The sequence below is a fragment of the Streptomyces sp. NPDC020996 genome, assembly GCF_040641355.1.
Taxonomy (GTDB): Bacteria; Actinomycetota; Actinomycetes; order Streptomycetales; family Streptomycetaceae; genus Streptomyces.
Genome location: NZ_JBFADM010000051.1, coordinates 1 through 57,671, shown reverse-complemented (window position 1 = coordinate 57,671; position 57,671 = coordinate 1). Strand labels below are relative to the sequence as shown.

The following is a 57,671-nucleotide window of genomic DNA, read 5'->3' as shown; positions in this document are numbered from 1 at the left end:
GATGGAGATGGGCGACGACGCGGCGAACGCCCTCGGCGTGCGTGTGGAGCGCGTCCGGGCGCTGCTGCTGGTGGCCGCCGTCCTGCTCACCGCCACCGCCACCGCCGCGGCCGGCCCCGTCGCCTTCGTCGCGCTGACCGCGCCGCAGCTCGCCCGGCGGCTGACGCGGTCGCCGGGCCCGAACCTGCTGCCGTCCCTGGGCATGGGCGCCACCCTGCTGGTCACCGCCGACTGGGCCGCGCAGCGGGTCTTCGGCGCCGACCGGCTGCCGGTGGGCGTGGTCACCGGCGTCCTGGGCGGGGCCTACCTGCTGTGGCTGCTCGTCAGCGAGCGCAGGGCGGGCCGGATATGACCGGCCCGGCGTACGACACCCTCCGAAGGAGCACCGTGAACCGCCTGTCCGCGCAGGACGTCACCCTCGCCTACGACCAGCGCGTCATCGCCGAGCAGCTCTCGGTGGAGATCCCCGACCACTCCTTCACCGTCATCGTCGGCCCGAACGCGTGCGGCAAGTCCACGCTGCTGCGCGCCCTGTCGCGGATGCTGAGGCCCAGCCGGGGCCGGGTGCTGCTGGACGGGCAGGTCATCCAGTCGATGCCGGCGAAGGAGGTCGCGCGGACGCTCGGCCTGCTGCCGCAGTCGTCGATCGCGCCCGACGGGATCACCGTCGGCGACCTGGTCGGCCGTGGCCGTTACCCGCACCAGGGCATCCTGCGCCAGTGGTCGGCCGAGGACGAGCGGGTCGTCCGCGAGTCCATGGCGCGGACCGGGGTCGCCGAACTCGCCGACCGGTACGTCGACGAGCTGTCCGGAGGGCAGCGGCAGCGCGTGTGGATCGCCATGGCGCTCGCCCAGCAGACCCCGCTGCTGCTGCTCGACGAGCCGACGACCTACCTGGACATCCAGCACCAGATCGACGTCCTCGACCTGTGCGCCGAACTCCACGAGGAACAGGGCCGCACCCTGGTCGCCGTGCTGCACGACCTCAACCACGCCGCCCGGTACGCCACCCATCTCGTCGCCCTGCGCGACGGGCGGGTCGTCGCCGAGGGCGCGCCCCGCGACGTCGTCACCGCCGGGCTGGTCGAGGAGGTCTTCGGGCTGCGCTGCCAGGTCATCGACGACCCGGAGACGGGGACGCCGCTGGTGGTGCCGGCGGCGCGGAGGGCACGCGCGCGTGCGGTGGTGGACGGGACCCCGGCCGGGACGGGGGCCAGGAGCGGACCAGAAGCTGAGAACGGGCCTCAGAGCCGCTGAAGCCGGTGAGGGGATACCGGCGGGCTGAGCACGGGCCCGGAGCCGCGGACGTGTCCCGAGCTGCGGTCGTGTCCCTGGCCGCGGACGTGTGTCCCGAGCCGGGGCCGTGCCCGGAGCCGTGGGCGACGAGCCTCGGCTACAGCAGCTTCCTGAGGCGGAACAGGTCGCGCAGGCCGGCGTCCAGCTTCACCCGGCCCGCGCCCCAGGCCCTGGCGAAGTGCAGCTCGCCGTCGACCATCGCGACCAGGTCGTCGCCGGTCATGCTCAGCCGTATCTCGGCCCGCTCGCGCGGCGGCCCCGCCAGGGTGTCACGCACCTCGATCCGGCCGCCGGTGAGCCGGCCGGCGAAGGTGACGTCCAGGTCGGTTATGTGGCAGCTGACCGACCGTTCCATGGCCGTGGCCGAGCGGACGTCACCCTCGGCGTGCTGCATGTTGTCGGAGAGCTTCTCGAGTGCGGCACGGCACTCCTCGATCGTGGCCATCGGCATCGACCGTACCGCAGGGCTTCGCGGTAGCGTCTGGGCATGAGCGACACAGCCGCGGAGAGGGAGATTCCGGCGCGGGAGGCCGAGGGCCGGGCCGAGACCCCGGGCGGGCCCGGGGACGACCCCGCCGCCCCGGCCCCCCTGAACGTGCCCCGCACCCCGACCGGCGACGCCGAGGTCGACGCCCGGCTGGAACGGCTGGCCGACGCCGACCACCTGGCGACGGACGGACATGTGGAGGTGTACGAGGATGTGCACCGCGGGCTGCGCGACGCGCTCACCGCGCTCGACGCCCGCCCAGGACCGCCGGCCCCCACCGGTCACCCGGCTCCCACCCCTCGCCCGGCCACCGCCCCGTAATGAGACCCTACGGGTCCCACCTTCTTCACACTTTTCGATCGTCGTACGGGAACAGGAGCTGAACCCACCGTGGCAGGAGTCGCACGCCGCCGCCTCGACGCGGAGCTGGTCCGTCGCAAGCTCGCGCGCTCGCGTGAGCATGCCAGCCAGCTGATCACGGCCGGGCGCGTCACCGTCGGCAGGACCGTCGCGACCAAGCCCGCCACCCAGGTGGAGACCGCGGCCGCCATCGTGGTCGCCGCCGACGACGCCGACCCCGACTACGTCTCCCGCGGCGGCCACAAGCTCGCCGGCGCGCTGCAGGTGTTCGTGCCGCAGGGGCTGGCCGTCGAGGGCCGGCGGGCGCTGGACGCCGGCGCGTCCACCGGAGGTTTCACCGACGTGCTGCTGCGGGCGGGAGCCGCGCACGTCGTCGCCGTCGACGTCGGATACGGACAACTCGCCTGGACTCTGCAGAGCGATGAACGCGTCACCGTCAAGGACCGTACGAACGTACGCGAATTGACGCTCGAAGCGATCGATGGGGAGCCTGTGGATCTTGTCGTGGGGGATCTGTCCTTCATCCCGCTCGGCCTGGTGCTGCCCGCCCTGGTGCGGTGCGCGAGGCCGGACGCCGACCTGGTGATGATGGTGAAGCCGCAGTTCGAGGTGGGCAAGGAACGGCTCGGCAGCGGGGGAGTCGTGCGCAGCCCGCAGCTGCGGGCGGAGGCCGTGCGGGGCGTGGCCGAGAAGGCGTGGGAGCTCGGGCTCGGAGTGCGGGGCGTCACCGCCAGTCCGCTGCCCGGGCCGTCGGGGAATGTCGAGTACTTTCTCTGGCTGCGGTCCGGTGCACCCGAGCTGGACCCGGCCGACGTTGACCGTGCAGTGGCGGAGGGGCCGCGTTGACACAGAACCGAGCTCGTACTGTTTTCCTGCTCGCCCACACCGGGCGGCCCGCCGCCATCCGCAGCGCCGAACTCGTGGTCAAGGGGCTGCTGCGCGAGGGCATCGGCGTGCGCGTCCTGGAGTACGAGGCGCGCGATCTGCCGCTGCCGGACCAGGTGGAGCTGGTCAAGGAGGCGACCCCGCAGTGCCTCGACGGGTGCGAGCTGCTCATCGTGCTCGGCGGTGACGGGACGCTGCTGCGCGGCGCCGAGTTCGCCCGCGCCTCCGGGGTGCCGATGCTCGGCGTCAACCTCGGGCGGGTCGGGTTCCTCGCCGAGGCCGAGCGGGACGACCTCGACAAGGTCGTCGACCGGGTGGTGACCCGCTCGTACGAGGTCGAGGAGCGGATGACCATCGACGTCGTCGTCCACCGCAACGGCGACATCGTGCACACCGACTGGGCGCTGAACGAGGCCGCCGTGCAGAAGGTGTCCGCCGAGAAGCTGCTCGAGGTCGTGCTGGAGATCGACGGGCGGCCGGTGACGGGGTTCGGCTGCGACGGCATCGTGCTGTCGACGCCGACCGGGTCGACCGCGTACGCGTTCTCCGCGGGCGGGCCCGTGGTGTGGCCCGAGGTGGAGGCGCTGCTGATGGTGCCGATCAGCGCGCACGCGCTGTTCGCCAAGCCGCTGGTGACCTCGCCGGACTCGGTGCTCGCGGTGGAGGTGCTGCCGCACATCCCGCCGGGCGTGCTGTGGTGCGACGGGCGGCGCACGGTGGAGCTGCCGCCGGGGGCGCGGGTGGAGGTGCGGCGAGGAGCCGTGCCGGTACGGCTGGCCCGGCTGCACCACGCGTCGTTCACCGACCGGCTGGTCGCGAAGTTCGCGCTGCCGGTCTCGGGGTGGCGGGGAGCACCTCACTAGGCGCTCCGCTGGACGCTGGGTGTGCCGCGTCGTGCCGCGTCGCGCGTTTCTGACGCGTTGTGCCGTCGGCCGGCTGCGGCGCCGTGGCGGCCGGTCGCGCAGTTCCCCGCGCCCCTTCGGGGCGCTGCCCGACCACCCCTCCGGTAGGGAACGCTCGTTCGATGAGTGAAACCTTCGGTGGTCACGGCCCGCGGGACGCCCGATGGGCGGGGCGGCGTCGCACACCGCGCGGGAAACCTCGTATGGTCGGGTGCGTGCTTGAGGAGATGCGGATACGGTCGCTCGGAGTCATCGACGACGCGGTCGTCGAGCTGTCGCCCGGCTTCACGGCCGTCACCGGTGAGACGGGCGCGGGCAAGACCATGGTGGTCACCAGTCTCGGTCTGCTGCTGGGCGGGCGTGCGGACCCGGCGCTGGTGCGGATCGGCGCCGGGAAGGCGGTCGTGGAGGGGCGGATCGCCGTCCCCGAGGGCGCCGCGGCCGTGGTGCGGGCCGAGGAGGCCGGGGCCGAGCTCGACGACGGCGCACTGCTGATCAGCCGTACCGTCTCCGCCGAGGGGCGCTCGCGCGCGCACCTCGGCGGGCGCAGCGTGCCGGTGGGCATGCTCGCGGAGCTGGCCGACGAGCTCGTGGCCGTGCACGGGCAGACGGACCAGCAGGGGCTGCTGAAACTGTCCCGGCAGCGGCAGGCGCTCGACCGGTACGCCGGGGACGCCGTCGCCGTGCCGCTGGCCAAGTACACCGAGGCCTACCGGCGGCTGCGGGCCGTCTCCGCGGAGCTCGACGAGATCACCACGCGCGCGCGTGAGCGGGCCCAGGAAGCGGACATGCTGCGCTACGGGCTCGACGAGATCGCCGGGGTCGAGCCGCGCGCCGGTGAGGACGTGGAGCTGGCGGAGGAGGCGGAGCGGCTCGGGCACGCGGAGGCGCTGTCGTCCGCCGCGACGGCCGCGCACTCCGCCCTGGCCGGCAACCCGGAGGACCCCGAGGGCATCGACGCCACGACGCTCGTCGCGGGCGCGCAGCGGGCGCTGGACGCCGTCCGCTCGCACGATCCGGCGCTGGCCGCGCTCGCCGGACGGATCGGGGAGATCGGCATCCTGCTGGGCGACGTGGCCGGGGAGCTGGCGGGCTACGCCGACGACCTGGACGCCGATCCGCTGCGGCTGGCGGCCGTCGAGGAGCGGCGGGCCGCCCTCACCGGGCTGACCCGGAAGTACGGGGAGGACGTGGCCGCCGTCCTGGAGTGGGCCGAGCGCGGCGCCGCCCGGCTGACCGAGTTGGAGGGCGACGACGAGCGGATCGGCGAGCTGACCGCCGAGCGGGACGCGCTGCGGGCCGAACTGGGCGGGCTGGCGCAGGCGTTGTCGGACGCCCGGGCGGAGGCGGCGGAGCGGTTCGCGGCCGCGGTGACCGCGGAGCTGGCCTCGCTCGCGATGCCCCACGCGCGCGTGTCGTTCGACATCCGGCAGACCGAGGACCCGGAGGGCGTGGAGGTCGGCGGGCGCACGGTCGCCTGCGGGCCGTCCGGCGTCGACGAGGTGGAGCTGCTGCTCGCCCCGCACCCGGGGGCGCCGCCGCGGCCCATCGCCAAGGGCGCGTCCGGCGGTGAGCTCTCCCGCGTGATGCTCGCCGTCGAGGTGGTCTTCGCGGGGACGGATCCGGTTCCGACGTACCTCTTCGACGAGGTCGACGCCGGCGTCGGCGGCAAGGCCGCCGTCGAGATCGGCAGGCGGCTGGCGCGGCTGGCCAAGACCGCGCAGGTGGTGGTCGTCACACACCTGCCGCAGGTGGCCGCGTTCGCCGACCGGCAGCTGCTGGTGGAGAAGACCCAGGACGGGTCGGTCACCCGCTCCGGGGTGAAGGTCCTCGAAGGGGAGGAGCGCATCCGGGAGTTGTCGCGGATGCTGGCCGGCCAGGAGGACTCGCAGACGGCGCGGGCGCACGCCGAGGAACTGCTGGCCACCGCCCGGGCGGACGGTCAGGGGCCGCCCGTAGGGTGACCGGATGACCGACCGCACTCACCGGGCTTTCTCCTGCTGTCTCGCCGCCGTCCTCACCCGCGCCGGTGTCGCCGGTCTGCGTGCCAAGCCGCCCGGCGGGCGCCGGTTCTGGGAGCGCACGAACTACGCCGGGCGGACCGTCGGGCTGTACGCCGGGCCCGCGTCCGCCCTGGCGGCGGCCGTCGCCGCCGGACGGGCGCGGCCCGCCGCCGGGTTCGCGGTGCTCGCCGCCGGTGCCTGCGGGGCCTGGGACGATGTCGCCGGCGACCACCGGCGCGGGCTGCGGGCGCATCTGTCGGCGCTGCGGGACGGTGAAGTCACCAGCGGCGCGGTCAAGTTGTTCGGGATCTCCGCGGCCGGACTGGTCGCGGGGGCGCTGCTGAAGGAGCGGTTTCCGGACAAGGTGCTCGCGGGGATCGTGATCGCCGGGACCGCGCACTTCGTCAACCTCGTGGACGTACGGCCCGGCAGGGCGGCCGCGGCGGTGGTCGCCCTCGGGACGCCGGGGCTGCTGCGGGAGGGCCCCGGGGCGCAGTCGGCCGCCGCCGCGGTGGGCGCCGCCGCGGCCGTGCTGCCGGACGACCTCGGCGAGCGGCTCATGCTCGGCGACACCGGGGCGCACGCGCTGGGCGCGGCCCTGGGAACCGCCGCCGTCGCCCGCAACGGGCGCGCGGGACTGCTCGCGTACGCCGTGGCTCTCGTCGCCGCGGCGGCGTACGGTGACAAGGTGAGCGGGGCGGCACGCGCGCTCGGCGCGTGACACCTGTCCGGAGGCGTGCGCTCCGTCACTCGTACGGGTGACGTGCTTCTTGCGCCGCGCCGTCACCCGGCCCGCCGCGTTCCCGGAACACCCGTACGTGCTGGCATCCTTGAGGAGTACGTGGAGGAAACCGCGCGGTACACCCCTCCGTCCGATCCTTCTGTACGTTCTTCGTGACCGCCCGACGCCGAACCAGGAGCCCCGGCCACGTGACCCCCGTGAGCAGCCACTCACCGCACGGCCAGTCGCCGCTGCGCACCGTGCAGGTGCTGGGCGGCGGCAACGCCGACAGCAGCGCGCACGTGCGCTCGCTGGCCGCGGGGCTGGTGGCCCGGGGCCTGCGGGTCACGGTGTGCGCCCCCGTCGAGGCCGAACACGTCTACGACTTCACGGGCACCGGTGCCGCACACGTGCACGTGCCGCGCAGCAGCGACCCGGGCGCGGTCGCCGCGCTGCGGGCGGCGTGCCGGGACGCCGACCTGGTGCACGCGCACGGGCTGCACGCCTCCTTCCGGGCCTCGCTCGCGCTCAGCGGCCGGCGCACCCCGCTCGTCGTCACCTGGCACAGCCGGGCGTACGCCGACGGCGCGCGCGCCCATCTGCTGCGCCTGCTGGAGCGCCGGGTCGCGAAGGCGGCGACCGTCGTGCTCGGCACCTGCTCGGACCTCGTGGACCGGGCGCGCCGGACCGGGGCGCGCGACGCGCGGCTCGCCGCCGTGGCGCTGCCCGGCCCGCGGCCCCGCGTGGCCGCCGAAGCCGACGACCCGGACCGGCAGCGTGCCAAACTCCGGGCCGAACTCGGCGCCACCGAGCGGCCGTTGCTGTTGGCGGCCGGCTCCCTCGACCGGCACGGCGGCCATCAGACCCTGCTGGACGCCGCGCGCGTGTGGCGCGGCCTCGACCCCGTGCCGCTCGTCGTGCTCGCGGGCGAGGGCCCGCTGCGTCCCGCCCTGCAACGCCGTGTCGAGGACGAGCGACTGCCGGTCCGGCTCGTCGGGCGGCGCGACGACGTCGCCGAACTGCTCGCCGCGGCCGACCTCGCACTGCTGACGAGCCGGTGGGAGTCGCGCTCGGTGCTCGCCCAGGAGGCCCTGCACGCGCGCGTGCCGCTGGTCGCGACCGCGGTCGGCGGCGTACCCGACCTCGTCGGCGACGCCGCCGACCTCGTCCCGTACGGGGACGCGGCGGCCCTCGCCGACACCGTCGTACGCCTGCTCGGCGACCCCGAGCGCCGGGAACTGCTCGCGGAGCGGGGCGTCCGGCAGACGGCCACCTGGCCCACCGAGGACCAGACGGTGACCCAAGTGCTCAGCATCTACGACGAGTTGACTCAGGTCTGGCCGCTCGTCCAGCCGCCGGAGAGGCGTTAGGGGACGTGCCGGCGGGCCCGCAGCGCCAGGCTCAACGCCAGTACCGTCTGCGGGTCCTCGAGGTCGGTGCCGAGCAACTCGCCGATGCGGGCGAGGCGGTTGTAGAGCGTCTGCCGGTTGAGGTGGAGCTCACGGGCGGTCTCCGCCTTGCGGCCCGCGTGCGCCAGGTACGTCTCGAGCGTGGGCAGCAGCGGCGGGCGGGAACGGCTGTCGTGATCGCGCAGCGGACCGATCGCGCGGTCCACGAAGGCCGCCAGGTCCGGATGGTCGCGCAGCCGCCACAGCAGCAGGTCGATGTCCAGGCGACGGGCGTCGTACCAGGGCCGGTCCGACAGCCCCTGCGCCGCGGTCGCCGTCTCGGCCGCGTGCCTGAGCCCCGCCGAGGCCGCCGCCCAGCCGCCGGCCACCCCGACGACCACCACCGGGAGCTGCGCCCCCGGGCGCTGCATGCCGGCCCGTTCCACCCCGGCCCGCAGCGCCGCCGCCGCCCGGTCCGCCACCGCCGGCCGCTCCCGCTCCGAACGCAGGCCCAGCAGCACCAGCACGCGGCCCTCGACGGGCCGCACACCCAGCAGCACCGGCACCCCCACCGAGGACAGTTCCTCCAGGACCGCGCGCGCCAGCACCGCCCAGCCGCCTCCGGGAGACAGGGTGTCGCCGAGCCGCATGACGACCGGCAGCAGCGGGCCGTCGCCAGGTTTGAAACCCAGTACACGGGCCTGCGCGGGCGCGTCCTGGGCGGTGATGCGGCCCTCGGCGAGATCGGTCAGGAAGTCGCCGCGCCCGCGCGCCGCCAGCTCCTCCTCCTGCCGGGCCTGCATCAGCACCACCGCGAGGATGCCCGCGGCCCGCTCGGCCGCCATGCGGTGGACGGGGGCGAGCGGAGCCCGTACGGGCAGCAGGACCAGCCGCGCCCGCACCGACCCCGTGCCGGGGCCGCCGCCGGGCACGTCCACGAGCACGGAACCGGCGGGCGGCGCCTCCTTGTGCTGGCTGCGCAGCCCCTCCCACACCTGGAGCGGATCCGCCCCTTCCGGTCCGGCGCCGGCGGCGTACAGGAGCTGGCCGTCCGTCGTCTCCAGGAAGACCGGGTTGCCGCCGAAGTCGGCCAGGATGCCCAGCACCTGCGGCACGCCACCGCCGCCCAGCAGCGCCTCGGTGCACCGGCGGTGCACCTCCTCGGCCCGCTGCAGCAGCGCGTAGTGACCGTTGACGATCTCGGTGTGGATCTCCTCGGTGACCGTGACGAAGGGCACCTCGCGGTGCAGCTGGACGAGCGGGAGGCCGGCCGTCCGCGCCGTGTCGACGAGGGCGGCCGGCAGCCGCGTGAAGCGCGGACCGAGCTCGACGACCAGGGCGGCGATGCCGCGCTCGGCCAGGGTGCGCACGAACGCGCGCTGTTCCGCCGGGCGCGTGCCCAGGCCGTATCCCGTGGTCAGCAGCAGTTCGCCGCCCTTGAGCAGCGAGGCGATGTTGGGCACCTCGCCCGCGTGCACCCACCGCACCGTGCGCTGCAGCCGGTCGCCGCCCGCCACGACCTCGGGCAGCCCGCTGCGCAGTCCGGGCAGCTCCAGCGCCCGCTGCACGGTGATCCCGGCGCCCTGGGTGTCGAATCCGCTGTCCATGCCGCTGTCCGTGCCGCTGTCCATGAGCCGGACGCTACCCGCGCACGTGCGCCGAGGGCATCCCCGGGCCCGTTGACGTCAGCCGGGCACGGCGGCCCGGCCCGCTCGCGGGTCAGGCCCGGAGGTACGTGAGGACGGCCAGGACCCTGCGGTGGGTCCGGTCCGTCGGAGGCAGGTCCAGCTTGGCGAGGATGTTGCCGACGTGCTTGCCGACCGCGGCCTCGGAGACCACCAGCTCCTCGGCGATCGCGCCGTTGGACCTGCCCTCGGCGATCAGCGCCAGCACCTCCCGTTCGCGCGGGGTGAGCCGCTCCAGCGGATCGCGGCGGCGGCGCAGCAGCTGGCGCACCACCTCGGGATCGACCACCGTCCCGCCGTCCGCGACCTTGCGCAGTGCTTCCACGAACTCCTCGACCTGGCCGACCCGGTCCTTGAGCAGGTAGCCGACGCCCGATCCGTCGCCGGAGTCCAGCAGTTCGGCGGCGTACGTCCGTTGCACGTACTGACTGAGAACCAGGACCGGGAGAGCGGGGCGCTTCTCGCGCAGCCGCACTGCCGCGTGCAGGCCCTCGTCCTGGAAACCGGGCGGCATGCGTACGTCCGTCACCACGATGTCGGGGACGTGCTCCTCGACCGCGGCGATCAGTGCCCGCGCGTCCCCGACGGCCGACACCACCTGGTGGCCGCAGCGGCCGAGCAGGCCGACGAGCCCTTCCCGCAGCAGCACACTGTCCTCGGCCAGCACTACGCGCAGGGATCGGCCGCCCTGGTCAACTCGCAAGGAAACTCCACACGCAACAGAGTCGGTCCACCCGGCGGACTGGTCAGGGCAAGTCTGCCATCCAGGACCGACACCCGGTCCGCGAGACCGGTGAGGCCGCTGCCCGCCGAGGGGTCCGCGCCGCCGCGGCCGTCGTCGTGCACCTCCAGGACCAGGCGTCCGCCGCGATGACCGCCGCTCACCCGCGCGCGGCCGGCCCCGCTGTGCCTCGCGACGTTGGCGAGCGCCTCGCAGACCACGAAGTACGCCGCGGACTCGACCGCCTGGGGCGGCCGGCCCGGCAGTGCGAGGTCGACGTCGACGGGTACCACGCAGCGGTCGGCGGCGTCGGCGACCGCTGCCTGGAGGCCGTAGTCCGTGAGGACCTTGGGGTGGACGCCGCGGATGAGCTCGCGCAGTTCCGCGAGCGCCTTGCCCGCCTCCTCGTGCGCCTTGGCGAGCTGGTCGGCGAGCGGGCCGGGCGGGGCGTCGAGGCGGGCCAGCCCGAGGGCCATCGTCAGGGCCACCAGGCGCTGTTGGGCGCCGTCGTGCAGATCGCGCTCGATCCGGCGCCGCTCGGCCTCGAAGGCGTCCACCAACCGGACGCGGGAGCGGGCCAGTTCGACCACCCGGGCGCCGAGCTCGCCCTCGCGGGAGGCGATCAGCAGCCGGGTCAGCCCGGCACGGGCGCCCGCCGTGACGCCGAGCGCGTAAGCGCCCAGGCCCGTCAGGAGCAGACCCAGTACGGCGACGGCGAACGCGGCCGGCCAGGTGGTGACCGTCCACTGCTTGAGCACCTTCGCCTCGTGGCCGTCGCCGACCGTGGCCATCAGCAGCGGGGCGGCGGCCATGGACAGCGGGAAGAACAGGGCGACCGTGATCGCCAGGGCGTCGACCGGCCACAGCAGCGCGGCGAACAGCAGCGTGTACCCGAGCTCCCGCCAGGTCGCCTGTTCCCGCAGCCGGGTGGTCAGCCAGGCCCACAGCCCGGGCGCGGCCGGCACCCGGTGCCGGCCGGACACCGGATCGCGGGCGATCAGGCGCAGCCTGCGCCGCTCCACCCAGGCCACCGGGATCCCGCCGAGGGCGACCATGACGAGCAGGGGCAGCCCCACCAGGACCAGGGCCAGCGCGCCGCAGACCGCTGCCGCGGTCACCATCCCCACCAGGGCGACGGCCCCGGTCACCGCGCCGGTGAGCAGATACGCGGCGGAGCGCCAGGGCCAGGCCGACAGCAGGAAGCCCGGCCGGGACATGGCCTGCCACACGTTCCGAGGGTGCATGTGCATGACCGTAGGGGGTCGCGTCGGCCGGGGGCCATCGGGCCGGAGCCCGTGTCAGGGGTAGGCCTGGCCCTACCCCAGGTCTCGTTCCGGCCGTACTGCGTCAGGAGGGCGGTCCGCGGTTTCGTGAAGGCACCGACGAGCCGAGGAGCAGGTGCTGGTGGCGGAACACATGACCCACGACGCGATCCGATTGCGGTCCGTGACCCGGCGGTACGAGGCGGGCGGCACGTCCGTCACCGCCCTCGACCGGGTGTCGCTCACCTTCCGGAGGGGGACCTTCACCGCCGTGATGGGCCCGTCCGGGTCCGGCAAGTCGACCCTGCTGCAGTGCGCCGCGGGCCTGGACCGGCCCACGTCGGGCTCGGTCACCTTGGGGGACACCGAGCTGACCACGCTGAGCGAGACCAGGCTGACCCTGCTGCGCCGCGAGCGCATCGGCTTCGTGTTCCAGGCGTTCAACCTGCTGTCCTCGCTGACCGCCGAGCAGAACGTGGCCCTGCCGCTGCGGCTGGCCGGCCGCCGCCCGAAGAAGGCCCAGGTGCGCGGGGTGCTCGAACAGGTCGGACTCGGCGACCGGGCGCGGCACCGGCCGGCGGAGATGTCCGGCGGCCAGCAGCAGCGGGTGGCGCTGGCCCGCGCCCTGATCACCCGCCCCGAAGTGCTGTTCAGCGACGAGCCGACCGGCGCGCTCGACTCCCGCACCGGCCGCGAGGTGCTGACCCTGCTGCGCGGCATGGCCGACCGGGACGGCCGGACGATCATCATGGTCACCCACGACCCGGTCGCCGCCTCCTACGCCGACCGCGTCGTCTTCCTCGTCGACGGCCGTGTCGACGGCGAGCTGACCGGCTCCTCCGCCGAGGAGATCGCGGCGCGCATCACCAAGCTCGAGGCGGCGCCGTGCTGAGCACCACGCTGCGTACCCTGCGCACCCGCTGGGTCACCTTCGCCGGCAGTTTCGTCGCCCTCTGCCTGGGCGTGGCGCTGATCGCCGTGATGGGACTGGCCCTGGCGTCCTCGCTGGACGCCCCCGGCCGGGGGCCGGAGCGGTTCGCCGCCGCGCCGGTCGTCGTCAGGGGGCAGGACACCCTCGACGTGCCCACCTGGAAGGGCCGCCGCACCCAGAGGCTCGCGCAGCCGCGCGCCGTGCCCGCCGCCGCGATCGCGAGGCTGCGCGGCCTCGGGCCCGTCGTCGAGGACCGGTCGTTCGCCGTGCGGGCCGACGGCGGGCCCGCCGATCTGGTCGGCCACCCCTGGTCCACCGCGGCCTTCGCGCCGTACGAGCTCGACGCCGGACGCGCGCCCGAGGCCGCGGACGAGGTCGTCGTCAGCGGTGACTGGGCCCGTCCCGGCGCCCGGGTGCGGACCGACCGCGGCACCGTACGCGTCGTCGGCACCGTGGCCGGGCTCGGCTTCGAGAACGCCGTCTTCTACACCGACGCCCGCGCCGCCGGACTGTCGCCGCGCAGCCTCCAGCTCGTGGTCGACGCCGATGCGGCGGCCGTGCGCGAGGCGGTACGCGGCAGCGCGGGCGTCCGGGTCCTCACCGGGGACGCGCGCCGGTACGCCGACGCCGACCCCGACCGGGACAGCGAGGCCCTCACCGCGATGAACGCCATGTTCGGCACGGCCGGCGGTGTCACCGGGTTCGTGTCGGTGTTCGTGGTGGCCTCGACCTTCGCGTTCGCGGTGGCCCAGCGACGCCGCGAGTTCGGACTGCTGCGCACCGCCGGGGCGACCCCGGGGCAGATCCGCCGCATGGTCGTCTCCGAGGCGCTCGTGGTCGGCGCGCTCGCCTCGGCCGCCGGCTGTGTGCTCGGCTCCTACGGGGCTCCGAAGCTCGCCGGGTGGGCGGTCGACGAGAGCCTCGCGCCCCGCTGGTTCAGCATCGGCGACCACACCTGGCCCTACCCCATGGCGTTCTCGACGGGCCTGCTCGTGGCCGTGTGCGGGGTGCTGGCCGCGTCCTGGCGGGCGGGGCGCACCGGTCCCGCCGAGGCACTGCGCGAGGCGTCCGTGGACACCCGGGCGATGACCTGGGGCCGCGGGCTGTCCGCAGCGGCCCTGCTGATCACCGCCGCGGTGACGTCGGCCCTGGCCCTGGTGACGGACCCGGGCGACCTGCTGCACCGCAAGGCGTATGTGAGCCGGCCGATGCTGCTGATCACCGGGGTGGCGCTGCTCGCGCCGGTGCTGGTGCCGCGACTGACCCGGCTGATCGCCTGGCTGCCGTCCCGGCTGCCCGGCGCGAGCGGGATGCTGGTGCGGGAGAACGCCGCGGCCGGGGTGCGCCGTACCGCCGCCGTCGCGGCGCCCGTGCTGGTCACGGTCGCGCTGGCGGGCTCGCTGCTGGGCGCCACCGCCACCCTCGACGAGGCGAAGGCCACCGAGGCGCGCGAGCGGACGGCCGCCGACTTCGTGGTCACTCCGGCGGGCGACGCCGGCTTCGACGAGGCGACGCTGAAGCGGCTCCGGGCCGTGTCCGGCGCCGAGGTCTCCGCGAGCTCGTCGAGCGCCGTGTACGTCCTGGAGGACGGCGTGGCGCTCATCAGGTCCGACGCCAGGGCCGTCGAGCCGGGACCGCTCGCGGCGACGGCGCGCCTCCCGCTCGCCGCGGGGAAGGTGAGCGACCTGGACGACGACTCGATCATCGTCAACGAGGAGTGGGAGAGGCACACCGTGGGCGAGCGGGTGGACGTGTGGCTCGGCGACGGCACGCGGAAGTCCCTGAAGATCGCCGCGGTCATGACCATCGGCACCGGCGACAACGGCGTGTACGTCACCCCGCGCAACGCCCCCGCGGCGCCCGTCGACCGGGTCGACGTACGCCTCGCGGACGGCGCCGGCACGGCCACCGTGGCCGCCGGTCTGCGCCAGGCGGTGCGGGCGTCGGGCGGGCAGGTCCGCACCAGGGACGCCTGGCTGCGGGCGACGCGCTCCGAGACCGGCCGGACGACCCGGACGGGCCTCTTCCTGGTCCTCGGGATCGCCCTGCTGTACACCGGCGTATCACTGGCGAACACGATGGTGATGGCGACCTCCGACCGGGTCCGCGAGCTGGCTGTGCTGCGGCTGGCCGGCGCCACCGGGTGGCAGGTGCTGTGGCTGGTGGGCGCCGAGGCGCTGATGGTGGTCGTGACCGGCGGGCTGCTGGGAGCGCTGGTCGCCGGCCTCGGCCTGGCGGGCCTGTGGAGCGCGCTGGGCCTGCTGTCGGTGCGGACGTCGATCGAGGTCCCGTGGGCGGCGCTCGCCGCGGTCCTGGGCGCCTGCGCGGTGATCGCCGTGGGCTCGGCGGTCGTGCCGGCCGGCCTCCGCCTGCGCCGCGGGGCGGTGGAGCCGGCGGGCGCACGCGAGTGACCTCCGGCCGGATCCGGCGGCCGCCCGGCTCCGGCGGCGGCCGACGGATCACCCGGCCGCGTGCCGTGCGGGCCCGCCCGCCCCGGTCGTACGCGCGGACGACGACCGGGGCGGGCCGCGGTCAGCCGCCGTACGCGCCCGAGGCGGTCAGGCGCAGGGCCGTGTCGATCAGGGGCACGTGGCTGAAGGCCTGCGGGAAGTTGCCGACCTGGCGCTGGCGGCGCGGGTCCCACTCCTCGGCGAGCAGACCGAGGTCGTTGCGCAGCGACAGCAGCTTCTCGAACAGCTTGCGGGCCTCGTCCACGCGGCCGATCATCGCGAGGTCGTCCGCCATCCAGAACGAGCAGGCCAGGAACGCGCCCTCGTCGCCGGGCAGGCCGTCGACGCCCTCGCTCTCGCCCTCGGTGGGGTAGCGCAGGATGAACCCGTCCGGGGTGGACAGCTCGCGCTGGATCGCCTCGATGGTGCCGATCACGCGCTTGTCGTCCGGCGGCAGGAAGCCCATCTGCGGGATCAGCAGCAGCGAGGCGTCCAGTTCCTTCGAGCCGTAGGACTGCGTGAAGGTGTTGCGCTCCTTGTCGTAGCCCTTCTCGCACACGTCCCGGTGGATGTCGTCGCGCAGCTCGCGCCAGCGCTCCAGCGGGCCGTCCGCGTCGCCGGACTCGATGAGCTTGATCGTGCGGTCGACGGCGACCCAGGCCATCACCTTGGAGTGCACGAAGTGGCGGCGCGGACCGCGCACCTCCCAGATGCCCTCGTCCGGCTCCTGCCAGTGCTTCTCCAGGTAGCGGATGAGCTTCAGCTGGAGCAGGGACGCGTAGTCGTTGCGGGCCAGGCCCGTCATGTGGGCCAGGTGCAGCGCCTCGGTGACCTCGCCGTACACGTCCAGCTGGAGCTGGTGCGCGGCGCCGTTGCCGACGCGCACCGGCGCGGAGTTCTCGTAGCCGGGCAGCCAGTCCAGCTCCGCCTCGCCCAGCTCCCGCTCGCCCGCGATGCCGTACATGATCTGCAGGTTGTCCGGGTCGCCGGCGACGGCCCGCAGCAGCCACTCGCGCCAGGCACGGGCCTCCTCGCGGTAACCGGTGCGCAGCAGCGAGGTCAGGGTGATGGCCGCGTCGCGCAGCCAGGTGTAGCGGTAGTCCCAGTTGCGGACGCCGCCGATGTCCTCGGGGAGGGAGGTCGTCGGCGCGGCGACGATGCCGCCGGTGGGGGCGTACGTCAGCGCCTTCAGCGTGATCAGCGAGCGGATCACGGCCTCGCGGTAGGGGCCGTGGTACGTGCAGTGCTCGACCCACTCGCGCCAGAAGTCCTCGGTGGCCTGGAGCGACTGCTCCGGCTCCGGCAGCGCGGGCGGCTGCTTGTGCGAGGGCTCCCAGGAGATCGTGAACGCGATCCGGTCACCCGGTGCGACGGTGAAGTCCGAGTACGTGGTGAGCCCCTTGCCGTACGTCTCGCACTCCGTGTCGTACCAGACGGAGTCCGGGCCGGCCACGGCGACCGTGCGCCCGTCGTGCCGGTGCACCCAGGGCACGACACGGCCGTAGGAGAAGCGCATCCGCAGCGCCGAGCGCATCGGGACCCGCCCCGTGACACCCTCCACGATCCGGATCAGCTGGGGGGCGCCCTCACGCGGGGGCATGAAATCGGTCACCCGGACCGTGCCGCGCGGGGTGTCCCACTCGGACTCCAGGATCAGCGAGTCGCCCCGGTAGCCGCGCCGGGCCGCCGCGGGGGGCTCGGCGTCGGAGGCGTGCGCGGGGCCGAGCCGCCAGAAGCCGTGCTCCTCGGTGCCCAGCAGGCCGGCGAAGATGGAGTGCGAGTCGAAGCGGGGCAGGCACAGCCAGTCCACTGTCCCGTCCCTGCAGACCAGCGCCGCTGTCTGCATGTCTCCGATGAGTGCGTAGTCTTCGATGCGCCCGGCCACGTGCAACTCCAGTCGAACGGCCACGTCGCCCCGGGAAGGGGCTGTCGCTAGTGCGGTCAAGGGGTCGTTGTATTGCGTCGTACTGCTTCGTATTGCGTCGTTGAGCGGTGAAGCGAAGCCGTCGTCCGGCTGTGTGGCAAAACGACGATTCGTGCTCAATGAACTGACGAGCTCTCGTTGTTCCGGTGAGTACGGGCGGGGGTGTGCCGTCTTACCCGGCCGGGCTCGGCAGCGAGTGTCCGAGCAGGATACGACGCACGTAGATGATCTGCGTGCCGCTCTCGGCAACCCGGGTCGGCCGAACGGGTGAGCAACGGGTGAGAAACCCGTGAGGGCGCGCGGGTCCGTGTCGACGCGTGCGCGGAGAGTGGCCGGGAGCCGTGGTGTTCCGGCGCTGATACCCTGGTAGCCCGTGGACCGGTGGGAGAAACCCCCCGAACCGCAGCGACGGCACCCCCGGAGATTCCCGGTCGGCAGCCGCACAGCACCCAGACCGCGACCACGGGAGCCCCCTCTTGGCCATGCCCGCTGCTTTCCGAAACAGCACAGCCACGACGACCAAGCACATCTTCGTCACCGGGGGTGTCGCCTCCTCGCTCGGGAAGGGTCTGACGGCCTCCAGCCTCGGCATGCTGCTCAAGGCGCGGGGCCTGCGCGTCGTGATGCAGAAGCTCGACCCGTACCTGAACGTCGACCCGGGCACGATGAACCCCTTCCAGCACGGTGAGGTGTTCGTCACCAACGACGGCGCCGAGACCGACCTGGACATCGGCCACTACGAGCGCTTCCTCGACCGCGACCTGGACGGCTCCGCCAACGTCACCACGGGCCAGGTCTACTCGACGGTGATCGCCAAGGAACGGCGCGGCGAGTACCTCGGCGACACCGTGCAGGTCATCCCGCACATCACCAACGAGATCAAGCACCGCATCCGCCGCATGGCGACGGACGAGGTCGACGTCGTGATCACCGAGGTCGGCGGCACGGTCGGCGACATCGAGTCCCTGCCGTTCCTGGAGACGGTGCGCCAGGTCCGCCACGAGGTGGGCCGCGACAACGTCTTCGTCGTCCACATCTCGCTGCTGCCCTACATCGGCCCCTCGGGCGAGCTGAAGACCAAGCCCACCCAGCACAGCGTGGCCGCGCTGCGGAACATCGGTATCCAGCCGGACGCCATCGTGCTGCGCTGCGACCGCGAGGTGCCGACCGCGATCAAGCGCAAGATCTCGCTGATGTGCGACGTCGACGAGGCCGCCGTGGTGGCCTGTCCCGACGCACGCTCGATCTACGACATCCCGAAGACCGTGCACGGCGAGGGCCTGGACGCCTACGTCGTCCGCAAGCTGGACCTGCCGTTCCGCGACGTGGACTGGACGACCTGGGACGACCTGCTCGACCGCGTCCACAACCCCGACCACGAGATCACCCTCGCCCTGGTCGGCAAGTACATCGACCTGCCCGACGCCTACCTGTCGGTCACCGAGGCGCTGCGCGCCGGCGGCTTCGCCAACCGGGCCCGCGTGAAGATCAAGTGGGTCACGTCCGACGACTGCAAGACCCCGGCGGGCGCCAAGGCGCAGCTCGCGGACGTCGACGGCGTGTGCATCCCCGGCGGCTTCGGCGACCGCGGCGTGCTGGGCAAGGTCGGCGCCATCCGCTACGCCCGCGAGAACCGGATCCCGCTGCTGGGCCTGTGCCTGGGCCTGCAGTGCATCGTGATCGAGGCCGCGCGCAACCTGGCCGACATCTCGGACGCCAACTCCACCGAGTTCGACCCGGCCACCGCCCACCCGGTGATCTCCACCATGGCCGAGCAGCTGGACATCGTCGCCGGCGAGGGCGACATGGGCGGCACCATGCGCCTGGGCATGTACCCGGCCAAGCTGGCCGAGGGCTCCATCGTGCGCGAGGTCTACGACGGCAAGGAGTACGTCGAGGAGCGCCACCGCCACCGGTACGAGGTGAACAACGCCTACCGCGCGGAGCTGGAGAAGAAGGCCGGCCTGCTGTTCTCGGGCACCTCGCCGGACGGCAAGCTCGTCGAGTACGTCGAGTACCCGCGCGACGTCCACCCCTACCTGGTCGCCACGCAGGCGCACCCCGAGCTGCGCTCGCGCCCGACCCGTCCGCACCCGCTGTTCGCCGGCCTCGTGAAGGCGGCCGTCGAGCGCCGGCGGGAAGCGGGCGAGCGGGGGAATTCGAAGTAGCACACCGGTTGTACGGTGGCCGGGGTGCTCACCTTCACCAGGTGAGCACCCCGGTTTTCGCTGTGCGTGTGGAAGGGCAGGGCATGACGATCAAGGACACCCCCGAGGAGTGGGAGATCCGGGCGACGGACACCCCCTTCACGGGCAACAAGACCTCCGTCCGCACCGACGACGTGGTCATGCCCGACGGAACGGTCGTCCACCGCGACTACCAGGTCCACCCCGGCTCGGTCGCCGTCCTCGCCCTCGACGAGGAGGACCGCGTGCTGGTCATCCGCCAGTACCGCCACCCGGTGCGCCACAAGCTGTGGGAGATCCCGGCGGGTCTGCTGGACGTGCCCGGCGAGAACCCGCTGAGCGCCGCCCAGCGCGAGCTGTACGAGGAGGCGCACGCCAAGGCCGGGGACTGGCGGGTCCTGACCGACGTCTACACCACCCCCGGCGGCTGTGACGAGGCGGTGCGGATCTTCCTCGCCCGCGACCTGTCCGCGGCCGACGGCGAGCGCTTCGAGGTCGAGCACGAAGAGGCCGACATGGAGATCTCCCGGGTGCCCGTGGCGGAACTGGTCCGGGGCGTGCTCGCGGGCGAGCTGCACAACAACTGTCTCGTCGTGGGCGTGCTCTCGCTGGTCGCCGCGCGGGGCGGGGACGGGCTGGACGCGCTGCGCCCGGCCGAGGCGCCCTGGCCGGCACGCCCCTTCGAGGCCTGAACGCGGGCCCGGACGCGCGCCGAGCGCGGGCCTGGACGCGGGGGCAGGCCTGGGCGCAGGCCGACCGTGGGCGCAGGCCGAATGCGGGCCTGACCGCGGGGGCAGGCCTGGGCGCAGGCCGACCTCGGGCGTAGGCCGAACGCGGGCCTGGACGCGGGCGCAGGCCTGGGCGCAGGCCGACCTCGGGCGTAGGCCGAGCGCGGGCCTGGACGCGGGGGCAGGCCTGGGCGCAGGCCGACCGTGGGCGCAGGCCGAACGCCGGCCTGACCGCGGGGGCAGGCCTGGGCACAGGCCGACCGCTGGCCTGACCGCAGCCGGCCCCGGAACCAGCCACGCAACCAGCCCCGCCGCCGCCCTCGTCGGTACGACCATCGCCTGATCCGATCGGGGGATCCGCCCGCCGCGCTCGTCACGGAACGTTGCAGAGCGTGAACTAGGCTCTGCACATGCCCGGACCGGGTCCCGGCGGGCTTGCGCGTGCGGTGGGACGGGAGTGTGGCCCGTGACGGATCAGGCGGTGGACACGGCCGGCGTACGGCTGTCGGAGCGCGCTGCCGAGGAGAGCCAATTCCTGGGCCGCGTCCGTGAGTTGAAGGAGCTGCGGGCCGACATCGAACGCGCGGGCCTGGACACCCTGGCCGGCCGCAAGGCCCCCCGCGCGCGCGTGCTGCTCATCGCCGGCCGGCCCGGCTCGGGCCGCACGGCGCTCGCCGAGGAACTCGTACGGCAGGTCGCGGACCGTTACCACGACGGGGTGCTGCGCGCCCGCCTGAGCGAGCCCGACGGCACCCCCGTGCCCGTCGGGCGGACCGCCCGCGAACTGCTCGCCGCCCTGGACCGGTCCGCCCCGCCCGGAGCCACCGAGGACGACCTGACCGACGCCCTGCGCACCGCCCTCGCCGACCGCCGGGCCCTGCTCCTGCTGGACGACGCGGCCGACGCCGAACAGGTCGACGCCCTCCTCCCGGACAACCCCGACTGCCTGGTCGTCGCCGTGTCCGGCGGCCCGCTCACCGGCATCTCCGACGTGCGCCCCTGCACCCTGGGCGGCCTGGACACCAAGTCCGCCATGGAACTGCTGACCCGGTACACCGGCTCCGTGCGCATCACCGTCGACCCCCTGGCCGCCGAGGGCCTCGTCGAGGAGTGCCAGGCCCAGCCCGCCGCGCTGCTGCTGGCCGGCGGCTGGCTGGCCGCCCGCCCCGAAGCCGCCGTCGCCGACCTCGCCAGGCAGCTGCGCGCCGAGGGCGCGGAGGCGACCCCGCTGAGCCGGGCCTTCCGGCTCGCCCGCGCCGCGCTGCCCGCCCCGGCCGCCCGGATCCTGCCGCTGCTCTCCCTCGCCCCGGCCGGCCTGGTCGACCCGCACACCGCCTCCGCGCTGGCCGGCTGCTCGGTGGGCGCCGCGCGCGCCGCCCTGGACGACTTCGTCGCCCGCGGTCTGCTGCGCGCGGTGGACTCGCCGCTGCCCCGGTACGAGGTGCCCGGCTGCCTTCACCCCCTGCTCCAGGCGCTCGCCGAGAGCCGGCACCGCCCCGGGGAACTGCAGCTGGCCCGCGCCCGGATGCTGGAGCGGACCGTGCGGCTGCTGCAGTCGTGCCGGGCGATCACCGAGACCGACAGCCTGGATGCGCGCGAGAAACTCCACGGCATGCCCCGCTCGCTGCGCTTCCCCAGCCCGCGGGCGGCCGAGGAGTGGCTGCGCGCCGGCAGGCCCGCCCTGCTGGCCCAGGCCCGCCTCGCGGTGGCCGACGGCGAGCTGGACACCCTCGCCCGCCGTCTGATGTCCCAGCTGGTCAGGACCATGATCGCGCACTTCGGCACGCAGGCCGCCGCGGCCGACCTGTACGGCGTCCACCGGCTCGTCCTCGACGTGGCCGAGCGGCGCGGCCTGCCCCGCGAGAAGGCCGCGGCGCTGCTGAACCTGGGCGACCTGGACGCCCGGACCGGTCGTACCGCCGAGGCGCTGGCACGCTACCGGGCAGCCCTGGACGCCGGACGCGAGGCGAACGACCCGTACGCGAGCGGCCGCGCGATGGAATCCGTAGGCGGCGCCCACCAGGAACTCGGTGACCACGACCGGGCCGCCGACTGGTTCGGCCGGGCTCTCGCCCAGCGCCTGGCCCGCGGCGAGCACGCGGACGCCGCCCGGCTGTACGGCCGTATCGCCGAGGCGCACACCTACGCGGGCCGCTACGGCGAGGCGCTGCGCAACTGGCGCGCGGCGGTCGCCGGGTACCGCAGGACCGGCGATGTGGCCGCCCAGGCTCGGGCGTTGAGCGAACTGGCGCGGGTCCAGGAGTACGCCGGGCGGCCCGCGGAGTCGCTGCAGACCTGTCACGAGGCGGTGGAGCTGGCGTACCGCGCCGGGGACGTGCGCCTGCAGGCCGCGCTGCAGCTGCGGCTCGCCGACACGATGGAGCACCTGGGCGATCCCGTGGCGGCCGGGGTGCACCGGAGCGCGGCCGACCGGCTGCTGGCGGAGGAGCCGGAGGAGCCGGAGGGGGCGCCGGAAGGGACCGGCCAGCCGAAACACGGCGCTGACGCCTGCGAAATCCGTAGTACATCCGCTGAAGATTGATGCAATGAAAGGCTAGACAGCGGGAACACCTTCATTAAACTGGCTTTGCCGCACCTTCTCCTGCGGTGTCTCCCGGTGTGCCGCGGCATGCCTGGGTATGTCTTGTAATGCACCACATCCCCCCTGAGCCAAGGACCGTGATCCACGTGAAGGTCGGCATCCCCCGCGAGGTCAAGAACAACGAGTTCCGGGTGGCCATCACACCCGCCGGCGTGCACGAGCTCGTGCGCAACGGGCACCAGGTCGTCGTCGAGCGCAACGCCGGTGTCGGCTCCTCGATCACGGACGACGAGTACGTCGCCGCCGGCGCGCAGATCCTCGACACCGCCGACGAGGTGTGGGCGACCGCCGACCTGCTGCTGAAGGTCAAGGAGCCGGTCGCCGAGGAGTACCACCGGCTGCGCAAGGACCAGACCCTCTTCACCTACCTGCACCTGGCCGCGTCCAGGGAGTGCACCGACGCCCTCCTGGAGTCCGGCACCACGGCCATCGCCTACGAGACCGTCGAGCTGCCCAACCGCGCCCTGCCGCTGCTCGCCCCGATGTCCGAGGTCGCGGGCCGGCTGGCCCCGCAGGTCGGCGCCTACCACCTGATGCGCGCCGGCGGCGGCCGCGGCGTGCTGCCCGGCGGCGTCCCGGGCGTGCCGGCCGGCAAGGCCGTCGTCATAGGCGGCGGCGTCTCCGGCTGGAACGCCGCGCAGATCGCCATCGGCCTGGGCTTCCACGTGACCCTGCTCGACAAGGACATCAACAAGCTCCGCGAGGCCGACAAGATCTTCGGCACGAAGATCCAGACCGTCGTCTCCAACGCCTTCGAGCTGGAGAAGGCCATCCTCGAGGCCGACCTCGTCGTCGGCGCCGTGCTCATCCCGGGCGCCAAGGCCCCGAAGCTGGTCACCAACGAGCTGGTCTCCCGCATGAAGCCCGGAAGTGTCCTTGTCGACATCGCGATCGACCAGGGCGGCTGCTTCGAGGACTCCCGTCCGACCACGCACGCGGAGCCGACCTTCCCGGTCCACGGCTCGGTCTTCTACTGCGTCGCCAACATGCCCGGCGCGGTGCCCAACACCTCCACCTACGCGCTGACCAACGCGACGCTGCCGTACATCGTCGAACTCGCCAACCGTGGCTGGGTGGAGGCGCTGCGCCGCGACCCCGCGCTGGCCAAGGGTCTCAACACCCATGACGGCAAGGTGGTTTACCGCGAGGTCGCCGAGGCACACGGTCTGGAGCACGTGGAGCTGGAGTCGCTGCTCGGCTGATCCGGGGCCAAGTCACCTTTTCATAAAGGCGATACGTCAACAAGACGCGTCAACCACGCACTCGCGGCCGGACCTTGCCCGACAAGGTCCGGCCGGATGTGTGTATGGTCACTTCGCGGCTCTCGGCCAACTCGCCTCGAACGTGACTCTTCGGTCGATTCGCGCGCCGGCGGGACCTGCCGTGCGACGGCCGTACGCCCTTGACAGAGGGATGTTTCATTGCCGACACATCCTGCCGGGTCCGGTGGATTGTGTTGCTGCGGACGCCCGACACGCCATAGAGTCGCCAATCGTCGGCATGGTGCCACGCTGACCTTGTCTAGAAGTTTCCTGGTCACCAAGGAGGTAAGACGACTTGTGAATGAGTCGACATTTTCTCCCGGGGGTGGTCAACCAGGAATGCCTGTCCGGGGCCAGGGCGGCCCCGCGGGATTCGAGGCTGTCGGCTCCGTCGCTGTGCGCACCTTCGCAGCCCACCAGAGTCACCACGCAAGCGTGACTCAGCCAGCACACCAGAGCATGGATGGCCATCACGTGAACGCCATGGCCGGCGACGGAAGTGGCGCGCCCCACAACCACTTCGCCGACTACGACGAACTGCCCGACGGGCACTTCTACGACCCCGACGCCGAGTACGAGCCCGACCCGGAGTACGCGGCCACGCTCGCGCCCGACGCCGCCCGCCAGCGCCGCGAGCGCATCGGCCCGACCGGGCGCCCGCTGCCGTACTTCCCGATCCCGGGTCCGCTGACCAGCCACGGCCCCGCGACGATCATCGCGATGTGCAACCAGAAGGGCGGCGTCGGCAAGACCACGTCGACCATCAACCTGGGTGCCGCGCTCGCGGAGTACGGCCGGCGTGTGCTGCTCGTGGACTTCGACCCGCAGGGCGCGCTGTCGGTGGGTCTCGGCGTCAACCCGATGGAGCTCGACCTCACCGTCTACAACCTGCTCATGGAGCGGGGCATGGCGGCCGACGAGGTCCTCCTGAAGACGGCGGTTCCGAACATGGACCTGCTGCCCAGCAACATCGACCTGTCGGCGGCGGAGGTCCAGCTGGTCTCCGAGGTCGCGCGCGAGTCCACGCTCCAGCGCGCCCTGAAGCCGCTGATGGCCGACTACGACTACATCGTGATCGACTGCCAGCCCTCGCTCGGCCTGCTCACCGTGAACGCGCTGACCGCCGCGCACAAGGTGATCGTGCCGCTCGAGTGCGAGTTCTTCGCGCTGCGCGGCGTCGCCCTGCTGACAGAGACCATCGAGAAGGTCCAGGAGCGGCTCAACCCGGAGCTGGAGCTCGACGGGATCCTCGCCACGATGTACGACTCGCGCACGGTGCACAGCCGCGAGGTGCTCGCGCGTGTCGTCGAGGCGTTCGACGACCACGTCTACCACACGGTCATCGGCCGCACGGTCCGCTTCCCGGAGACCACGGTCGCCGGTGAGCCGATCACCACGTACGCCTCGAACTCCGTCGGTGCCGCCGCCTACCGCCAGCTCGCCAGGGAGGTGCTCGCCCGGTGTCACGCCGAGTGAGTCTGCCGGGGGCCGACGAACTCTTCCGTACGACAGGGGGAACGGCGCTCCAGCCGTCCAGCCCGCGGCGGGCCAACGGCGAGGCCCGCGTGCCCGCTCCCGCGGGGGAGAGCGACGGCATCGCGGCCGCGGAGGACGCGCCGCAGTCGGTGCCCGCGCAGGGCGGTGACGGCGACGGCGCGGAGCACGTGGCGGTGGAGCCGGAGCCGGCCGACGCGGGGCAGTCCCGCAGCCGGGGCACGGAGCGCCCCGAACGCCGTCAGCAGGGCCAGCAGGGCCAGCAGACGCAGGAAGGTTCTGCCCCGGGCGCCGCGGCGGCCGCGGGCGCCCAGCCGCGCAAGCGCGGGCGGGCGGCGGCGCGGCGGCCCAGCGGGCGGGAGAGGCACGACGAGAAGATCACCGTCTACGTCTCCGCCGAGGAACTGATGGACCTCGAGCACGCGCGTCTGGTGCTGCGGGGCGAGCACGGGCTGGCCGTCGACCGCGGGCGCATCGTGCGCGAGGCGGTCGCCGTGGTGCTGGCCGACCTGGAGTCCCGCGGGGACGCGAGCATCCTCGTACGCCGGCTGCGTGGACGGTAGCGGTAGCCTGCGGAGGCCATGACCTCCAGCGACGCTCCCGTCCCCGGCGCATCCGCCGGCCGTCGGCGCGCGCTGGGCAGAGGCCCCGGGGTGCCGCCGGCCGCTCCGCCGGCCGAGCGTACGACGCCCGTGGCGGACCCGGAGCCCACGGCGCCCGGGGCGCCCGTGGCCGAGCCACCGGCAGGCGCGGAGCCGACGCCCGCGGAGCCGGTGACTGCGGAGCCGGCGCCCGAGGCCGTCGTTCCGGAAGCCGTCGTTCCGGAGCCGGAAGCCGAGCCCGAGCACCAGCCTGAGAACGAGCCCGAGCACGAGCCGGAACCCGAGCACGAGCCGGAACCCGTGCGAGACGGGGTGACCGGTGACTCCGGGACGACCGGTGGATCCGAGGCGTCCGGCGACGGCGTCTTCAAGGTCCGGCTCGCCAACTTCGAGGGGCCCTTCGACCTCCTCCTCCAGCTCATCTCGAAGCACAAGCTGGACGTCACCGAGGTGGCGCTGTCGAAGGTGACCGACGAGTTCATGGCCCACATCCGGGCGCTGGGCCCGGACTGGGACCTGGACGAGACGACCGAGTTCCTGGTGGTCGCCGCCACGCTGCTCGACCTCAAGGCGGCCCGGCTGCTGCCCGCCGCCGAGGTGGAGGACGAGGCGGACCTGGCGCTGCTGGAGGCGCGGGACCTGCTGTTCGCGCGGCTGCTCCAGTACCGCGCCTACAAGCAGATCGCCGACATCTTCAGCCACCGCCTCGACCAGGAGGCCCGCCGCCACCCCCGTACCGTCGGCCTCGAACCGCACCACGCCGAGCTGCTGCCCGAGGTGGTCATCAGCATCGGCGCGGAAGGGTTCGCCCGGCTCGCGGTCAAGGCGATGCAGCCCAGGCCGAAGCCGCAGGTGTACGTCGACCACATCCACGCGCCGCTGGTGAGCGTGCAGGAGCAGGCCGGCATCGTCGTCGCCCGGCTCAGGGAGCTCGGCGAGGCCAGCTTCCGCACCCTGGTCGAGGACACCGACGACACGCTGACCGTCGTGGCCCGCTTCCTGGCGCTGCTGGAGCTGTACCGCGAGAAGGCGGTGGCCCTGGACCAGGAGGCGGCCCTGGGGGAGCTGACCGTGCGCTGGACCGGCGGCGAGGGGGACGCCCGGCCGATGGTGACCGACGAGTTCGACCGGCCGCCCGAGCGGCCCGAGGAGGACAAGGCGTGAGTGAGGAGACCACCGACGTTCCGGCCGGGCTGCGCACGGTCGCCGACCTCGGCCTCAAGCCCGCCCTGGAGGCGGTCCTGATGGTCGTGGACGAGCCCGCGACCGAGGAGCACCTGGCCCGGATCCTGGAACGGCCGCGCCGGCAGATCGCGGCCGCGCTGCGCGAACTGGCCGACGAGTACACCGCCCAGGGCCGCGGCTTCGAGCTGCGGCTGATCGCGGGCGGCTGGCGGTTCTACACCCGCCCCGAGTACGCGGCGGCCGTCGAGCGCTTCGTCCTCGACGGCCAGCAGGCCCGGCTGACCCAGGCCGCCCTGGAGACCCTCGCGGTGGTCGCCTACCGGCAGCCGGTGAGCCGCAGCCGCGTCTCGGCCGTACGAGGAGTCAACTGCGACGGTGTCATGCGCACCCTCCTGCAGCGCGGTCTGGTCGAGGAGGCGGGCACCGAACCCGAAACAGGTGCGATCCTGTACAGGACGACGAACTACTTCCTGGAGCGGATGGGCCTGCGCGGCCTGGACGAACTCCCGGAGCTCGCGCCCTTCCTCCCGGAGGCGGAGGCGATCGAGGCCGAGACCCAGGAGGGTGTGCCGTCGTTCGATCCGGACGCTCCGGACTCCGAGGACGCAGACGACAAGACGGAACTTTGATGCGAAGCAGCAGCGGCAGGAACAGCAGCGGAAACAACGGCGGGAGCCGTGGTGGCAACAGCGGCGGCCGCGGCGGGAGCAGCGGTGGCCGCGGTAACTACCGCGGCGCCGGGAACGCCCGCGACGACAAGCAGGGCGGCCGGCCGAAGAAGCCGCGCCCGGAGGAGCGGCGCTACGACGTGGGACCCGGCGCCACCCAGGACGGCCCGAAGTCGGGCCGTGGCGCCTCGGCGCGCGGCGGCGCCAAGGGCGGCCCCAGGCAGGGCCAGGGCACCGGGCGCGGCCGCACGGCTCCGGCGAGTTCCCGTGAGTACGACGCCCGCGCCGAGGAGCGCAACCGGGAGCGGTACGCGGGCCGGAAGGACATCAAGCTCCCCAAGACCTTCCCGGGCGCCGAGCAGGAGGGCGAGCGGCTGCAGAAGGTCCTCGCGCGCGCGGGCTACGGCTCCCGGCGCGCCTGCGAGGAGCTGATCGAGCAGGCCCGGGTCGAGGTCAACGGCGAGATCGTCACCGAGCAGGGCAAGCGGGTCGACCCGGAGAAGGACGAGGTGAAGGTCGACGGGCTGACGGTCGCGACGCAGTCGTACCAGTTCTTCTCGCTGAACAAGCCTGCGGGCGTGGTGTCCACGATGGAGGACCCCGAAGGCCGTCAGTGCCTCGGCGACTACGTCACCAACCGGGAGACCCGGCTGTTCCACGTGGGCCGTCTCGACACCGAGACCGAGGGTGTGATCCTGCTCACCAACCACGGCGAGCTGGCGCACCGGCTGACGCACCCCAAGTACGGCGTGAAGAAGACCTACCTCGCGCACATCGTCGGACCGATCCCGCGGGACCTCGGCAAGCGCCTGAAGGACGGCATCCAGTTGGAGGACGGGTACGCGCGCGCGGACCACTTCCGGGTCGTCGAGCAGACCGGCAAGAACTACCTGGTCGAGGTGACCCTGCACGAGGGCCGCAAGCACATCGTGCGCCGCATGCTCGCCGAGGCCGGCTTCCCGGTCGACAAGCTGGTGCGCACGGCCTTCGGCCCGATCACCCTGGGCGACCAGAAGTCGGGCTGGCTGCGCCGGCTGTCGAACACGGAGGTCGGCATGCTGATGAAGGAAGTCGACCTGTAGGGGCGTCTCGCACCGCGCAACGCCGCGCTCACCCCGCCGGGGAGCGCGGCGCCGCCGTGCCGAGGAGGTGCTGCATGGTTTTCGCGGCCCGGACCGCTGCCGTGCCGCAGCAGTTGTTGAACAGGACGTGGAGCCGGTCGACCCGGGCCGCCAGGGCGTGCAGGCGGGGCAGCCACTCGGAGAGTTCGGGCTCGGAGTAGTCGTGGCGGAAGCGGTCCTCCTTGCCGCCCGTGCCCCAGGCGGGGCTGCGTCCGTGGAAGCGGACGACGGACAGACGAGGGCAGGTGACCGGGGTGACCGGCGGGACGGAGCCGGGCAGGGACCGGGCCATGTCGACGGCCACGGCCGTCATGCCGTACCGCGTGAGCAGCGCGCGCGTCGCCCCGGCCCACTCCGGGCTCCACCACCCGGGGTGCCGGAACTCCACGGAGACGGGCCAGCCGGCGGTCCGCTCGGCGCACTCCCGCAGGAACGCCCCGGCCCGTCCGCCCGGCCGGAACCACGGTGGAAACTGGAAGAGCACGCTGCCGAGCCGCCCCGCCGCGCGGAGCGGCTCGATCCCCTCGGTGAACCGGGCCCACACCTCGTCCAGCACCTTCGGGTCGCGATGCTCGGCGGGCAGCCCGTCGGGCATCGCCGAGTCCCGCGTCGGGTGCCCGGTCAGCAGCGAGAAGGCCTTCATGTCGAAGACGAAGCCCTCCGGCGTCCGCTCGGCCCACAGGCGGCTGTTGCGCGCGCCGGGCAGCGCGTAGTACGCCGAGTCGACCTCCACGACCGGGAACCGCTCGGCGTAGTACCGCAGCCGTCCCTCGGCGTCCCGCCGCCCCGCCGGATACCAGCCGCTGCCGACCAGCGCCCGGTCCGTCCAGGAACACGTGCCCACCAGGATCTCGCCCATCCCGTGCGGTTACCCGGCGAGGGGTTGTGGAAGCGCCCGTCCATATTTATAGTCGAGATGACCATTAAGAGGGTGGGTGCGCATGGACTCCGGCGCGGACAAGTCCGGCAAAGGTGCGGCGGGCTACGACAAGTACGCCTATGAACCCTTCGCCGTCACCGTCGACCTCGCCGTCCTCACCCTGCGCTCCGGCGCCCTGCACGTGCTGCTCGTCGAGCGCGGACAGGAGCCGTACGCCGGTCACTGGGCGCTGCCCGGCGGCTTCGTCGAGCCGGACGAGTCCGCCGAGACGGCCGCCCGGCGCGAACTCGCCGAGGAGACCGGCCTTCAGGACGTCACCGGGCTGCACCTGGAGCAGCTGCGCACGTACAGCGAACCCGGCCGCGACCCCCGCATGCGGGTCGTGTCGGTCGCCTTCACCGCCCTGCTGCCCGACGCCCCCGAACCGCGGGCGGGCAGCGACGCGGCGCGGGCGAGCTGGCTGCCGTACGACTCGGCGGGCCCCCTCGCCTTCGACCACGACCGGATCCTGGCCGACGCCCACGAACGCGTCGGCGCCAAGCTCGAGTACACCTGCCTCGCCACCGCCTTCTGCCCGCCCGAATTCACGCTCGGCGAGCTCCAGCAGGTCTACGAGACGGTGTGGGGCACCGCCCTCGACCGCCCCAACTTCCGCCGCAAGGTGCTGGCCACGCCCGGCTTCGTCGAACCCGTCCCCGGCGCCGCCCGGTTGACCGGCGGCCGCGGCAAACCGGCCGCGCTGTACCGCGCCGGCCCGGCCACCGCCCTGTACCCGCCCCTGCTCCGACCGTCCCGGGAAGGAAACACCGAATGAGCGACTGGACCGTCCACAAGCGCGCCGCCTCCGGTTCGTTGACCGGCCTCGCCCTCGGGGACGCCCTCGGTTTCCCCACCGAGTTCAACGACGTGCCGTCGATCCTCGCCAAGTTCGGGCCGTGGCGGGAGCTGGCACTGCCGCGCCCGGCCGTCGTCTCCGACGACACCCAGATGACGCTGGCGCTCGGCCGCGGACTCAGGACCGCCACGGACCGCGGGGTGCTGGCACCGAAGCGGCTGGAGCGGCCGCTGCGCGAGGAGTTCGTGGACTGGTACCAGTCGCCGGAGAACAACCGGGCCCCGGGAAACACCTGCTTGCGCGCGTGCAGCCTGCTGAAGGAGGAGGGCCGGCCCTGGCAGGACGCCAGCCAGATCGACTCCAAGGGCTGCGGCGCCAACATGCGAGTGGCGCCGGTCGGGCTGGCGCCCGGCCTGAGCGACGACCAGCGGGCCGGCGCGGCCCAGTTGCAGGCCGCGCTCACGCACGGGCACCCCACGGCCCTGGCCGCCTCCGACCTCACCGCCCACGCCGTGCGCCTCCTCGCGCAGGGCGCCGAACCGACCGGCCTCGTCGGCCTGCTGCGGTCCTACGCCCATGACAACCGCACCCGCTACCACCACGAGTGGCTCGGCGACCTGTGGACCCGGGCCGGCGACCCCAGCCCCGAGCGCTTCATCGCGCGCGGCTGGGACGAGTGCCTGGAGATCCTCGTCCGTCTTCAGGACGCCGTGCGCACCGTCTCGCCCGAGACCGACCCGTGCCTGGCCACCGGCGCGGGCTGGATCGCCGAGGAGGCCCTGGCGACGGGCCTGCTGTGTTTCCTCCTCTTCGTCGACGAGCCGGTGACCGCCATCCGCCGGGCCGCCTGCACCTCCGGCGACTCCGACTCCATCGCCTGCCTCACCGGCGCTTTCGCGGGCGCGTACCGCGGGGCGGACGCCTGGCCCACGGAATGGGCGGACCGCATCGAGTACCGGAGCGACCTGACGACCCTCGGGGCACTCTGGGACGCTTGAGCGGTGATCGACGCCCTGGACACCGACCTCGCTCCGGTGATCGCCGAACAGCCCGACCCCGTGTTGTTCGCCACCGTCTCCGGCGCCCACCTCTACGGCTTCCCGTCCCGCGACTCCGACGTGGACCTGCGCGGTGTGCACCTGCTGCCCGTCACCGCGCTCCTGGGGCTGCGCGAGCCCCGGGAGACGCGGACCCGCATGTGGGAGCGGGACGGCGTCGAGATGGACCTCGTCACCCACGACCTGCGCAAGTTCGTCCGGCTGATGCTGCGGCGCAACGGCTACGTGCTGGAGCAGCTGCTGTCGCCGCTGGTCGTGCACACCACCGACGCGCACCGGGAACTCGCCGCGCTCGCCCCTGGTGTCCTCACCCGCCACCACGCCCACCACTACCGCGGGTTCGCGAACACCCAGTGGCGGCTGTTCGAGAAGACCGGCGATCTCAAGCCGCTGCTCTACACCTTCCGCGTGCTGCTGACCGGCGTCCACCTGATGCGCAGCGGCGAGGTGCAGGCCCATCTGCCCACCTTGCTGGGGGAGGTGAACCTGCCGGCGGAGGTGGCCGTCCCCGCCTACCTGCCCGGGCTGATCGCGGCGAAGGCGGAGCGGGAGCACGGGAGCGCCGACGTCGACCACGCGCGCGTGCGGGCCGACGTGGGGAAGCTGCACGCCCTGCTGGACGAGGCGCAGGACGACTCAGCGCTGCCCGACGCCCCACGGGCGTACGACGCCCTGCACGACTTCGTCGTACGGGTCCGGCTGGAGGGCTGAGGCGCGGCGGACGCGGACGAGGAAGTCCTCCACGCGGCGCCGGTCCGGCTCCTCGGGCAGCGGGCTGCGCACGGCCGCCTCGTCCGCCTCGGCCGCCAGGCGGTTCATCCAGGAGTCCACCGCCGGCCACGGGACCTCGCCGCGCTTGACCTCCAGCAGCGGCTCGCGCAGGTCGCCGACGTCGATGGTCAGGACGCCCGTGCGCAGCAGGTCGCGGGAGGCCGTCAGCAGGCGCAGCAGGTGCATGGCGTGCTTCCAGCGCGGGGTGCCGTGCGAGCGGACGTCGGCTTCCAGCTTCCTGCGCTGCCCGAGCGCGTAGCGGCTGAACGTCTCGTGCACCCGGCGGGAGAGGAACGCCCCGCGCAGCGCGAGGAGTTCACGGCCGGTGTCGTCGGCGTGCTCGACGAGCGGGGAGTGCAGGCACTCCAGGATGTTCGGGTTCGCGCGCAGCCCCAGTTCGCAGAAGCGCTCCAGCTCCCAGCTGAACTGTTCCTCGGCCGGCCCCTCGACGTGCGTCGGCGGCTTCTCGAACCGCCAGAACAGGGCGGTGGGGGCGGCGAACACGCCCCGGCGGTCGGTGTCGCTGGCGTCCGTGGCCAGGCCGAAGGCGCGCGAGCCCATTACGCAGGAGTAGACGGTGTGGTCGCGTACCAGGGTCTCGGGGCGCATGTCCCGGAGCGTACGCGGCACCGCCCGCCGGGCGGATCGAATTTCCCGCCGCCGCCATCCGCCGCTGTCCACCTCGGCTCGTCCCGATCGCCTCCATCCGCCGCTGTCCGCCGCTCGCCCCGCCGTCTCAGCGGGCGGGCGCCGCGTCCCCGGCCGGCGGGCGCTGACTACGCTGGTCGGCGAGAGCCGATACGCACGCCGAGCAAGGAGCAGCACCGTGGCGGTACGAGCGGTCCGGGGGGCCGTCCAACTGGAGCGGGACGACGCCGACCACATGAACGAGCAGGTCGCGGCCCTGCTCACCGCCGTCCTGGAGCGGAACGGGCTGACCGCCGACGACCTGATCAGCGTCTGGTTCACGGCCACCCCCGACCTGCACAGCGACTTCCCGGCGGCCGCCGCCCGCAAGGTCGGCGCCGGCTTCGCCGACGTACCCCTGATCTGCGCGCAGGAACTCGACGTCGAGGGAGCCATGCCCCGCGTCGTCCGGATACTCGCGCACATCGAGTCCGACCGGCCCCGCGCCGACATCGTCCACGTCTACCTCGGCGCCGCGGCCGCCCTGCGCAAGGACATCGCCCAGTGAGAACCGCACTCGTCATCGGCACCGGCCTCATCGGCACCTCGGCCGCGCTCGCGCTGTCCCAGCGGGGCGTCACCGTCCACCTCAGCGACCACGACCCGGAGCAGGCCGTCACCGCTGCCGCCCTCGGCGCCGGCACGGCCGAGGCACCCGAGGGGCCCGTCGACCTCGCGATCGTCGCGGCGCCGCCCGCGCACGTGGCGGCCGTGCTGGCCGACGCCATGCGCCGGGGCGTCGCCCGCGGCTACCTCGACGTGGCCAGCGTCAAGGGCGGTCCGCGCCGCGAGCTGGAGGCGCTGGGCCTGGACCTGTCGTCGTACATCGGCACCCACCCCATGTCGGGCCGCGAGAGGTCCGGCCCGCTGGCCGCCACCGCCGACCTCTTCGAGGGCCGCCCCTGGGTGCTGACCCCCACCCGGGACACCGACACCGAGGTGCTCAACCTCGCCCTGGAACTGGCCTCGCACTGCCGGTCCGTGCCCGTGGTGATGGACGCCGACGCGCACGACCGGGCCGTCGCGCTGGTCTCCCACATGCCCCACCTGGTGTCCAGCATGGTCGCCGCGCGCCTGGAGCACGCCGAGGAGGCCGCCGTACGGCTGTGCGGGCAGGGCATCAGGGACGTGACCCGGATCGCCGCCTCCGACCCCCGGATGTGGATCGACATCCTGTCCGCGAACCCGGGGCCGGTCGCCGACCTGCTCACCGACGTCGCCGCCGACCTGGAGACGACCGTGCGGGCCCTGCGCGCACTCCAGGCCTCCGACGAGGCCAAGCGGCGCGAGGGCAGCTCCGGCATCGAGGACGTCCTGCGGCGCGGCAACGCCGGTCAGGTCCGCGTCCCCGGCAAGCACGGGTCCGCCCCGCGGGCCTACGAGGTCGTGGCCGTCCTCATCGACGACCAGCCCGGCCAGCTGGCCCGCATCTTCGCCGACGCGGGCAGGGCCGGGGTCAACATCGAGGACGTGCGCATCGAGCACGCGACCGGGCAGCAGGCGGGCCTGGTGCAGCTGATGGTGGAACCGCAGGCGGCGCCGGTGCTGTCGGCGGCGCTCAGGGAGCGGGGCTGGGCCGTCCGGCAGTGACCTCGTCCCCGCAATCCGGCGGTGACCCGTCCCGGTCGTGTGGCGGTGCCCGTCCCGGTCGTGTGGCGGTGACCGTCCCGGCCGTGCGGCGGTGACCGTCCCGGCCGTCCGCCTGCAAGAGGGGGTCCGGGGAGCCAGTAACCTTGTGCGGGGCACCCTCGCCGCCCCGCACACTCCCACCACACCGCACCAGGAAGGTGTCCCCCTGTGGAAAACGGTGCCGCCCAGCCCGTGATCGTCGCCATCGACGGCCCCGCCGGCACGGGCAAGTCGAGCACGTCCAAGGCCGTGGCCGCGCAGCTCGGCCTGAGCTACCTGGACACCGGCGCCCAGTACCGGGCGATCACCTGGTGGATGGTGAGCAACGGGATCGACATCGACGACCCCTCCGCGATCGCCGCCGTGGCCGGCAAGCCGGAGATCGTCTCCGGCACCGACCCGGAGAACCCGACCATCACCGTCGACGGCATAGACGTGGCCGGTCCCATCCGTACCCAGGAGGTCAGCTCCAAGGTGAGCGCGGTCAGCGCCGTGCCGGAGGTGCGGGCCCGCATCACCGAGCTGCAGCGCTCCCTGGCGGCCTCCGCCGAGCGGGGCATCGTCGTCGAGGGCCGCGACATCGGCACGACCGTGCTGCCCGACGCCGACCTGAAGATCTTCCTCACCGCCTCCCCGGAGGCGCGCGCCGCCCGCCGCAGCGGCGAGCTCAAGGGCGCCGACGTCCACGCCACCCGCGAGGCCCTGATCAAGCGCGACGCGGCCGACTCCAGCCGCAAGACCTCGCCGCTCGCCAAGGCGGACGACGCCGTCGAGGTGGACACCACGGACCTCACCCTGGCCCAGGTCATAGAGTGCGTGGTCACCCTCGTCGAGGAGAAGCGGGCGGCGAAGTGACGGCGGCTTCCGAGCGGGGCGCCGAGGTCGGGCGGCGCATCGGCGTCGGCCTGATGTACGGGCTGTGGAAGCCGCGCGTGCTGGGCGCCTGGAAGGTTCCGGCGACGGGTCCGGCGATCCTCGCCGTCAACCACTCCCACAACATCGACGGCCCGATGGTCATGGGCGTGGCGCCCCGGCCGACGCACTTCCTGATCAAGAAGGAGGCGTTCGTCGGGCCGCTCGACCCCTTCCTGCTGGGCATCGGCCAGCTCAAGGTCGACCGGTCCGTCGCCGACCGCACGGCGATCACGCAGGCGCTCGACGTCCTGTCGGCCGGCGGCGTGCTCGGCATCTTCCCCGAGGGCACCCGGGGCGAGGGCGACTTCGCCTCGCTGCGGGCGGGGCTCGCCTACTTCGCCGTGCGCAGCGGCGCGCCGGTCGTCCCGGTCGCCGTGCTGGGAAGTTCCGACCGCCGCGGACGGTTGGTAAAGGGGCTGCCCCCGCTGCGCAGCCGCATCGACGTCGTCTTCGGCGACCCGTTCGAGGCGGGCGACGGGAGCGGGCGGCGCACCCGCAAGGCGCTGGACGAGGCGACCGAGCGCATCCAGAAGCAGCTCACCGCCCACCTGGAAAACGCCAGGCGCCTGACCGGGCGCCGGGCGACACTGAGTAACTGAGTAGTGGATCCGCCCGTCGGAAGACGGCCGTTCCACCGATCACCACGATGAACGAGGTACCGACTTCATGAACGACCAGATCACCTCCGGCGGCTCGGGCGAGGAGCACGAGCACGGAGCGCTTGGCGACGCCGAGTACGCCGCGTTCATGGAGCTCGCCGCGGAAGAGGGCTTCGACGTCGAGGACGTCGAGGGCGCCATCGACGCGGCCGGGCACGGCCCGCTGCCCGTGCTGGCCGTCGTCGGCCGCCCGAACGTCGGCAAGTCGACCCTGGTGAACCGGATCATCGGCCGTCGCGAGGCCGTCGTCGAGGACAAGCCGGGCGTCACCCGCGACCGCGTCACCTACGAGGCCGAGTGGGCCGGCCGCCGCTTCAAGGTCGTCGACACCGGCGGCTGGGAGCAGGACGTCCTCGGCATCGACGCCTCCGTGGCCGCGCAGGCCGAGTACGCGATCGAGGCGGCCGACGCCGTGGTGTTCGTGGTCGACGCCAAGGTCGGCGCGACCGACACGGACGAGGCCGTCGTACGGCTGCTGCGCAAGGCCGGCAAGCCCGTCGTGCTGTGCGCCAACAAGGTCGACGGCCCCAGCGGCGAGGCCGACGCGGCCTACCTGTGGTCCCTCGGGCTCGGCGAGCCGCACCCCGTCTCCGCGCTGCACGGCCGCGGCACCGGCGACATGCTGGACGCAGTCCTGGAGGCGCTGCCGGAGGCGCCGGAGCAGACCTTCGCCACCGCCGTCGGCGGCCCGCGCCGGGTCGCCCTGATCGGCCGCCCGAACGTCGGCAAGTCCTCGCTGCTGAACAAGGTGGCGAACGAGGAGCGCGTCGTCGTCAACGAGATCGCGGGCACCACCCGCGACCCGGTCGACGAGATCATCGAACTCGGCGGCAAGACCTGGAAGTTCGTCGACACCGCCGGCATCCGAAAGCGGGTCCACCTGCAGCAGGGCGCCGACTACTACGCCTCGCTGCGCACGGCCGCGGCCGTGGAGAAGGCCGAGGTGGCGGTCGTCCTGATCGACGCCGCCGAGTCGATCTCCGTGCAGGACCAGCGCATCGTCACCATGGCCGTCGAGGCGGGCCGCGCGCTCGTCCTCGCCTACAACAAGTGGGACACCCTCGACGAGGAGCGCCGCTACTACCTGGAGCGGGAGATCGAGACCGAGCTGGGCCAGGTGGCGTGGGCGCCGCGGGTCAACGTCTCGGCGCGGACCGGCCGGCACATGGAGAAGCTGGTCCCGGCGATCGAGACCGCGCTGGCCGGCTGGGAGACCCGGGTGCCGACCGGCCGCCTGAACGCCTTCCTCGGCGAGCTGGTCGCCGCCCACCCGCACCCCATCCGGGGCGGCAAGCAGCCGCGCATCCTCTTCGGCACCCAGGCCGGCACCAGGCCGCCGCGGTTCGTGCTGTTCGCCTCCGGCTTCATCGAGGCGGGCTACCGGCGCTTCATCGAGCGCCGGCTGCGCGAGGAGTTCGGCTTCGAGGGGACGCCGATCCATATCTCGGTGCGGGTGCGCGAGAAGCGCGGCGCGAAGAAGAAGTGATACCCGCACACGCGGAAGTGAGTCACCCGGACACACGGAAGTGAGTCACCCGGGCATGTGAGGAGGGGCGGTCCCGGTCGGGGCCGCCCCTCCTGCGTCAGGGCGCCTTGCTCGGCGCGGGCGGCAGGGCGGGCGGGACGTGGTGCAACCCGGTGCCCTGCGGGCCGACGTGCGCGACGCGCTGCCACTGCGACTGCTGGCGAGTGCTGTAGGCGCCCGCACCGTAGGCGCCGTACGAGCTGCTGAACGACCCTGGCCGGTGACCGTCGGCGGCCGGGCTGCGCGGGATGTTCCCGAAGGCGGTGAAGCCCAGATCCTCCTCGCCGCTGCGGTCGCCCGGCAGCGCGCGGAAGGACTTGACGTACTCGGCGTAGAGCGCGTCGTAGATCGGCGTGGCCGATGGGCCGCCATGGTGGTCCTGAGCCGGCCGCGCGGACGGGACCGGCTGGCGGGACGGGCGGCGGGGAACGTCGTAGGTGTGCACGTATGTCCAAACGACCCCGGGTCGAAGGGGATGCGGGGCCCGTCTCACGTCCCCGCGAGCGGCATGGCGGCCGCCACCAGCTTGCCGCCCGCCGCCGCCCGGTCGAGCGCGTCCCGCAGCAGGTCCTCCCGCGGCTGGCGGCCGATCGACCCCACCGGCGCGGCGAACACGAGTGCCTGCTGGTGCTTGTTGGCGGCGTTGCGCCAGCTCTCGGTCACCTGCAGCGGCTGATGGGCCTGCCACCAGGCCACCGGCTGCCCGCCGTGCAGGCCGGGCTGCAGGACGGCGTGCAGCTGGCCCATGGCGAGCAGCACCGACCAGCCGTGCAGCACCGGCGGCACCTCGGCCAGCTCCGTCAGCGGCATGAAACCCTGCTCGATGAGCAGCGGCAGGAAGTCGTCGCCGACACCGGTCGTGCCCGGCCGCACGACGGGCGCGGTCGGCTCGACGACCAGGGCCGGGTGCAACTCCCCGGCCACCAGGACGAGTCCGCTGGTCACCCCGAGCACGGCCTGCTCGGGGACGACCTTCGCGGGCTGCGGGCCCGCGGCGTCCCCGGAGATCGACCGCACGGCCCCCTGGAGCTGTTCCTCGGTGACCTGCACGACCTGCGAGGGCAGGCAGGTGGCGTGGGCGAAGGCGAGGACGGCGGTCTCCTCGCCGACGAACAGGACGGTGCTGGTGCGCTCCTGTCCGGTGTCGCCCGGTGTGCGGCAGGACGTGCAGTCGTAGCTGCCGGGGGCGTTCTCTCCGGCGAGCAGCCGGTCGGCCTCTTCGTCGCCGATCTCGGCACGTACCTCGTCGCTGACGTCGAGCATGCGCGGCACGGGTGGCTCCCTCGGGATGTGATGCGTGGCGGGGCCGGGTGGCTCCCGGCCCGTGAACCGGGCGGATCCCGGGCTCATGCAGAAGACAACGGGCGATCTGTGGCGGTAGTCACGCTCGGCGGCGATCGGAATCGAACCATCCACCGCGCAGGGTCACGATGGGTGCGGAATCGGGCACTCACTGTCAATTACCCGAAAGCGGGGAGGAGTTGCTTCCGTGAGGTGGCTCACAGAGCGGCCGGACGGATGGTCGACAAATCCCGAAATCGCGGAATGAAGTGGGTGGCCGAAATTCGCCGATACCCCAGGTAACGGTGAACTGGCCTGGAAAGACAGGCAGTTGGTTGATGCCGGCTCGGTGACCTCCCTACATTCCTCCGCCGTGTGCAACGAGCGGTGCAACGAGCACCGTTCGGATCCGTTTGCGGATCCAGGTCCTTCGGGAAGGAATCACATGTCCGAATGTGCCGATACCACCCGCGACAACGTCCGTAAGACGCGTACGACGGCGGTCCTCGCCGGGGCCGCTCTGCTCGCCGCCCCCCTCGGACTGCTGACCGCGACCGGCGACGCCGCGGCGGCGGACGGCGGGGTGTGGGACCGCATCGCCCGCTGCGAGAGCGGCGGCGACTGGCACATCAGCACCGGCAACGGCTACTACGGAGGACTCCAGTTCTCCGCCGGCACCTGGCGCGCGTACGGCGGCACGGCCTACGCGCCGACGGCCGACAAGGCCACCAGGGAACAGCAGATCGCCGTCGCCGCCCGGGTCCAGCGCGCCCAGGGCTGGGGCGCCTGGCCGACCTGTGCGGCACGGGCCGGGGCGTACGGCGACGCGCCCGCGGCCGCGTCCGGCTCCTCGTCGGCCACCGAGTCCGCCACGTCGCAGTCGTCGAAACCGTCCAAGCCGTCGAAGCCGGTGAAGGCGCCGGAACGTTCGGCGGGCCACCCCGGCCGCGGGGAGTCCCGCGGCGACTACACCGTCCGCGCGGGCGACACGCTGAGCACGATCGCCGCCCGGCACGGGACCACCTGGCAGCGGCTGTACGCCCGCAACAAGGCCGTCATCGGCGCCGATCCCGACGTCATCATGCCCGGGCAGCGGCTCGAAATCTGACCAGCCCGCCCCACCCTGCCCCGCCCTGCCCCGCCCCGGCCCCGGATCCCTGCCCGGATCCCGGGCCGGGGCTTCTGCGATGTGCCTGGGCGCCTGTTCCGAGCCCGCCGGTGGACTTGCGCCATGCCGCCTGCAAGCCGACCCTTGAAAGCACCGGGCGTGTCCTGCCCGGACCGGCACCCGGTGGTGAGAGCCGGGTGCCCCGGGGCGACATGAACAGCACCTGCTTCGACGTGCCGCAACTGCCGTACGAGGCGTAGATCATGCAACCAAAGCGCCGGGTCGCGGGTCCAACCGGGCAGAGCACGCCGAGGAGGGCCCAGACAGACCCGAGGGGAGATCCGCACCGCATGACGACGCCGGCTCGGCGGTCCGCACCGCTGCGCGCCGACTGCATCGCCGACTCCGCGGGCGGGTTGACCTTCGACGTCCCCGCGGCCGGCGAGGCGGGGACGGCCCACCTGGTGCTGCGCCGCCGCGACGGTCGGGAGGAGGTCTGCCTGCCGCTGACCCCGGCGGCGAGCGGCCGCCTGCGCGCCGCGCTGCCCAGCATCGTCGCGCTGCCCGAGGGCCGCTGGGACGCCTTCGCCTGCACGGACGACGGCGAGACACGGCGTCTCGTGCCCGGCGTCACCGACCTGCGCTCCCTCGCGGCCCGCACGCCCAGCGGCTCCCGCGGCCACGTCGCCGTGCGGGTTCCCTACGCGACCCGGCAGGGCAACCTCACCGTCCGCAGTTGGCTGCGCGCCCCGCACGCCGAGGCGGGCGACCTGCGCACCGGCGAGGGCACGCTGACGGTGCACGGACGCGTGTACGGCACCGCGCTCACCGCCGACGCCTGCGCCGAAGTGCGCGGCCGCCACGCCCCGGACCCCGTGCGGCGGCTGGACATCCGCGCCGAGGACGCCGAGTTCCGCTTCACCGTGCCCTACGCCCGCCTGGAGCCGGGCATCTGGGACCTGTGGCTGCGGCCCGCGGGGACGACGGGGCCGGGCGTGCGGATCGCGCGGCTGCTCGACGACGTCGCCGACCGGAAGCCCGGGCCCGCCGGCGCACGCGTGCGCGTGGACACCCCGCACGGCCCGGTCGAGGCCGGTCCCTACTACACACGCGACAACGACCTGTCCGTGTCCGTCACCCCCGTCACCCCCGCCGCGTCACCGCGGTGACCCATCGCGGACAAAACCTGTCCGCGATGGCTGGCAGACTCGGGTCATGTTGGAGACTTCGGCACGACTGCTGCGCCTGCTCTCGCTCCTGCAGGCCCACCGTGAATGGTCCGGCGCCGACCTCGCCGAACGTCTCGGCGTCACCCCGCGCACCGTGCGCCGGGACGTGGAGCGGCTGCGCGAGCTCGGCTACCCCGTCAACGCCAGCCCCGGCACCGGCGGCGGCTACCAGCTGGGCGCGGGGGCGGAGCTGCCGCCGCTGCTGCTGGACGACGACGAGGCGGTCGCCGTGGCCGTCGGGCTGCGCACGGCCGCCGGGCAGGGCATCGAGGGCATCGGCGAGACGTCCGTGCGGGCCCTGGCCAAGCTGGAGCAGGTGCTGCCGGGCCGGCTGCGCCGTCGGGTGGGCGCGCTGAACGCCTTCACCGTGCCGATGCTGCGCGGCCCGCAGTCCTCCGCCGTCGACCCGGCGGTCCTGACCGAGCTGGCCGCCCTGTGCCGGGACTGCGAACGCCTGCGCTTCGAGTACCGCGACCACGGCGGCGCCGCCACCCGCCGCACGGTCGAGCCGCACCGCCTGGTGTGCAGCGAGCGCCGCTGGTACCTGGTCGCCTGGGACCTCGACCGCGGCGACTGGCGCACCTTCCGCGTCGACCGCATCACCCCCAGGCCCCCGCACGGCCCCCGCTTCGCCCCGCGCACCCCGCCCGCCGACGACCTCGCCGCGTACGTCTCCCAGGGCGTCTCCACGCGCGTGTACGCCGAGCATGCCGTCATCCGGCTGCTGGCGCCCCTGGAAACGGCGGCCGAGCGCATCTCGCCGTCGGCCGGCCGGCTGGAGGCGGACGGGCCCGGACGCTGCATCCTGCGCGCCGGCGCCGCGAGCCTCGACCTGATGGTGCTGTACGTCATGATGACCGGCTTCGACTTCGAGGTGCTGGAGCCCGCCGAGCTCACCGACGCGATCAGGACCGCCCGTGACCGCCTGTCCCGGGCCCTGGGCGAGGCTCCGTGACGCGGGGATCCTGTGGCCGAACGGTGCTTTCCCTGTGTCCGGGCGGTTCGTGCCTCCCGGGCGGAATCGGCCGGGAATGGGGTCCGGGGGGACTTTCGGGGCGTTTTCCGAGCGGATATCGGAGGCGCCGTCGCACCGCACGGGAATTCCGTTCGCTTTACCCGCGGAAGATGTCCGGAACCGTCCGAACGAGTGATGGTGTTCGACCGAAACGCGTGTCGTGGTCCTGTGACAGAAGTGTGACCGGAGCAGGACGGGCGCCCCTCCGCGCCGGTCCGGCCTTCCCCGGCCGCGGGCCAGGGCCTAGCGTGGCGGCATGGACTCGATTCCCACTCCGCCGGCGGAGCCCCAGGACAGCCCGGAGGGCTACGTCGGACTCGACGCCGCCGGGGCCGAGCGGCTCGCGCGTGAGCGTGGCTGGAGCACGGTGCGCTCGCTGCCGCCGGGGGCGATCATCACGATGGAGTACCGCGTCGGCCGGCTGAACTTCGAGGTGACCGACGGCCGGGTGACGCGGGCCTGGAAGGGCTGACGGACGGCGATGGCCCCGGCTCCGGGCGCTGACGGACGGCGACGGCCCCGGCTCCGCGAGGGAACCGGGGCCGTCCCCGCGCGGGGGAGGCTGTGCGTACCGGCCCCGCCGCGCCGGTGGCGTCAGCCGCCCGCGACCGGCCGGGCCGCCGAGGTGGTCGTGGTACGCGGGACGCGGTCGGCGTGCGGCGGCCTGCGGCTGCCGGCCGGCGTGACCGGCGTGCGCTCCGAGCGGGTCGTGTGCGGCCCCGGGGCCAGGTAGACCGGCGCGCGTGCCGAACGGGTCATGGCGGCGATCGTCTCGCGGGCCGCGGCCTCGTCCTGCGCGGAGGAGGCCCGCGGCTCGGTGAGCGCGGGCACCGCGACCGGGGCGGGCGCGGCGCCGGTGACGCCGCCGCGGGCGCGCCAGCGGTCGCGCAGGTCGAAGAGGGCGACCTCGGCGCCGGCGATCAGCGGCTCGCACCAGGGCAGGGCGAGCAGGATGAGCAGACCGGCGGTCCAGCCGAGCAGCACGTCGCTCAGCCAGTGCGTACCGAGGTACACGGTGGCCATCCCGACGCCGAGCGCGGTCACCGCGGACACGGCGGACAGCCAGCGGCGGGCTCTCGGGGTGGACGCCAGATAGGCCAGGATGCCCCAGGTCACCACCGCGTTGGCGGTGTGGCCGCTGGGAAATATGTCGCCGCCCAGGCCCATCTCGTTCGAGCCGATGGTGGTGGCGTAGTGCGGGCCGAGGCGGCCCATGCCGAGCTTCGCGGCGCCCACCGTGACGTTCAGCAGCAGCAGCGAGGCGCCCAGGGTCAGCAGCGGGCGCAGCGTGTGCTGCCGCCAGGAGCGCCAGCCCAGCCAGGCCGCGACCATCACCGCGGTGGGCCCGCGCTGGCCCAGGACCACGTAGTAGTCGACGAACCAGTGGATGCCGGACCACTGCTGGTACGGCCGGAAGAACATGACCTGCCAGTCGAGGCGGACCAGCCACGAGGTGGTCACCACGAGCCACACGATCGCCAGGTAGAAGGCGAACGTGCCGACGAGCAGCGCCACCCGGTGCCGGCTCATCCTCGGCACGTCGAGGTTGGCCGGTCGTTGCGGCTCCCGGTCCAGCCTGGTGAACACCCGGTCCAGACGGGTGAGGATTCGTTCGGTACGCACCCAATCGACGTTACAGCGAGTGAGCGCAGTTCTCCGTCGAATCAGCGGCTTTGTGATGACGATGTGATGTGGGATTCCTCTCAGCCGGGCTTTATTTCCAGCGAATCCACATTGCCGGGGCCGCGTGCTCCTTCAATTCCTTTGATCATTCCATGGAACGGTTAAATGGAGCTTTTGAATTCGTTAACCGAATGCTGGTACGGATTTACCCGGGCGCTCATCACGCAGCGCGGTCGCTCACGGCGGACCCGAGCCGTTCAGCCAGAACGCCCCGTACACGGCGGACACCGCCGCGACGCCGCCCACCACCAGCGCCGACCTGGACGGGCGCAGCCGCGCCAGAACCACGGCGAGGGGCAGCAGCAGCGGGAAGGCGGGCATCAGCAGGCGCGGTTTGGAACCGAAGTAGCCCGACGCGCACAACGCGAGGGCGGTGACCGCGCCCGCGTACACCAGGAGCGGGAGCGGCTGGCGCTGCCGCACGCACGCCCCGTACAACAGGCCGACCAGGACGACCCCGGCGATCAGGCCGACGCCCGCGAGGGCCGACGGGAGGGACGTGAACCGGCCGGCGACGAAGCGGGCGAAGGCGTAGCCGCCGTCGAAGCCGTTGCGCCAGCCCGCCTGGACGTCGAGGTAGCCGAGGAGGCCCTGGCCGGTGCGCCGGCCGACCCACAGGACGTACCCGGCCGTGCCGAGGGGCGCGAGCAGCATGCCGAGGGCGCGCCGCCGGACGGTCGCGCCCCCTGGGGGCGGGTTGTCCCCGCGGTGGGGGGCGCGTGCGGGGCCGCGCGCGCCGTGCGGGCCGGGAACGCTCCCGTTTCGCACGAACGAGGCGATGCCCGCCGCCCACACGGCGGCCGCGACCGCGAGCCCCACCGGCCGGGTCAGCCCCGCCAGCAGGGCCAGCGAGCCGGCCGCCGGCCAGCGGCCGGCCAGCACCGCGCACAGCGACCAGGCGGCCAGCGCCGTGAACAGCGACTCGCTGTACGCCATCGACTGCACGATCCCGACGGGCAGGGCCGCCCACAGCAGCACCGCGCACACCCCGGCCCGCGGGCCGTACAGCCGGTCCGCGACGGCGAAGATCCCCCAGGCCGCAGCGAGCGAGGAGAGCAGGGCGACCGCGAACCCCGCGCCCGCGTACGACAGCGGCGTCACGGCGTGCAGCAGCCGCTCCAGCCAGGGCAGCAGCGGGAAGAACGCCAGGTTCGAGTGGACGTCCCCGTTCGGCAGCCGCACCTCGTAGCCGTAACCGAGCCCGGCGACCCTCGCGTACCACAGCGAGTCCCAGCGGGCGGTGAGCAGGGTGTACGCGCTCCTGCCGCGCGCCGCGCTCCACAGGGCCAGTACCACCAGGCCCAGGGCGCGCACGGCCGCGTACCCGAGCAGGGCCGGGGCCGCCCGGCGCAGGGCCGCGGCGCCGGGCGGGGCGGCGCGCGTCGCGAGATCGGTCACGGCCCCGATTATCGGCCGCACGCGGAACCGGACGGCCGGGCGGGGCGTGGTCGCGGGGGAGGAGAGTGGCGTACGCCACACAGGTTCGCGCGGAGTCTGAGAGGTCCGCCACTCGGTACTGTCCGGATCTCGCGTACTCTGACGTGTCACTCGCCTTCGTTTGCGCGGGCCGGGGAGCACTGCTCCTCTCGGCCAGAGTCACGGGGAGTCCCCACCCGTGAGCCCGCCGGACGCGAGGGAAAGTCTGGGAGGTACGTACATGTCCCTAACGACCACGGCCGCCGCTGAGCTGCGCCGTCGGGCGGCCGGGGCCGGTGCCAACCGCTGGGTCGTCCTCGTCGTGCTGTGCGTCAGCCTGCTGCTGGTGGCGGTCGACGCGACCGTGCTGCACGTGGCGGTGCCGGCCGTCACCGAGGACCTCAGGCCCGGCGCGATAGAACTGCTCTGGATCGTCGACGTCTACCCGCTCGTCTGCGCCTCGCTGCTGATCCTCTTCGGCACGCTCGGCGACCGGGTCGGCCGCAGACGGATCCTGCTCCTCGGTTACGCGCTGTTCGGCGTCGCCTCCGGGCTGGCCGCCCTCGCCCGCGATCCCCAGGTTCTGATCATGGCGCGGGCGCTGCTCGGCGTCGGCGGCGCGATGATCATGCCGGCCACGCTCTCGATCCTGCGCCAGGTCTTCCCCGACCGGCGTGAACGGGCGCTCGCGATCGGTGTCTGGAGCGCGGTCGCCGCGGTCGGCGCGGCCGTCGGCCCGCTGCTCGGCGGCTTCCTGCTGGAGCACTTCTGGTGGGGTTCGGTCTTCCTGGTCAACATCCCGCTGATGCTGGTCAGCCTGCCGGTGGGCCGGATCCTGCTGCCGGAGTCGCGGGGCGCGAGCGACGGGCCCTGGGACGTGGTCGGCGCGCTGACCGCGGCGGCCGGGCTGTTCGGCGTGGTGCTGGGCGTGAAGCGGCTCGGCGGCGGCGAAGCGCCGGGGAGCGTGTTCACGGTGGCGCCCCTGGTGGTGGGCGCGCTGCTGCTGGTGCTGTTCGTGCGCAGGCAGCGGCGCCGTACGCATCCGCTGGTCGACCTCGGCATGTTCGCGCGGCCGGCGTTCAGCACGTCCGTGGGGTGCATCGTGCTGGCGATGCTCGCCCTGGTGGGCCTGGAGCTGATCGCCGCGCAGTACCTGCAGCTGGTGCTCGGGCTGTCGCCCCTGGAGACGGGCCTGCGGCTGCTGCCGCTGACGTTCGCCGCGATGGCTGCCGGGCTGGCGGGGGCACGGATGCTGCGGCGCTTCGGGCCGCGCCGGATGGTGTGCTTCGGGTTCTGCCTGACCGCCGGGGCCGTGGTGCTGCTGACCGCGATGGGCGCGACGGACGACCCCGCGCTGCTGCTGTCCGGTTTCGTGCTGCTGGGCTTCGGCCTGGAGACGACGCTGTTCGGGGCGTACGAGTCGATGCTGAGCGAGGCCCCGACCGCGCAGGCCGGCGGGGCTGCGGCGATCGGGGAGACGTCGTACCAGCTGGGCGCCGGCATCGGGATCGCGCTGCTCGGCAGCGTGATGAACGCGGCGTACGCGCCGGGGCTGTCGGCCGTCCCCGGGGTGCCGGCGTCGGCGTCCGCCTCGGCGGGGCATTCGCTGGGCGAGGCCTACGAGGTCGCCGGGAAGCTCGGCGGGCCGGTCGGCGCGGCCCTGCACCGGGCGGCGCGGGACTCCTTCGTGCACGGGCTGCACGTGACGCTGCTGGTGAGCGCCGGGCTGTTGCTGCTGGGGGCGGTGATGGCGCTGCGGCTGCCGAGGGTGATGCAGTGCGCGGAGCCGCCGGCCGTCGAGGTGCCCGCACCCCGGGAGGCCACCCAGCCCCGTGTCTCGGTGTGATCCCGGTCGAACCGCGCCAGGGGATTCTGCTCGCCCGCCCACCCGGGGCGGCGCTCGGATGCCGTGCCGGCCGCCTGCGTCCCGAGCAGGTCGGCTTCGGCGGACTGGACGACGTCCGCGAGGCCATCGAGATCTGCCGTACGGCGCGGACGACACCAGCTCGTGCTGGGCAAGGCGCTCACCGGGCTCGACGCCTTCCGGTGAACCCCGCGTGGGGCGGGGCCGGTGAGCGGCCCTGCCTCAGCTCTGGTTGAAGAACCCGTCCGTCCGGTGGGAGGCCGGCTCGCCGCTCACGATCTCGGTGTCGGCCGGGCTCAGCAGGAACACGCGGTTGGACACGCGGTCGATCGAGCCGCGCAGGCCGAAGATGAGCCCGGCCGCGAAGTCGACGACGCGCTTGGCGTCGCCGGGCTCCATGGCCGTGAGGTTGATGATCACCGGAACGCCCTCGCGGAACATCTCGCCGATGGCGCGAGCGTCCCGGAAGCTGTCCGGCGTGATCGTGCCGATGCGGCGGCCGCGGTCCTCCGCGACGTCCGTGGCCACCCTGACCCGCGGGTCGGTGACCCAGGCATCCCCGGGCTCGGTCCCTTCGGAGTAGTCGTCGTCGTAGTAACGCTCGTCATCTTTGTCGTCGACGAGGCCAAGCCAGGCACTCGCCTTGCGTACCGATCCCATGGACGCCTCCTCTCACAGCGGTCTTTCGTGCTTTCCGCATCCCTATGGTCATCCATGATGCGGACGTCGCGCCAAGTGGATAGACGCCGCGCGGGGGGTTTGTGACGGTACTGGTGCACAGCGAATCCGTCGAGAGTCCGTATGTCCCAAGGGTTGTTGCCCAAACGGCTGCTGACTGTGAGTGAAATATGATTCTTGCTGGCGGACGGGTGACGGGCGGCGCGTACGGGTGAAGGAACGGTCGGTACGATGCGCCAGTTCAACGCCTTACAGGTGGTCGCGCACGCCACGGGGGGATCGTCTTGTTCGGAATTGTCAGACCTTGTCGGCATCGGCTGGGAGAGCGCCTGGGGGCCCAGTGGATGGCCCATCTGTGCGGGTTGTGTCTCGCTCTCCGTAAGGACCACGGACAGTTCGCGCGATTCGTGACGAACTATGACGGACTTCTCATATCGGTGCTGACGGAGGCTCAGGCCGAAAGGCAGGACGGGCGGCGGCGCACGGCGGGGCCGTGCCCCCTGCGCGGCATGCGCACCGCGTCCGTCGCGCGGGGCGAGGGGGCGCATCTCGCCGCCGCCGTCTCGCTGGTGCTCGCCTCGGCCAAGGTGCGCGACCATGTCGCCGACGGCGACGGGCTGCTGGCCCGCCGGCCCGTGGCCGTCGCCGCCCGCCGGGTCGCCGCGAGCTGGGGTGCGGCGGGCGCCCGCGGCGGTGTCGCCGTCGGGTTCGACACCGCCGTCCTGCTGGACGCGGTGGAGCGGCAGACCGGCATCGAGGCGCTCGCCGGGCCGGGGACGCCCGTGCTGACGGTCACCGAGCCCACCGAGACGGCGACCGCCGCCGCCTTCGCCCACACCGCGGTGCTGGCCGGCCGGCCGGGCAACGCCGAGCCGCTCGCCGAGGCCGGCCGTCTCTTCGGGCGGCTCGCGCACCTGTTGGACGCCGTGGAGGACCAGGAGGCCGACGCCGCCTCGGGCGCGTGGAACCCGCTCACCGCCACCGGGACACCGCTCACCGAGGCCCGGCGGCTGGCCGACGACGCGCTGCACGGGATACGGCTGGCGCTGCGCGAGGCCGAGTTCACGGACGGCGCGCTCGTGCACCGGCTGCTCGTGCACGAGTTGCGCACCTCCGTCGACCGGGCCTTCGGTACCGCTTCCTGCGCCCACGGGACCGCGAAGTCGGCGTCCGGTCCGTCCGCGCCGCCCGGCGGGCCGGGCACCCCGCTGCCGCCCCGCGCCCCGCGCGGGCTCATCGCGGGCTGCGCGGTGTGGCTGGGGCTCGCCTGTACCTGCCAGATGTGCTGCGGCGAGTTCGAGGACCCGTGGAGCCGCCAACGCCGCGACGGCCTGTGCAGCAACGCCGACTGCAGTGACTGCGGCGACTGCTGCAACTGCTGCGAGTGCTGCGGGAACTGCGGTGACGGGTGCGACTGCTGCGACTGCGGCTGCGACTGCTGAACCGGGTGTCCGCCGGCCCCGCCGGTGAGAGCCGGCGGGCGGCGGAGCCGGGAGGCGGCCGCGTCATTGGGGAGAGGACGCGTGTGGGTGTGCGCATCGCGTGCGATGTCCTGTGTGCGGGAGACGTGAAAGAGCGCGAGGGGAGGGGTGCGCGTGTGAAGGCGAAGACGAGGAGAAGAAGGTGAAGGAAGGTGAAGAAGGAGAACGCGGAAGGCGCCCGGTCGGATCAGGGCGCGCAGCGGGGTCGGCTCAACAGGAAGAGGACCACACGCGACCGAAGTCGATGTGGGAGCGCGTGACCAGCCACTGATGCGGATGCATGGGCCAAGTGGAACAGGCATCCGGTTCCGCGTCAACTGACGTGAGACGCACGGTCCATATTCCGGACATCCTTGACAGCGGAGGGAAACGCCCCCGTACAGTCGGTGGGCGGCTCTGCTGAGGGGCTCGGCCGCGCGGCGCCGTCAGGCGCGCCCGTGTGAAGGCATCACCGTGTTCGACCTATGTCACGGAGCCTTCGCATGTCTTCCGACACCCTCGCCCAAGCCCCCGCCGCACCGGACATACCGCAGCGGGCGGACGCCCCGCGGACCGATCCGCGGCGCCGGTCCGGCCGATCGGCCGAAGCCCCCGCCCGGTTCCACGGGGAGAATCGCCACGCCCGCGGACCGGAGCGCCTGCGATGAGGCCGCAGCTGGTCATCGTCGGCGCCGGACCCCGGGGCACCGGCGTCATCGAGCGTATCGCCGCCAACGCGCCCGGGCTGTACGCCGGCCGGGGCCTCGACATCCACCTCGTCGACCCGCATCCGCCGGGCGGCGGGCGCATCTGGCGCGCCGCGCAGTCGCCGCTGCTGTGGATGAACTCCCACGCCGAGGACGTCACCGTGTTCACCGACGAGACGGTGGCCATGGAGGGCCCGGTGCGGGAGGGCCCCACCCTGCACGAGTGGGCCGGCATCGACGGACGCACCTTCGCCGACCGGCAGTTGCAGGGCGCGTACCTGCGCTGGGCCCACGAGCGGGCCGTCGCCGCCCTGCCCCCGGAGATCACCGTCCACCACCACGCCCGGCGTGCGCTGCGCGTCGACGGGACACCCGAGGGCCGCCAGCAGGTGTGGCTGGAGGACCGTCCACGCCCGCTCCCGGCCGACCTCGTCATCCTCGCGCTGGGCCACCTAGACGCCGAACTGGACCCCGAGCAGGCGCGGTTGGCGTCGTACGCCCGTGAGCACGGGCTGGTCCACCTGCCGCCGGACTTCACCGCCGACAGCGACCTGTCCGCGCTCGAACCCGGCGAGAGCGTCCTCGTGCGCGGCTTCGGGCTCGCCTTCGTCGACCTGATGGTGCTGCTGACCGAGGGACGGGGCGGACGGTACGAGGGTGACACGTACGTGCCGTCGGGCCGGGAGCCGGTGCTGTACGTGGGATCGCGGCGCGGAGTGCCGTACCACTCGAAGATCGGTTACGACCTCGACGGCGAACGGCCACCGCTGCCGAGGTTCTTCGGGCCGGCCGAGACCGAGGCGCTGCTCGCCCGGCCGGACGGCTTCGACTTCCGGCGTGACGTCTGGCCGCTGGTGGAGAAGGAGCTGCGGTTCGCGCACTACCACCGGCTGTTCACCGCCCACCCCGAACGCACCGCCATGTCCTGGGCCGACTTCGAGGAGAAGTTCACGGCCGCGAGCGGCGCGGACCTGCAGGCCCTCGTGGTGTCCGCCGTGCCCGACCCGGCCGACCGGCTCGACCTGGCCGCGCTCGACCGTCCGCTGGACGGGGTGCGCCACGGCTCCCACGAGGAGTTCCAGGAAGGCATGCGCGCTTACGTGGAGCGCGACCTGGCACGGCGTCACGATCCGCGGCACAGCACCGACCTGGCCGTCTTCCTCGCCCTGCTCTCGGTCTACGGCCAGCTGGTCCGGCTCGGTGGCATCGGCTCCTGGTGGCACGGCTTCTTCAGCTACCTGGCCTCCGGGCCGCCCGGACCCCGGCTGCGGCAGATGCTGGCGCTGTCCCGGGCCGGAGTGCTGCGTTTCCTGGGCGCCGACATGAGCGTCACCGCCGAGGACGGCGTGTTCCGCGCGTCGAGCGCCACCGTGCCGGGCTTCGCCGTCGAGGCGCGCGCGCTGGTCGAGGCACGGCTGCCCGAACCCACCGTCGGCCGGGCCCGCGACAGCCTGCTGCGCGCCCTGCACGCCGACGGGGCGGCCGAGACGCCCGACGGGCTGCTCCGGGTGGACCCCGCGGACGGGCGGATCCTCGACCGGGACGGCCGGCCGCATCCGCGGCGGTTCGCGCTCGGCCCGTACACCGACGGCCGCACCCCGGGCGCCTTCACCCGGCCGCGCACCGGCGGCCCCGCGTTCCGGCAGAACGACGCGACCGCCCGGAGCGCGCTGCGGTTCCTGTCCACGCTCGACTCCGCCACGGCGCACGGCTCCGTCACGGAGCTCGGGAGTTCCACGGCGCTCGGCTCCGTCACAGCGCTCGGCTCCGTCACGGAGTTCGGCTCCGCCACCGGGCTCGACGCCTCCACGGCGCTCGACGGCTCCACGGCGCTCGACGCCTCCACGGCGCCGTGAGGCGGCTGCGGCGCCCGCGTACGTCCCACCGCACCGAACACCCCCGACCCCAAGGAGTCCCCGCGATGAGCGTCACGGTCGACAACAGGGCCGTCCGCAACAGCGACCGCATGGACGGCGCGCCGGTGGGCCGCCGGCGCGCCGGTGACCGGCTGCCCGAACGGCGGATCGTCGAGCAGGACCCGCCCGGCGACGGCGTCGACACCCTCGACGTCCTCGACGCTCCGCGCGACGAGCGCACGCGGGCCTTCCCCTCCTGGGGCCTGTGATGTCCAGGATGCTGCACCTGGCCGCCGCCATGGACCCGATCGCGGCGGTCGACGACGGATGTCATGTGGAACTCGCGCGGCTCGCCGAGCGCGGAGGGCTCGACTTCGTGACGCTGGACGACGACTCCTCCGCCCTGGCCGTGCTGACCAGGGTCGCGCACGCCACCAGCCGCGTCGGTCTGGTGCCCGGCGTCACGACCACGGGCACCGAGCCGTGGCGCGTCCGGGCCGCCGTCGCCGCCCTCGACCGGGTCAGCCACGGCCGGGCCGGCTGGCGCATCGACGTGCCGGCCGCCGCGGGCGCCGCGGGCGGCGCCGGTGAAGCCGCCGACGCGGCAGCCGGGTTGTGGGACGACCGGGAGGACGACGCCGGCGCACGAGGCGAGCCGCGCTCCCCGCAGGGCCGTCCGGTGCGCGTGGTCGACGCCACCGAGGAACCCGCCCGGCGCGTCGCCGCCCGGTACGCCGACGTGGCGCTCGTCCGGGTCGCGGGCCGCGCGCAGGCGGCGGCCGTACGGGACCGGCTGCGGGAGGAGGCCGCCGCATACGGGCGCGGCCGGCACGGCCCGCGCGTGCTCGCGAGCCTCCTCGTCGATCTCGGCGGCGGCGAGCACGCCGCCGAACCCGGCCACGGCGGCGGCGGTCCGCGGCAGACCGCGCGGGGCCCGCTGTACCGGGGCGGTCCCGTGGACCTCGCGGAGCTGATCGCCGCCTGGTACACCGAGGGCGCCGTCGACGGCTTCCACCTCACGCCCGTCGAACCGCGCCGTGACCTGGAGCGACTGGTCAACGGAACGGCCGCGCTGCTCCAGCACCGCGGCCTGTTCCGCACCTTCTATCCGGGCGGCACGCTGCGGGACCACCTCGGCCTCGCGGCCCCCGCCGCCCGGCACACCGTGGCCGGTGGCGCGTCCTGACGGTCCGGCATGCCGTGGTTTCATCGCCACGCCGAGTCGGCTGACGCGGGCATGACAGGCATTGCGCCATTCCGACGGCGTCTCACGGACTCCCGCCGGGTGCGGACTTCCACCCTCCAGGGTGAAGAACAGCGAGAATGCTTCGGTCCGCGGCAAGATCAACGACCTTGCGGTGAAGCCCGGTTGGACGTCATGCGGCCGAAAGGCGCCCTTGCGCCGCTCGACGCTGCGGCCGAATACTCCCGGCAAGCGCCTCGTCAGAGACACAGCGTGTCCGAAATCCGGATACCTGTGCGCCTGGCTGCGCCTCACGGGCCCCGACCCCACGCGGGCCCCCGAATTCCCTTGGAGGGAACGAAAAGTGAGGATCAAGCGCACAACTCCCCGCAGCGGTATCACGAGACGGACTCGGCTGATCGCCGTCACCACCGGACTCGTTGCCGCGGCAGCGGTCGCGGTCCCCAGCGCGAACGCGTCCAGCGCCACCCCCTTCAGCACCGCCCAGCTCAAGAGCGCGGGCAACTCGGTGCTGAAGGCCGATGTCCCGGGCACCGCCTGGGCCGTCGACAGCAAGACCAACCGGGTCGTCGTCACCGTCGACAGCACGGTCTCCAAGGCCGAGATCGCGAAGATCAAGCGCCAGGCCGGCAGCAACGCCGGTGCCCTGACCATCAAGCACACCCCGGGCACCTTCAAGAAGCTGATCTCCGGCGGCGACGCGATCTATGCGAGTAGCTGGCGCTGCTCGCTCGGCTTCAACGTCCAGGACTCCAGCGGGAACTACTACTTCCTGACCGCCGGTCACTGCACCGACGGCGCGGGCACCTGGTGGTCGGACTCGTCCCACTCGACCACCCTCGGCACCACCGCCGGGTCCAGCTTCCCCACCAACGACTACGGCATCGTGCGCTACACGAACTCGTCCGTGACCAAGTCGGGCACCGTGGGCAGCCAGGACATCACCAGCGCGGCCACCCCGTCGGTCGGCACCACCGTCTACCGCCGCGGCTCCACGACCGGCACGCACAGCGGCCGCGTAACCGCGCTCAACGCGACCGTCAACTACGGCGGCGGCGACATCGTCTACGGCATGATCCAGACCACGGTCTGCGCCGAGCCCGGCGACTCCGGCGGCCCGCTGTACGGCGGCACCACCGCCTACGGTCTGACCTCCGGCGGCAGCGGCGACTGCACCTCCGGCGGCACGACCTTCTTCCAGCCGGTGACCGAGGCGCTCAGCGCCTACGGGGTGCACGTCTACTGATCCGCTGCCGATACGCGCCACCGGCGCGCGCATGAGCCGACCCGCGCATGAGCCGACCCGTGGCCGGCAGCGTCCGAGCCCCCGCACGCCCCACCGTGCGGGGGCTCGCCCGTGCCGTGAGCCCCGGAGCCCCGGAGCCCCGGAGCCCCGGAGCCCCGGAGCCCTGGAGCCCCCGGAGTCCCCGGAGCCGCCGGAGTCCCGGAAGTCCCGTCCCGCACGTGGGGGCGGGACTTTCGCACGATGTGAACAGGGACCTTCGTCCCCCCAAGTGGGGGCCGGTCTCGCGCCCCCCGCATCGGGCCGCCGCGGTCGAATGGATATGTCAGCGAAGGGTCGTGGTGGAGGAGGCCGGCCATGCAGGTCGAAGAACGGGTGGACGTACTGGTCGAGGGCGCGCTGGAAGCACTTCGCCAGTTCGAGACCTACGACCAGGAGCAGGTCGACCACATCGTCAAGAAGGCGTCCCTCGCGGCCCTCGCCGCCCACGGCGACCTGGCCCGTCTGGCGGTCGAGGAGACCGGCCGGGGCATCTTCGAGGACAAGGCGGTCAAGAACATCTTCGCCTGCGAGCACGTCACCCACTCGATGCGCGGTCTGCGCACCGTCGGCGTGATCCACCGCGACGAGCTGACCGGCGTCACCGAGATAGCCGAGCCGGTCGGGGTCGTCTGCGCGATGACGCCGGTCACCAACCCGACCTCCACCACCGTCTTCAAGGCGCTCATCGCCCTGAAGACCCGCAACCCGATCGTCTTCGCCTTCCACCCCAGCGCCCAGGGGTGCTCGCGCGAGGCCGCCCGCATCGTGCGGGACGCGGCCGTCGCGGCCGGCGCGCCGGAGAACTGCGTGCAGTGGATCGACGAGCCGTCGATGGAGGCGACCCGGCTGCTGATGAACCACGACGGCGTCTCCACCATCCTCGCCACCGGCGGCAACGCGATGGTCCGCGCCGCCTACTCCTGCGGCAAGCCCGCCCTCGGCGTCGGCGCCGGCAACGTGCCCGCCTACGTCGCGGCCGACGCCGACCTCGCCCGGGCGATCCACGACGTCGTCCTGTCCAAGGCCTTCGACAACGGCATGATCTGCGCCTCCGAGCAGGCGGTCATCCTGGACCGGGAGGTCTACGAGGCCGGCATCGCCGAGATGAAGCGGCTGGGCGCCCACGTCGTCACCGCCGCCGAGAAGGAGAAGCTGGAGCAGTTCCTCTTCGGCGTCAGCGCGCACGGCACCAACTGCGGTGAGGCCAAGCTGAACGCGGCGATCGTCGGCAAGTCCGCCGCCTGGATCGCCGAGCAGGCCGGCTTCGCCGTGCCCGACGACACCTCGATCCTCGTCGCGGAATGCACCGAGGTCGGCGAGCGTGAGCCGCTGACCAGGGAGAAGCTGTCGCCGGTGCTGGCCGCGCTGAAGGCCCTGGACACCGAGGACGGACTGCGGCTGTCCACTCAGATGGTCGAGTTCGACGGCCTCGGACACTCCGCCGCCATCCACACCGAGGACGAGGAACTCGCGGAGGAGTTCGGCAAGCGGGTCAAGGCGATCCGCGTGATCGTCAACGCGCCGGCCAGCCTCGGCGGGATCGGCGACGTCTACAACGCCTTCCTGCCCTCGCTCACCCTCGGCTGCGGCTCGTACGGACACAACTCGGTGTCCAACAACGTCTCGGCGGTCAACCTGCTCAACATCAAGCGGATCGGGCGGCGCAACAACAACATGCAGTGGTACAAGGTCCCGCCGAAGATCTACTTCGAGAAGGGCGCGCTGCGCTACCTGAAGGCCATGCCCGACGTGCACCGCGTCACCGTCGTCACCGACCGCACCATGGAGCAGCTCGGCTTCGTCCGCCGGGTCACCGAGATCCTCAACTCGCGTGAGGAACCGGTCCTGATGCAGTACATCGACAACATCGAGCCCAACCCGGAGCTGTCCACCGTGCAGGCGGGCGCGGCCGCCATGCGGGAGTTCCGGCCGGACACCATCATCGCGCTCGGCGGCGGTTCGCCGATGGACGCGGCGAAGGTGATGTGGCTGATGTACGAGCGGCCGGAGGTCGAGTTCGCGGACACGAAGGAGAAGTTCTTCGACATCCGCAAGCGGGCCTACAAGTTCCCGCAGCTGGGCGACAAGGCCAAGCTGATCGCCATCCCGACCACCTCGGGCACCGGCTCGGAGGTCACCCCCTTCGCGGTCATCTCCGACCCGGAGGCCGCCAGGAAGTACCCGCTCGCCGACTACGCGCTCACCCCGCACGTGGCCATCGTCGACCCGGTCCTGTCGATGAACCTCCCGCCGACGGTGACCGCCGACTCCGGCTTCGACGCGCTGACCCACGCGACCGAGGCGTACGTCTCGGTGTACGCGAGCGACTTCACCGACGGACAGGCGCTCCAGGCGATCCGGCTGATCTTCGAGAACCTGGAGGCCTGCGTGAAGCAGGGCGCCAAGGCGCCGAAGGCCCGGGAGCGGATGCACAACGCCTCGACCATCGCGGGCATGGCGTTCGCCAACTCCTTCCTCGGCCTCGTCCACGCCATGGCGCACACCCTGGGCAACACCTTCCACGTCGCCCACGGCCGCACCAACGCGCTGCTGCTCCCGCACGTCATCCGGCACAACGGCACGGTCACCCACAAGGCGACCCCGTGGCCGAAGGCCGAGACCTACCGGGCGCCCGAGCGCTACCAGGACATCGCCCGCATGCTGGGTTTGCCGGCGGCCACCCCCGCGGAGGCGGTGGAGTCCTACGCCCGGGCGGTGGAGGACCTGCGCGAGCGCTGCGGCATCCCGGCCTCCTTCAAGGAGGAGGGCGTCGACGAGGAGGCCTTCCTGGCGGCGCTCCCGCAGCAGGCCCTCAACGCCTACGCCGACCAGTGCGCGCCCGCCAACCCGCGCATGCCGATGATCGACGACATGCAGGAGCTGATGCGCAAGGCGTACTACGGCGCCTGACCCGACCGGGTCCCGCCCGGCCCACCACGACGCCGGCCACCCCGGCCGCCGCCCCCGCCGCCCCCGCCGACCTGACCGGCGGCCGCGGCGCCCCACACGCAGCAGAAGACCACGACCCGCCGGTAGGTCAGGCCCATCGCGACGACGACCAGG

49 protein-coding genes and 1 pseudogene (1 of these 50 running past the window's edge) are annotated in these 57,671 nt (G+C 73.4%); 38 read left to right on the top strand and 12 right to left on the bottom strand.

What is annotated here, in order from left to right; genetic code table 11:
• A protein-coding gene (locus AB0G63_RS28815; protein WP_360755945.1) for an iron chelate uptake ABC transporter family permease subunit crosses the window boundary here: on the top strand, positions 1-352 show its final stretch. 686 nt of this gene lie to the left of the window's left edge; 352 of the gene's 1,038 nt are visible here — the last part of the coding sequence; its start codon lies beyond the left edge, outside the window; it ends in the stop codon at positions 350-352.
• Positions 349-1,257 (top strand): ABC transporter ATP-binding protein, encoded by a 909-nt coding sequence (locus AB0G63_RS28810; RefSeq protein ID WP_360755942.1) that lies wholly within the window; start codon positions 349-351, stop codon positions 1,255-1,257. The genes AB0G63_RS28815 and AB0G63_RS28810 overlap by 4 nt, the downstream gene beginning before the upstream one ends.
• Positions 1,258-1,393: 136 nt before the next feature.
• Here AB0G63_RS28810 and AB0G63_RS28805 read toward each other — a convergent pair whose 3' ends face one another.
• Positions 1,394-1,741, bottom strand: coding sequence for a sterol-binding protein (locus AB0G63_RS28805; protein WP_360755940.1), 348 nt, complete (start codon positions 1,739-1,741; stop codon positions 1,394-1,396).
• Positions 1,742-1,783: 42 nt separating this feature from the next.
• On the opposite strand from AB0G63_RS28805, the gene AB0G63_RS28800 reads away from it, so the two are divergent.
• From AB0G63_RS28800 to AB0G63_RS28775, 6 genes are all read left to right on the top strand, one after another.
• Positions 1,784-2,104 carry a hypothetical protein gene (locus AB0G63_RS28800; RefSeq protein ID WP_360755937.1) on the top strand — a complete coding sequence of 107 codons (321 nt, stop codon included), beginning with the start codon at positions 1,784-1,786 and terminating at the stop codon, positions 2,102-2,104.
• Between the two features lie 69 nt (positions 2,105-2,173).
• Positions 2,174-2,989 carry a TlyA family RNA methyltransferase gene (locus AB0G63_RS28795; protein ID WP_360755935.1) on the top strand — a complete coding sequence of 272 codons (816 nt, stop codon included), beginning with the start codon at positions 2,174-2,176 and terminating at the stop codon, positions 2,987-2,989.
• Positions 2,986-3,891 (top strand): NAD kinase, encoded by a 906-nt coding sequence (locus tag AB0G63_RS28790; protein ID WP_360755932.1) that lies wholly within the window; start codon positions 2,986-2,988, stop codon positions 3,889-3,891. The genes AB0G63_RS28795 and AB0G63_RS28790 overlap by 4 nt, the downstream gene beginning before the upstream one ends.
• Before the next feature lie 242 nt (positions 3,892-4,133).
• Positions 4,134-5,894 (top strand): DNA repair protein RecN, encoded by a 1,761-nt coding sequence (gene recN, locus AB0G63_RS28785; protein ID WP_360755929.1) that lies wholly within the window; start codon positions 4,134-4,136, stop codon positions 5,892-5,894.
• A gap of 4 nt (positions 5,895-5,898) precedes the next feature.
• Positions 5,899-6,654, top strand: coding sequence for a hypothetical protein (locus AB0G63_RS28780; protein ID WP_360755927.1), 756 nt, complete (start codon positions 5,899-5,901; stop codon positions 6,652-6,654).
• Between the two features lie 209 nt (positions 6,655-6,863).
• Positions 6,864-8,024, top strand: a complete 1,161-nt coding sequence (locus tag AB0G63_RS28775) for a glycosyltransferase family 4 protein (protein ID WP_360755924.1) — start codon at positions 6,864-6,866, stop codon at positions 8,022-8,024.
• Here AB0G63_RS28775 and AB0G63_RS28770 read toward each other — a convergent pair.
• The 3 genes from AB0G63_RS28770 to AB0G63_RS28760 all read right to left on the bottom strand — a co-directional run bounded on the left by AB0G63_RS28770 (position 8,021) and on the right by AB0G63_RS28760 (position 11,665).
• Complete coding sequence (locus AB0G63_RS28770; RefSeq protein WP_360755922.1) at positions 8,021-9,673, bottom strand: PucR family transcriptional regulator; 1,653 nt, start codon at positions 9,671-9,673, stop codon at positions 8,021-8,023. The two genes, AB0G63_RS28775 and AB0G63_RS28770, sit on opposite strands and share 4 nt — an antisense overlap.
• A gap of 88 nt (positions 9,674-9,761) precedes the next feature.
• Positions 9,762-10,430 carry a response regulator transcription factor gene (locus AB0G63_RS28765; protein ID WP_360755919.1) on the bottom strand — a complete coding sequence of 223 codons (669 nt, stop codon included), beginning with the start codon at positions 10,428-10,430 and terminating at the stop codon, positions 9,762-9,764.
• Positions 10,394-11,665, bottom strand: a complete 1,272-nt coding sequence (locus tag AB0G63_RS28760; RefSeq protein ID WP_360755961.1) for a sensor domain-containing protein — start codon at positions 11,663-11,665, stop codon at positions 10,394-10,396. Before AB0G63_RS28760 ends, AB0G63_RS28765 begins: the two co-directional genes overlap by 37 nt.
• Positions 11,666-11,864: 199 nt before the next feature.
• Between AB0G63_RS28760 and AB0G63_RS28755 the strand changes: the two genes are divergently transcribed.
• A complete protein-coding gene (locus tag AB0G63_RS28755; RefSeq protein ID WP_360755958.1) occupies positions 11,865-12,602 on the top strand; it encodes an ABC transporter ATP-binding protein in 738 nt (245 codons plus the stop codon).
• Entirely contained in the window at positions 12,596-15,052 is a 2,457-nt protein-coding gene (locus tag AB0G63_RS28750) for an ABC transporter permease (protein ID WP_360755916.1), read from the top strand. The genes AB0G63_RS28755 and AB0G63_RS28750 overlap by 7 nt, the downstream gene beginning before the upstream one ends.
• A gap of 121 nt (positions 15,053-15,173) precedes the next feature.
• On the opposite strand, the gene AB0G63_RS28745 is transcribed toward AB0G63_RS28750, so the two are convergent.
• Entirely contained in the window at positions 15,174-16,976 is a 1,803-nt protein-coding gene (locus AB0G63_RS28745; protein WP_360755912.1) for a glycoside hydrolase family 15 protein, read from the bottom strand.
• A 521-nt stretch (positions 16,977-17,497) separates the two neighbouring features.
• Here AB0G63_RS28745 and AB0G63_RS28740 point away from each other — a divergent pair.
• The 9 genes from AB0G63_RS28740 to AB0G63_RS28700 all read left to right on the top strand — a co-directional run bounded on the left by AB0G63_RS28740 (position 17,498) and on the right by AB0G63_RS28700 (position 28,824).
• Positions 17,498-19,183, top strand: a complete 1,686-nt coding sequence (locus AB0G63_RS28740) for a CTP synthase (RefSeq protein ID WP_360755910.1) — start codon at positions 17,498-17,500, stop codon at positions 19,181-19,183.
• Between the two features lie 83 nt (positions 19,184-19,266).
• Entirely contained in the window at positions 19,267-19,893 is a 627-nt protein-coding gene (locus tag AB0G63_RS28735; protein ID WP_360755908.1) for an NUDIX hydrolase, read from the top strand.
• Positions 19,894-20,395: 502 nt separating this feature from the next.
• On the top strand, positions 20,396-22,471 hold the full coding sequence (locus AB0G63_RS28730; protein WP_360755905.1) for a tetratricopeptide repeat protein: 2,076 nt from the start codon (positions 20,396-20,398) through the stop codon (positions 22,469-22,471).
• Between the two features lie 137 nt (positions 22,472-22,608).
• Positions 22,609-23,733, top strand: a complete 1,125-nt coding sequence (gene ald / locus AB0G63_RS28725; protein WP_324785734.1) for an alanine dehydrogenase — start codon at positions 22,609-22,611, stop codon at positions 23,731-23,733.
• Positions 23,734-24,132: 399 nt separating this feature from the next.
• Positions 24,133-25,269, top strand: a complete 1,137-nt coding sequence (locus tag AB0G63_RS28720) for a ParA family protein (protein ID WP_360755903.1) — start codon at positions 24,133-24,135, stop codon at positions 25,267-25,269.
• The gene (locus AB0G63_RS28715) at positions 25,254-25,850 is read left to right on the top strand and encodes a hypothetical protein (RefSeq protein WP_360755900.1); all 597 of its coding nucleotides are present in this window, start codon (positions 25,254-25,256) and stop codon (positions 25,848-25,850) included. The genes AB0G63_RS28720 and AB0G63_RS28715 overlap by 16 nt, the downstream gene beginning before the upstream one ends.
• Positions 25,851-25,868: 18 nt before the next feature.
• Positions 25,869-27,053, top strand: coding sequence for a segregation/condensation protein A (locus AB0G63_RS28710; RefSeq protein WP_360755897.1), 1,185 nt, complete (start codon positions 25,869-25,871; stop codon positions 27,051-27,053).
• Positions 27,050-27,703, top strand: a complete 654-nt coding sequence (gene scpB, locus AB0G63_RS28705) for an SMC-Scp complex subunit ScpB (protein ID WP_360755894.1) — start codon at positions 27,050-27,052, stop codon at positions 27,701-27,703. The genes AB0G63_RS28710 and scpB overlap by 4 nt, the downstream gene beginning before the upstream one ends.
• Positions 27,703-28,824: a pseudouridine synthase gene (locus tag AB0G63_RS28700; protein ID WP_360755891.1), complete on the top strand. Its 1,122-nt coding sequence runs from the start codon at positions 27,703-27,705 to the stop codon at positions 28,822-28,824. The genes scpB and AB0G63_RS28700 overlap by 1 nt, the downstream gene beginning before the upstream one ends.
• Before the next feature lie 28 nt (positions 28,825-28,852).
• On the opposite strand, the gene AB0G63_RS28695 is transcribed toward AB0G63_RS28700, so the two are convergent.
• Entirely contained in the window at positions 28,853-29,722 is an 870-nt protein-coding gene (locus tag AB0G63_RS28695; RefSeq protein ID WP_360755889.1) for a DUF72 domain-containing protein, read from the bottom strand.
• A gap of 82 nt (positions 29,723-29,804) precedes the next feature.
• On the opposite strand from AB0G63_RS28695, the gene AB0G63_RS28690 reads away from it, so the two are divergent.
• Genes AB0G63_RS28690 through AB0G63_RS28680 form a run of 3 tightly spaced genes read left to right on the top strand, consistent with a single transcriptional unit; the run spans position 29,805 to position 32,347 of the window.
• Entirely contained in the window at positions 29,805-30,557 is a 753-nt protein-coding gene (locus tag AB0G63_RS28690) for an NUDIX domain-containing protein (RefSeq protein ID WP_360755886.1), read from the top strand.
• Entirely contained in the window at positions 30,554-31,576 is a 1,023-nt protein-coding gene (locus AB0G63_RS28685; RefSeq protein ID WP_360755884.1) for an ADP-ribosylglycohydrolase family protein, read from the top strand. Before AB0G63_RS28690 ends, AB0G63_RS28685 begins: the two co-directional genes overlap by 4 nt.
• A gap of 3 nt (positions 31,577-31,579) precedes the next feature.
• The gene (locus tag AB0G63_RS28680; protein WP_360755882.1) at positions 31,580-32,347 is read left to right on the top strand and encodes a nucleotidyltransferase domain-containing protein; all 768 of its coding nucleotides are present in this window, start codon (positions 31,580-31,582) and stop codon (positions 32,345-32,347) included.
• Here the strand turns inward: AB0G63_RS28680 and AB0G63_RS28675 are convergent.
• Entirely contained in the window at positions 32,273-33,016 is a 744-nt protein-coding gene (locus AB0G63_RS28675; protein WP_360755879.1) for a nucleotidyltransferase domain-containing protein, read from the bottom strand. The two genes, AB0G63_RS28680 and AB0G63_RS28675, sit on opposite strands and share 75 nt — an antisense overlap.
• Before the next feature lie 217 nt (positions 33,017-33,233).
• On the opposite strand from AB0G63_RS28675, the gene aroH reads away from it, so the two are divergent.
• The 5 genes from aroH (at position 33,234) to der (ending at position 37,783) form a co-directional block, all read left to right on the top strand.
• Positions 33,234-33,602 (top strand): chorismate mutase, encoded by a 369-nt coding sequence (gene aroH / locus AB0G63_RS28670; protein ID WP_360755877.1) that lies wholly within the window; start codon positions 33,234-33,236, stop codon positions 33,600-33,602.
• Complete coding sequence (locus tag AB0G63_RS28665) at positions 33,599-34,684, top strand: prephenate dehydrogenase (RefSeq protein ID WP_360755874.1); 1,086 nt, start codon at positions 33,599-33,601, stop codon at positions 34,682-34,684. The genes aroH and AB0G63_RS28665 overlap by 4 nt, the downstream gene beginning before the upstream one ends.
• Positions 34,685-34,891: 207 nt before the next feature.
• On the top strand, positions 34,892-35,578 hold the full coding sequence (gene cmk, locus AB0G63_RS28660; protein ID WP_360755872.1) for a (d)CMP kinase: 687 nt from the start codon (positions 34,892-34,894) through the stop codon (positions 35,576-35,578).
• A 53-nt stretch (positions 35,579-35,631) separates the two neighbouring features.
• On the top strand, positions 35,632-36,237 hold the full coding sequence (locus AB0G63_RS28655; RefSeq protein WP_360755955.1) for a lysophospholipid acyltransferase family protein: 606 nt from the start codon (positions 35,632-35,634) through the stop codon (positions 36,235-36,237).
• Between the two features lie 67 nt (positions 36,238-36,304).
• A complete protein-coding gene (der, locus tag AB0G63_RS28650; RefSeq protein WP_360755870.1) occupies positions 36,305-37,783 on the top strand; it encodes a ribosome biogenesis GTPase Der in 1,479 nt (492 codons plus the stop codon).
• A 97-nt stretch (positions 37,784-37,880) separates the two neighbouring features.
• Here der and AB0G63_RS28645 read toward each other — a convergent pair whose 3' ends face one another.
• Positions 37,881-38,267 carry a hypothetical protein gene (locus AB0G63_RS28645; RefSeq protein ID WP_360755867.1) on the bottom strand — a complete coding sequence of 129 codons (387 nt, stop codon included), beginning with the start codon at positions 38,265-38,267 and terminating at the stop codon, positions 37,881-37,883.
• A 44-nt stretch (positions 38,268-38,311) separates the two neighbouring features.
• The gene (locus AB0G63_RS28640; protein WP_360755865.1) at positions 38,312-39,094 is read right to left on the bottom strand and encodes a hypothetical protein; all 783 of its coding nucleotides are present in this window, start codon (positions 39,092-39,094) and stop codon (positions 38,312-38,314) included.
• 454 nt (positions 39,095-39,548) lie between these two features.
• Between AB0G63_RS28640 and AB0G63_RS28635 the strand changes: the two genes are divergently transcribed.
• The 4 genes and pseudogenes from AB0G63_RS28635 to AB0G63_RS28620 all read left to right on the top strand — a co-directional run bounded on the left by AB0G63_RS28635 (position 39,549) and on the right by AB0G63_RS28620 (position 42,927).
• Entirely contained in the window at positions 39,549-40,211 is a 663-nt protein-coding gene (locus AB0G63_RS28635; RefSeq protein WP_360755863.1) for a transglycosylase family protein, read from the top strand.
• Positions 40,212-40,561: 350 nt separating this feature from the next.
• Positions 40,562-41,380, top strand: a complete 819-nt coding sequence (locus tag AB0G63_RS28630; RefSeq protein WP_360755861.1) for a hypothetical protein — start codon at positions 40,562-40,564, stop codon at positions 41,378-41,380.
• A 46-nt stretch (positions 41,381-41,426) separates the two neighbouring features.
• A pseudogene (locus AB0G63_RS28625) lies at positions 41,427-42,380 on the top strand (YafY family protein); the annotation flags it as partial.
• Between the two features lie 331 nt (positions 42,381-42,711).
• Positions 42,712-42,927: an I78 family peptidase inhibitor gene (locus AB0G63_RS28620; RefSeq protein ID WP_360755859.1), complete on the top strand. Its 216-nt coding sequence runs from the start codon at positions 42,712-42,714 to the stop codon at positions 42,925-42,927.
• A gap of 122 nt (positions 42,928-43,049) precedes the next feature.
• On the opposite strand, the gene AB0G63_RS28615 is transcribed toward AB0G63_RS28620, so the two are convergent.
• Together AB0G63_RS28615 and AB0G63_RS28610 are read right to left on the bottom strand one after the other, a co-directional pair.
• Positions 43,050-44,078 (bottom strand): phosphatase PAP2 family protein, encoded by a 1,029-nt coding sequence (locus tag AB0G63_RS28615; RefSeq protein ID WP_360755857.1) that lies wholly within the window; start codon positions 44,076-44,078, stop codon positions 43,050-43,052.
• Positions 44,079-44,315: 237 nt separating this feature from the next.
• Entirely contained in the window at positions 44,316-45,536 is a 1,221-nt protein-coding gene (locus AB0G63_RS28610) for a hypothetical protein (RefSeq protein ID WP_360755853.1), read from the bottom strand.
• Between the two features lie 259 nt (positions 45,537-45,795).
• Here AB0G63_RS28610 and AB0G63_RS28605 point away from each other — a divergent pair, with 259 nt between their 5' ends.
• Positions 45,796-47,400, top strand: a complete 1,605-nt coding sequence (locus AB0G63_RS28605) for an MFS transporter (protein ID WP_360755850.1) — start codon at positions 45,796-45,798, stop codon at positions 47,398-47,400.
• Positions 47,401-47,640: 240 nt separating this feature from the next.
• Here the strand turns inward: AB0G63_RS28605 and AB0G63_RS28600 are convergent, their stop codons facing one another.
• Positions 47,641-48,078, bottom strand: a complete 438-nt coding sequence (locus tag AB0G63_RS28600) for a cell division protein SepF (RefSeq protein ID WP_360755847.1) — start codon at positions 48,076-48,078, stop codon at positions 47,641-47,643.
• 302 nt (positions 48,079-48,380) lie between these two features.
• On the opposite strand from AB0G63_RS28600, the gene AB0G63_RS28595 reads away from it, so the two are divergent.
• The 6 genes from AB0G63_RS28595 (at position 48,381) to adhE (ending at position 57,518) form a co-directional block, all read left to right on the top strand.
• The gene (locus AB0G63_RS28595; protein WP_360755844.1) at positions 48,381-49,538 is read left to right on the top strand and encodes a DUF5685 family protein; all 1,158 of its coding nucleotides are present in this window, start codon (positions 48,381-48,383) and stop codon (positions 49,536-49,538) included.
• A 682-nt stretch (positions 49,539-50,220) separates the two neighbouring features.
• Complete coding sequence (locus tag AB0G63_RS28590) at positions 50,221-52,119, top strand: FAD/NAD(P)-binding protein (RefSeq protein ID WP_360755843.1); 1,899 nt, start codon at positions 50,221-50,223, stop codon at positions 52,117-52,119.
• Between the two features lie 65 nt (positions 52,120-52,184).
• On the top strand, positions 52,185-52,388 hold the full coding sequence (locus AB0G63_RS28585; protein WP_360755840.1) for a hypothetical protein: 204 nt from the start codon (positions 52,185-52,187) through the stop codon (positions 52,386-52,388).
• Positions 52,388-53,305: an LLM class flavin-dependent oxidoreductase gene (locus AB0G63_RS28580; protein WP_360755838.1), complete on the top strand. Its 918-nt coding sequence runs from the start codon at positions 52,388-52,390 to the stop codon at positions 53,303-53,305. The genes AB0G63_RS28585 and AB0G63_RS28580 overlap by 1 nt, the downstream gene beginning before the upstream one ends.
• Positions 53,306-53,666: 361 nt before the next feature.
• Positions 53,667-54,569, top strand: a complete 903-nt coding sequence (locus AB0G63_RS28575) for a S1 family peptidase (protein WP_360755834.1) — start codon at positions 53,667-53,669, stop codon at positions 54,567-54,569.
• Between the two features lie 354 nt (positions 54,570-54,923).
• Complete coding sequence (gene adhE, locus AB0G63_RS28570) at positions 54,924-57,518, top strand: bifunctional acetaldehyde-CoA/alcohol dehydrogenase (protein WP_360755831.1); 2,595 nt, start codon at positions 54,924-54,926, stop codon at positions 57,516-57,518.
• The last annotated feature ends 153 nt before the right edge of the window (positions 57,519-57,671 follow it).

Excerpts from the sequence above, each read along its gene's own strand:
- AB0G63_RS28810 (WP_360755942.1), top strand. The coding sequence starts at position 349 with ATGACCGGCCCGGCGTACGACACCCTCCGAAGGAGCACCGTGAACCGC.
- AB0G63_RS28805 (WP_360755940.1), bottom strand. The coding sequence starts at position 1,741 with ATGGCCACGATCGAGGAGTGCCGTGCCGCACTCGAGAAGCTCTCCGAC.
- AB0G63_RS28800 (WP_360755937.1), top strand. The coding sequence starts at position 1,784 with ATGAGCGACACAGCCGCGGAGAGGGAGATTCCGGCGCGGGAGGCCGAG.
- recN (WP_360755929.1), top strand. The coding sequence starts at position 4,134 with ATGGTCGGGTGCGTGCTTGAGGAGATGCGGATACGGTCGCTCGGAGTC.
- AB0G63_RS28780 (WP_360755927.1), top strand. The coding sequence starts at position 5,899 with ATGACCGACCGCACTCACCGGGCTTTCTCCTGCTGTCTCGCCGCCGTC.
- AB0G63_RS28770 (WP_360755922.1), bottom strand. The coding sequence starts at position 9,673 with ATGGACAGCGGCACGGACAGCGGCATGGACAGCGGATTCGACACCCAG.
- AB0G63_RS28760 (WP_360755961.1), bottom strand. The coding sequence starts at position 11,665 with ATGTCCCGGCCGGGCTTCCTGCTGTCGGCCTGGCCCTGGCGCTCCGCC.
- AB0G63_RS28755 (WP_360755958.1), top strand. The coding sequence starts at position 11,865 with ATGACCCACGACGCGATCCGATTGCGGTCCGTGACCCGGCGGTACGAG.
- AB0G63_RS28740 (WP_360755910.1), top strand. The coding sequence starts at position 17,498 with ATGCCCGCTGCTTTCCGAAACAGCACAGCCACGACGACCAAGCACATC.
- AB0G63_RS28735 (WP_360755908.1), top strand. The coding sequence starts at position 19,267 with ATGACGATCAAGGACACCCCCGAGGAGTGGGAGATCCGGGCGACGGAC.
- AB0G63_RS28720 (WP_360755903.1), top strand. The coding sequence starts at position 24,133 with ATGCCTGTCCGGGGCCAGGGCGGCCCCGCGGGATTCGAGGCTGTCGGC.
- AB0G63_RS28710 (WP_360755897.1), top strand. The coding sequence starts at position 25,869 with ATGACCTCCAGCGACGCTCCCGTCCCCGGCGCATCCGCCGGCCGTCGG.
- AB0G63_RS28700 (WP_360755891.1), top strand. The coding sequence starts at position 27,703 with ATGCGAAGCAGCAGCGGCAGGAACAGCAGCGGAAACAACGGCGGGAGC.
- AB0G63_RS28695 (WP_360755889.1), bottom strand. The coding sequence starts at position 29,722 with ATGGGCGAGATCCTGGTGGGCACGTGTTCCTGGACGGACCGGGCGCTG.
- AB0G63_RS28690 (WP_360755886.1), top strand. The coding sequence starts at position 29,805 with ATGGACTCCGGCGCGGACAAGTCCGGCAAAGGTGCGGCGGGCTACGAC.
- AB0G63_RS28685 (WP_360755884.1), top strand. The coding sequence starts at position 30,554 with ATGAGCGACTGGACCGTCCACAAGCGCGCCGCCTCCGGTTCGTTGACC.
- AB0G63_RS28675 (WP_360755879.1), bottom strand. The coding sequence starts at position 33,016 with ATGCGCCCCGAGACCCTGGTACGCGACCACACCGTCTACTCCTGCGTA.
- AB0G63_RS28655 (WP_360755955.1), top strand. The coding sequence starts at position 35,632 with ATGTACGGGCTGTGGAAGCCGCGCGTGCTGGGCGCCTGGAAGGTTCCG.
- der (WP_360755870.1), top strand. The coding sequence starts at position 36,305 with ATGAACGACCAGATCACCTCCGGCGGCTCGGGCGAGGAGCACGAGCAC.
- AB0G63_RS28635 (WP_360755863.1), top strand. The coding sequence starts at position 39,549 with ATGTCCGAATGTGCCGATACCACCCGCGACAACGTCCGTAAGACGCGT.
- AB0G63_RS28630 (WP_360755861.1), top strand. The coding sequence starts at position 40,562 with ATGACGACGCCGGCTCGGCGGTCCGCACCGCTGCGCGCCGACTGCATC.
- AB0G63_RS28620 (WP_360755859.1), top strand. The coding sequence starts at position 42,712 with ATGGACTCGATTCCCACTCCGCCGGCGGAGCCCCAGGACAGCCCGGAG.
- AB0G63_RS28605 (WP_360755850.1), top strand. The coding sequence starts at position 45,796 with ATGTCCCTAACGACCACGGCCGCCGCTGAGCTGCGCCGTCGGGCGGCC.
- AB0G63_RS28600 (WP_360755847.1), bottom strand. The coding sequence starts at position 48,078 with ATGGGATCGGTACGCAAGGCGAGTGCCTGGCTTGGCCTCGTCGACGAC.
- AB0G63_RS28590 (WP_360755843.1), top strand. The coding sequence starts at position 50,221 with ATGAGGCCGCAGCTGGTCATCGTCGGCGCCGGACCCCGGGGCACCGGC.
- AB0G63_RS28585 (WP_360755840.1), top strand. The coding sequence starts at position 52,185 with ATGAGCGTCACGGTCGACAACAGGGCCGTCCGCAACAGCGACCGCATG.
- AB0G63_RS28580 (WP_360755838.1), top strand. The coding sequence starts at position 52,388 with ATGTCCAGGATGCTGCACCTGGCCGCCGCCATGGACCCGATCGCGGCG.
- adhE (WP_360755831.1), top strand. The coding sequence starts at position 54,924 with ATGCAGGTCGAAGAACGGGTGGACGTACTGGTCGAGGGCGCGCTGGAA.